Here is a 57,538-nt window from a genome sequence, read left to right as displayed (position 1 = left end):
AAAGTATTCAAGATTGTGGATATACTACCTGTTCCACCACCCTGCGGAGAATTTTCATGTCAAATGAAGTCAAGACGCAAGAAGAGGGTATTCCCAAGTTCGGCAAGCTGCTCATCGTCCTGTTTCTGGCCGTGGTGTTTTGCGGCGCTCTGACCTGGATCATGGGCACCTACTTCCCCAACTTCCCCGGCGCCTGACCAAACCTGCTGCGTCAGGCGCCTCTTTGCTTAAGGCTTGAGCGGCTTCTTTGCCGCCTGCTTGGCGCGCACGTCGGTGACGGCGCGGTTGATGGCCGCCATGCGCGAATTGGTGCCCGGGTGCAGGGCCGTGTAGCCGTTGGCGACCGTCACCGGCACTTGCGTGGCCATGCGCTGCCAGAAGCGGGCCGCGTTGTCGACGTTGTAGCCGGCGCGCGCCAGCAGGTAGATGGCCAGGGTGTCGGCCTGCACGTCGAGTTCCTGCGGCATGGCCTTGATGCCGGCGGCGCCCGTCAGCATCGACACGTCGGGCTGCACGGCGCCCAGGCTGTCGATGATGGCGCCGGCCGTACCTGCCGTGCGCTGGCTGCGCGCGTGGTCGAGGATGTTGTGCGCCATTTCGCGGGCAATGACGAAGGCGATGCCTTCGTCATTTTGCGCCGCATTGACCATGCCGCGCGTGAGCATGATGCGCGCGCCGTCCGAATACGCGTTGACGTTGTCCGCATTGCCCAGGGCGACGCGGAAGGCGCAGGCGCGCGTGACGGGAATTTTGAGGTCCTGCTGCTGGCCGTCGCGGGCGATGGTCATGTTCAGGCTCGCGTTCTTCGAGGCCAGCGGGCCGACGATGGCGCCGAACGGGCCCTCTGCCTTCGGGCCGGCCGGCAGCGGCTTGCCTTCGGCGGCCAGCAAGCCGTCGCCCTTGCGCAGGCCGGCGCGCGCGGCGCCGCTGCCAGGCAAGACGCCGGAGACCTGCATCTGTTCGCCGTAGCCGAGGGCCGCCTGCGCCGCGTCCGCATAGATACCGGGGTAGGAATACTTGTTCTGCGCCGTGAAACCCAGCAGGTTGCGCGCGTACGTCTTGCACAGGTCCGCATTGTTGATCAGCAGGGGCGCCGAGACTTTCGACAGGCGGTCCTGCAGCGCCACCATCTTCACCAGCTCTTCCTGCGCCGCCTTTTGCTGCGCCGTCAGGGCCGGGGCCTCGGGCGCCGGCACGACGTTGAACGGACCGCTGACGTTCGTCGCCGGCGTGGTGCAGCCGGCCAGAACGGCCGCGCCGGCCAACAGGAAGGGAGTGGCCAATCGGCGCAGCGAAGTTGGGGCTGGGATCAGATGGCGGAAACCTGGCATAAGTGTCAATCCTTAATGTTTGCCGGTGCTGCCGAAACCGCCAACACCGCGTTCGCTGTCGCCGAATTCCTCGACGACGTTAAAGCCCACTTGCAGCACAGGCACGATAATCAGTTGCGCCAGGCGTTCCATGGGATTGAGCGTGAAGGCGCTCTGGCCCCGGTTCCAGGTCGATATCATCAGCTGGCCCTGATAATCGGAGTCGATCAAGCCTACCAGATTCCCCAGTACGATGCCGTTTTTGTGGCCCATGCCGCTGCGTGGCAAAATCATGGCCGCATACGACGGATCGCCGATGTGGATGGCCAGACCGGTGGGAATGAGCACGGTCTGGCCGGCTTCGATGGTGATGGCCTCGGTTATGCAGGCGCGCAGGTCGAGTCCCGCGCTGCCCGGGGTGGCGTAGGCCGGCAGCAGTTCTTGCATGCGGTCGTCGAGGACCTTGATGTCGATGTTTTTCATGAATCTAACTAACTAAGCTAAGTCGTTTAAAAAGTGATTATTTGAGCAGCGAATTTTTGGCGAGCCGCTTCGAGATTTCCGAAATCAGCTGGCGCGCCAGGTTCAGTTTCGGGGCGCGCGGCAGCACGGTATGACCTTCCTCGTCGAACAGGATGATGGTGTTGTCGTCCTGGCCAAACGTGTTCTGGCCGATATTGCCGACCAGGAGGGGAATGCCTTTTTTCTCGCGCTTGACCGAGCCGAATTCCACGAGGTTTTCGGATTCGGCGGCAAAGCCCACGCAGTACGGATAGCCGGCCAGGTTGGTGCGTGCCGCCACGGTGGCCAGGATGTCGGGATTTTGCACGAACTGCAGTTCGGGCACGGAGCCGTCGGCCTGCTTTTTCATCTTCTGGTCGCTGGCGTTGGCCACGCGCCAGTCGGCCACGGCGGCCACGGCGACGAAGACATGCTGGCCGTCGACGTGGGCCAGCACCGCATCATGCATCTGCTGCGCGCTTTGCACGTCGATGCGGCGCACGCCAAACGGCGCGTCCAGGGCCGTGGGGCCGGAAATGAGCAGCACCTCGGCGCCCGCTTCGCGCGCCGCGCGCGCCACCGCATAGCCCATCTTGCCCGAGGACAGATTGGTGATGCCGCGCACGGGGTCGATGGCCTCAAAAGTGGGGCCGGCCGTGACCAGCACGCGCTTGCCCGCCAGGACTTTGGGCTGGAAGGCGGCGATCAGCTCCGTCAAGAGCTGTTCCGGTTCCAGCATGCGGCCCAGGCCAACTTCGCCGCAAGCCTGTTCGCCGGCGGCTGGGCCGAACAGGGTGATGCCGTCGTCGCGCAGCTGCTGCACGTTGCGCTGTGTGGCGGGGTTCTGCCACATTTCCACATTCATGGCCGGCGCCACGAGCAGGGGCAGGTGGGCCGGACGGGCCAGGCACAGGGTCGACAGCAGGTCGTCGCAGACGCCATGCGCGAGTTTGCGCATGAAGTCGGCCGAACACGGCGCGATCAGGATGGCGTCCGCATGGCGCGTCAAATCGATGTGCGCCATGTTGTTGTCTATGCGCGCATCCCACTGGCTGGTATGCACGGGGTGGCCGGACAGCGCCTGCATCGTGACGGCCGTGATGAAGTGGCTGGCCGCATCCGTCATCACCACCTGCACCGAGGCGCCCGCCTTTGTCAGCGCGCGGCACAGTTCCGCCGCCTTGTAGCAGGCGACGCCGCCCGAAAGTCCCAGGACGATTTTTTTGCCGGACAATTCCATGCCGTTCTCCCGCGTGTTTATTTGTTTACCCGGCGCAGTTCATCGATGATGAACAGGGCCGCGCCGATGCAGATGGCGCTGTCGGCAATATTGAAAGCGGGGAAATGGCCCCAGCTTTTCCAGTGGAAGTCGAGGAAATCGACCACGTGGCCGTACATCAGGCGGTCGATCGCGTTGCCCAAGGCGCCGCCGAGGATCAGCGCCAGGGCCCAGCAGAACATGCGCTGGCCGGCGTGCTTTTTCAGCAGATAGATGATGTAGATGGCCGCCGCCAGGGCGATGCCGGTGAAGAAATAGCGCTGCCAGCCGCCCTGGTCGGACAGGAAGCTGAACGCGGCGCCCTTGTTATACGCGAGCACCAGGTTGAAATACGAGGTGATGACCATCTCCTGCGCATAGCGGAAGGTCTTCAGGATCGTGATCTTGGTGATCTGGTCGAACAGGATGACGATGGCGGCGATGCCCAGCCAGGGGACGAGCGACGCAGAGGAGGACGATTTCGATGAAAAACGGTTTTTAGTGGCCATATTTTTCCAGGGAAGATAAAGCCGCCGCCTGGCAGCAGGCGGCGGTTGGACTCATAGCATACAATGACGGGCAAAATCGTAGCGAGCGGCAGCGAGTTGTGGCCGAGACGCGCAGCTGTACTTTAGTACAGCGAGCATCGCAGGCCGCAAATCGCGACGCGCAGTAGATTTTGACGACGTTGTTTAGGCGAAACGGCGAACTTCGCCTTTTCCAAACAGGTTGCTGACGCAGCGGCCGCACAGGGTAGCATGCGCGGCGTCCGTGCCCACGTCCGCGCGGTAGTGCCAGCAACGCTCGCACTTCGGCGCCGTCGACGCGGCCACGACCACTTCCTCGGCCGCTTCGTCGGCTACTTCTGCCACGGTTGCCTGCGAGGTGATGAAGACGAATTTCAGGTCGTCGCCCAGGGTGGTCAACAGCTTGTACTTCATCGGCGCGGCCTTGATCGTCAGTTCCGCCTGCAGCGAGGAACCGATGGCGCCCGAGGTGCGCAAGTCTTCCAGCTGTTTGGTGACGTCCGTGCGCACGGCGCGCAGGGCCGTGTATTTCTCCAGCAGGGCGGCCGCGTCCGACACTTCCGGCAGCTGCCACCACGTTTGCGTGAAGATGGTTTCATCGCTGGCGGCATACGCTTCCGCGCCGGCGAACACCGCCCACGCCTCTTCGGCCGTGAATGACAGGGCCGGGGCCATCAGGCGCAGCAGGCTTTGCGTGATGTGCCACAGGGCCGTCTGCGCCGAGCGGCGCGCGTGCGACGTCAAGCCCGAGGTGTACAGACGGTCCTTCAGGATATCCAGGTAGAAGCCGCCCAGGTCTTCCGAGCAGTAGGTCTGCAGCTTCGACACGACCGGGTGGAATTCGTAGCGCGCATAGTTGTTCTCGATCTGCTGCTGCAGCGACGCCATGTTGGCCAGCGCATAGCGGTCGATTTCGAACATCTCAGCCACCGGCACGGCGTCCGTGGCCGGATTGAAGTCCGAGGTGTTCGCCAGCAGGAAGCGCAGGGTGTTGCGGATGCGGCGGTACGATTCCGTCACGCGTTTCAGGATCTCGTCGGAGATCGACAGCTCGCCCGTGTAGTCGGTCGAGGCGATCCACAGGCGCAGGATGTCCGCGCCCAGGGTGTCCGAGATCTTTTGCGGCGCCAGCGTGTTACCCAGCGACTTCGACATCTTCTTGCCTTCGCCGTCGACCGTGAAGCCGTGCGTCAGCAGGGCTTTATATGGAGGACGGCCGTTCAGCATGGACGACACCAGCAGCGACGAGTGGAACCAGCCGCGATGCTGGTCCGAGCCTTCCAGGTACAGGTCGGCCGGGAATTGCAGCTGCGTCGAGTGCGAACCGTGCGCTTGCGGGCCGCCCAGCACCGTCTGGTGCGTGGCGCCGGAATCGAACCACACGTCCAGGGTATCCTTGTTCTTGGCGTAGATGGCCGCTTCGTCGCCGATCAGGTCTTTCAGGTCCAGCGCCTGCCATGCCTCGATGCCGTTCTTTTCGATCAGCTTGGCCACTTGCTCCAGCAATTCCGGCGTGCGCGGATGCAGGTCGCCCGTTTCCTTGTGCACGATGAAGGCCATCGGCACGCCCCACTGGCGCTGGCGCGACAAGGTCCAGTCGGGACGGTTGGCGATCATGCCGTGCAGGCGCGCCTGGCCCCAGTCCGGGAAGAACTCGGTGTCGGCGATGCCTTGCAAGGCCGTCTCGCGCAGGGTCGCGCCGCCATCCTTCGGCGTCACGTCCATGCCGGCGAACCACTGCGAGGTGGCGCGGTAGATGATCGGCGTCTTGTGGCGCCAGCAATGCATGTAGCTGTGGTCGAACATCTTGACTTCGAACAGCGCGCCCGCTTCGCGCAAGGCGTTGCAGATCGGCTTCGACGCTTCCCAGATGGTCATGCCGCCGAACAGGGGCAGGGTCGAGGCGAACTTGCCGTCGCCCATGACGGGCTTGATGATGTCGTCGTCCTTCATGCCGTGCGCCTTGCACGAGATGAAGTCGTCCAGGCCGTAGGCTGGCGCCGAGTGCACCACGCCCGTGCCGCTTTCCGTGGTCACGTATTCGGCCAGGTACAAGGGCGACAAACGGTCGTAGAAGGCGTTGCTCGCGTGCAGCGGATGGCGGAAGCTGATGCCGGCCAGGGCCGCGCCGTCGCAGGTGGCGATCGTCGTGCCTTCGAGCTTGAAGCGGGCCAGGCTGGCCACGACCAGGTCTTGCGCCAGGATCAGCAGCAATGGCTGGCCGTCGCGCTCGGCCTTCACCAGCGCATACTTCACTTCCGGATGCACGTTGAGCGCCTGGTTCGACGGGATGGTCCACGGCGTGGTGGTCCAGATGACGATGAAGCCGTTATCGGTCGGCAGGGCAGGCAAGCCGAAGGCGGCCGCCAGCTTGGCCGGTTCGGCGAACTTGAAGCCGACATCGATGGCGGGATCGCGTTTTTCCGCGTATTCCACTTCCGCCTCGGCCAGCGCCGACTGGCAATCAAAACACCAGTTGACGGGTTTCAGACCACGGTAGACATAGCCTTTTTCCAGCAGCTTGCCCAGCGCGCGCAACTCGTCGGCTTCATTGCCGTGCGCCATGGTCAGGTACGGGTTGTCCCACTCGCCCAGCACGCCCAGACGGATGAAATCCTTCTTCTGGCGCTCGACCTGCACGTTGGCGTAGGCGCGGGCCTTTTCCAGCACGTCGGCCGTCGGCAGGTTCTTGCCGTGCAGTTTTTCGATCTGGATCTCGATCGGCATGCCGTGGCAATCCCAGCCCGGCACGTACGGCGCGTCGAAGCCGGCCAGCGAGCGCGACTTGACTACCATGTCCTTCAGGATCTTGTTGACGGCGTGGCCCAGGTGGATGTCGCCATTCGCGTACGGCGGGCCGTCATGCAGGATGAATTTCGGACGGCCGGCGGCAGCCTTGCGCACGCGCTCATAAATCTTCTTGTCTTGCCATTGCTGTACCCATTGCGGCTCGCGCTTGGCCATGTCGCCGCGCATCGGGAACGGGGTTTCCGTCATGTTGACCGGGTATTTGCTTTCAGGCTTCTTGTTCTGCTTGGGCGTGGCTGGCTTGTTTTGATCGGACATAATCTTCTTTAATGATATTGAATGGTTTGCGGCGGCAGGGGCCGCCAGGCGGCGGAGTTGGCCGGCGTCAAATTCGGTCGGTGGCGGTAATGGCGCCGCTGCGCTGCTCAAAATAGGCGCGCGCCTGGTTCGAGTCGCGCTCGATGGCGGCCGTCAGGGTGGGCAAGTCGTCGTACTTTTCTTCGTCGCGCAGCTTTTGCAGGAATTCCACGCGCACCAGCTTGCCGTAGCACGATTGCGCGAAATCAAACAGATGCACTTCCAGCAAGACGCGGCCGCTGTCGTCGACGGTGGGGCGCACGCCCAGGCTGGCCACGGCCGGCAGCGGTACTGGTCCCAGGCCGTGCACTTGCACGATGAAGATGCCGGACAGGGCGGGGCGGTGCGCCACGCGCAGGTTCAGGGTGGGGAAACCGAGGGTGCGGCCCAGCTTCTGGCCGTGGATGACGTGGCCGGATATGGCGTACGGATGGCCCAGCAGCTGGGTGGCCAGCGGGAAATCGCCGGCGGCCAGCGCCAGGCGCACGGCGGACGAGGAGATGCGCGTGCTGCCATTCATCACCGTCGGCAATGTTTCTACATGGAAACCGTATTGGCGGCCCGCTTCCTGCAGCATGGCCACGTCGCCGGCGCGCCGGGCGCCATAGCAAAAGTCGTCGCCGACCATCAGCCATTTCACGTGCAAGCCATCGACGAGGACTTTTTCCGTGAATTCCTGCGGCGTCAGGGCGGCGAACTGGGCGCTGAAGTGTTCGACGACGACCCGGTCGATGCCCGCATCGTCCAGCGACTGCAGCTTGTCGCGCAGGTTGGCGATGCGCTGCGGCGCCTTCGACAGGTCGCCCGCGCGTTGCGCGAAGAATTCGCGCGGGTGCGGTTCGAACGTCATCACGGCCGCTTCGATGCCGAGTTCGGTGGCAGCTTCGCGCACGCGCGCCAGCAAGGCCTGATGGCCGATGTGGACACCGTCAAAATTGCCGATGGTCAGAGCGCAAGGCGCTCGTGCCTGGGCATTGGGAAGTCCGCGGAATACCTTCATAGGAATCTGATGAAAAACTGTGCCAAAAGGGGGATTATACGGACTGTTTCAGGGATGCACACCCGGCAGGGCGGCCGCAGGGGCAATTTCCCTGCTGAAATGATAAAAAGCGTTGCCGGCAAGGGTGCTGGCAACGCTTTTGGTGGTGGGCACTCGACTAGCTGCCCGACAATATCTTGGGGATATTATCTTATTTATTCATCAAGGCCCAGTAGCGTGCCAGGTCAGCCGCGCCATCCGTGCCCTTGACGGCTTTGAGTGCCGTCGATGCGTTGGCTTTCTTGCCGGCGTGGATGTAGGCGATGCCCAGGTGCAGCTTGGCTTCTTCCGGATACTTGGCGGTGCCCAGTTTCACGGCGTCATTCATCAAGCCCAAGCCCTTGTCGGCCTGACCATCGTAGACCAGGGCGAAGCCCAGCTTGCTCAAGCTGTCGGCGTCCTTGTTCTTGACGTATTCCGCTTCCGACTTGGCGGCGTTGGCCTTCAGGTCAGCCTGGGTCTTCAGGGCCAGGTCTTTCAGGCGCTGGTGACGGGCGGCATCGGCGCCGGTACCCAGTACGCCTTTTTTGTAGCCCTGCTCGATGATGCTCAGCGCTTCGCCAGGATTGCCTGCTTGCAAGGCCAGCTGGCTGATTTCCATGTATTCGGATGGCTTGCTGAACAGGCCGTTGGCCAGGCGCAGGCGCTGGACGTCCAGGCCCAGGCGTTGCGAGAAGCCAGGCTTGCCCGAGACGCGGTTCAGCAGGTCGGCCCAGTAGCTGGTCTTCGGATAGCTGCCAGCCAGTTTTTCCAGGGTGGCAACATAGCCGGCCTTGTCGTTTTGCTTCAACTGGATGTTGGCCAGCATTTGCAGGCTCGCTTCCGAGTTGCCGCCGCGCGCTTGCAGTTCTTTCGCCGCTTCGGCGTAGTTGCCGCTGACGTAGTAGGTCTGGATCAGCAGTTCGCGCATCTGTGGATCTTCGCGGTCTTTCAGCGAACGTTTGATCCAGGTGATGGTGTTCGGCCAATCCTTGGCGCGGTAGTACATGCCTGCCAGCGCTTGCGTGAATTTTGGGGCTTCGGCGGCGCTCAGGCGGCCGGAATTGATGACGGCTTCGAAAGCCTTGATGGCGGTGCCGTTATCGCCGGCGGCGGCGGCGGCCGAGGCGCGCACGCGCTCGATCTGGTAGCTTTCAAAGGCGGTCTTGCCGCCGACGCTGTCAGCTTCGCGCAGCTTGGCCAGCGCTTCCTTGTTTTTGCCGCTGCTAGCGAGTTTTTGCGCTTCTTGCAGTGGCTTGCCCACTTCGGCACGCACGGTGTCCGCGGCGTATGCCAGCGAGCCCAGGCCGATTACGGGAGTTGCTGCGGTAAAACCGATAGCGGCCATGACGAGGCCGAGATGAGCGAGACGAAACTTGGACATAAGAAAGTCTTTCAGTAAAAAGCGAATAGGCAGGAAGTCCTGCCTATTCGGATGTAAAGAGAACCTGATTGCTGCAGCTTACTGGAATTGCTCGTTGCCGACCAGACCGATTTTGGTCACGCCCAGACGCTGCGCCGACGCCATCACACCGGCGACGACTTTGTATTCCACCAGCTTGTTCGGACGCAGATGCACTTCCGGCTGGTCTGCTTGCGCAGCAACGTTGCTCAGCTTGGCTTCCAGCGAAGCGCGGTCAGGAACGACCTGATTGTCCCACAAGATCGTACCGTCAAAATCGACATCGATCGTGACGACCACTGGTTCGGTTGTCGGTGGCGGCGGGGTGCCGACCGGCATGTTCAAGTTCACCGAGTGGTTTTGCTTAGGAATCGTGATGATCAACATGATAATCAGCACCAGCATCACGTCGATGAGGGGCGTCATGTTCAGTTCCATCATTGGTTCCGGATCCGCGCCTGGGGCGCTTCCCGAACCGACATTCATACTCATAGTGTTTCCTTTAAGAAGTCCAACGAAGCACCGGGCGAAACTGCCGCCCGGTGGTCAGCTTCCGGCAGTGGCGTCCCCGTGTTGCCGGGGCGCCGCCGCCAGTTGCTATCAGCCCTTGTCAGGTGGTTCGGTGATGAAGCCGACCTTCTGGATCCCGGCACGTTGGGTCGTGTAAATAACCCGGCCGATCGATTCGTAGCGTGTTTCTTGGTCGCCACGAACGTGTACTTCCGGCTGCGGTACTTTCACTGCTTCAACTTTCAGATAATCGAACAGTTCGCTCGTATCTTTCAGTTTCTTCTGGCCCAGATAAATCTCGCCATCCTTGTTGACAACGATGTTGACGTTTTCTGGCTTGCTTTGAAGGGCTTGGTTGGCCTCGATCGGCAGATCGATTTTCTGCAATTTGAGGACAACCGGACTGGTGATCAAGAAAATGATCAGCAAAACCAACATGATGTCGACGAGCGGCGTCGTGTTGATTTCTGACATTACTTGATCTTCATCTCCGCTGTCGGAGCCGACGGACATCGACATGATTCTTATCCGATCTTTTTAGCGCCGGCAGCACGGCCAGCTTCGCTGGTCGACATTGCGCCGGAGATCAGTACCGAGTGAACGTCGGCGCTGAACGAGCGTACGTCTTCCATCGCGGTTTTGTTACGACGCACCAGCCAGTTGTAACCCAGAACGGCAGGAACGGCAACCAGCAGACCGAAAGCGGTCATGATCAGTGCTTCACCAACTGGACCTGCAACTTTATCGATCGAAGCGTTACCGGTCATGCCGATGTTGGTCAGCGCGCCATAAATACCCCAAACGGTACCGAACAGACCGATAAACGGTGCGGTCGAACCAACGGTTGCCAGGAACGACAGGCCATCTTGCAGACGCGATTGGACTTTGTCCGAAGCGCGCTGGATCGACATCGTCACCCAGGTCGACAGGTCGATTTGTTCCAGCAGGGCGCCGTCATGGTGAGCCGTTGCCTTGGTGCCCGATTCAGCGATGAAGCGGAATGGCGAGCCTTCGGTCAGGGTTGCCGAACCAGCAGCGATCGAAGGGGCTTTCCAGAATTTGGCAGCGGTTTCTTTCGCTTGCTTGAAGATCTTCATTTGATCCATCAGCTTGGTGATGATGATGTACCAGCTGCCGATCGACATGATGGCCAGGATGATCAGGGTGGCGCGTGGCACGAAGCCGCCGTCCCACACTGCTTGCAGGCCGAACGGGTTGTGGACTTCTTCGGTTTTGGCTGGAGCGGCTGCGTCAGCGGCTGGAGCTGCTGCGTCTGCTGCTGGAGCGGCGGCATCTGCGGCAACTGGTGCTGGTGCAGCGTCTGCCGCAGGAGCCGAGGCGGCAGCCGATGCTGGCGCGTCAGCGAATGCCGGAGCTGCTACCAGAGCGGTAGTAGCGGTAACGGACAACAGAACCGCGGCAAAAAATGCGGACAAACGGGTATTCTTAAACATGCTTCCTCCAAAATTAAAAATAACAGATCGCTGAACGTAATGACAACGAAATCATAGTGTGAGACAGGGGATAACTGCCTCGGGTTTTAATCCAGCGACCAAACGTATTGCATTTGCTGCCAGCCTTGTTCCGGCTTGCCGTCAACTGTTGCCGGCTTAAATGTACAGCGGCTGATACCTTGCACCGCAGCTTTGTCCAGGTCTCTGAAGCCGCTGGACTTCACGATCTTCGAATCAGCGACCTTGCCGTCTACACCGATCAGGAACGACAGTGTCACCACACCGGTTTCCTCATTGCGCTGCGACGACTTCGGATAAGCCGGCTTTTCGCAGACACTGAAGTCAACCACGGCCGGCGTACGCACCGATTTGGCTGGTCCAGGAGTTGGCGCAGGCTGTGCAGGCGGTGCTGGCGGTGCCAATACATTCGTGGCTGGCTTCACAGCAGTCGTATTTGCAATCACGTTCTGTTGTGGCGGCGGCTGCTGCACGTTCACCTCGACTGGCGGAATGAATGGCGGCGGTGGCGCCTTCATTTCTGGCGGCGGTGGTGGCGGTGGAAGATCCTTCGGTGGAGGCGGTTTGACTTCCTCGATAATCTTGGTTTCAACCGGTTCCATCATTTTGGTGACCAACCGCTTGCCCAAGCCCGTCACGATCCCGTAAGCCGCGAGAACGTGCAGCAGGACAACGATAGTGATGCCTGTGTAGTTCTTGGGACTTTTCTCGTTCGAAAAATTCATGCCTGCTTTCTCCAAATACCATCTCTTGTCTTGCAACTGAACCCCAAAATGACGACACAAAGCTCCAGCCGTATCCGGGACGTCGCCGAATTATACATACGAATTCTTTATTTTACACAGATTTTTAACGCCTAAAACCGGTTAAATTTTTGGCGCTTTTGCGCCCTGAAAACGTACTTGCTTATGTCATCTTTGCACGCTTTCGGACAGAAAAAAAGGCGGTCTTATCGGTTTTTTACAGCCGTTTTGGGCTACCACTGCTAAGTTCTCCGATGTGCCCATCTGGCGGAATTATATTTCGTGATATTCAATATGGAAACCGCTAAATTTGGAGAAAAATCTTTCTTTTTAGAAATGTTTTGACTCGGAACCAGACCACTTAGCGGCCCGCGCGCACCAAACAGGTGCGCAAGGCACTTTATCCAGGTCAAAAAAGGCGGTCCTGGCGGCCCGTTTGACGCCGCCAGGCCATACTGAATTCCTATGTAGGCATAGGAAACGCTTATATTCTTGCCATTGATTATTATCAACAAATCATTTCATGGCCGGACAACGGGGTCGTCGCGCCGGTTGCGTTTTTCTCGCCGGCAATTCAAGGTGCCCAGGACGACGCCCTGCGGGTCGACCGTATCGAGGTGCACATCGAAGCCCCACAGCCGTGCCACGTGCTTGAGCACCTCGGCCGCCTGCTGGTTCAGCGGGCGGCGCTGGAATTGCGTGTGGCGCAGGGTCAATGCGCGGTCGTCGCGCGTATTGACGGACCAGACCTGAATGTTCGGCTCGCGGTTGCCCAGGTTGTACTGCTCGGCCAGCTGCTGGCGCACGTAGCGGTAGCCGGCATCGTCGTGGATGGCGGAAATGGCCAGTTTTTCATTCTTGTCGTCGTCGAGCACGGCAAAGAAGTGGAATTCGCGGATCAGCCGCGGCGACAAATACTGGGCGATGAAGCTTTCATCCTTGAAATTGCGCATGGCAAAGTCCAGGCTCTTGCGCCAGTCCGTGCCGGCCATGTCGGGGAACCAGGCGCGGTCCTCGTCCGTCGGGTGCTCGCAGATGCGGCGGATGTCGCTCATCATGGCAAAACCCAGCGCATACGGGTTGATGCCGCTGTAATACGGGCTGTCGATGGGCGGCTGGTAGACCACGTTGGTATGGCTTTTCAAAAATTCCATCATGAAGCCGTCGCCCACCACGCCTTCGTCATATAACTGATTCAATATCGTGTAGTGCCAGAAGGTGGCCCAGCCCTCGTTCATGACCTGGGTTTGCCGCTGCGGATAGAAATATTGGGAAATCTTGCGCACGATGCGCACCATCTCGCGCTGCCACGGTTCCAGCAGCGGCGCATACTTCTCGATAAAGTACAGCAGGTTTTCCTCGGGTTCGGGCGGAAAGCGTGGCGCGGCCTTGCGCTGGTCGTCCTCTTCCTCGTCCTCGTCGCGCCGGGGCAGGGTACGCCACAGCTGGTTGATCTGCGACTGCACATAGGCTTCGCGTTCTTTCTGGCGCGCATATTCCTTCGCCATCGACAGTTTCGCCGGGCGCTTGTAGCGGTCCACGCCATAGTTCTGGATGGCGTGGCACGAGTCGAGCAGCAATTCCACGGCATCGACGCCATGGCGCTGCTCGCATTCGGCGATGTAATTCTTGGCAAACACCATATAGTCGATGATGGCGTCCGCATCCGTCCAGGCGCGGAACAGGTAATTGCCCTTGAAGAAGGAATTGTGGCCGTAGGCCGCATGCGCGATCACCAGCGACTGCATGGTGAGGCTGTTTTCCTCCATTAAATAGGCGATGCACGGGTTCGAGTTGATGACGATCTCGTAGGCCAGGCCCATCTGGCCCCGCTTGTAGCTTTTCTCGGTCGACAAGAAATGCTTGCCGAACGACCAATGGTTGTACGAGACGGGCATGCCCACCGAGGTGTAGGCATCCATCATCTGTTCCGCCGTGATGATTTCCAGCTGGTTCGGATAGGTGTCGAGGCCGAACTGTTTCGCCACGCGGCGGATTTCCTCGTGGATTTGCTCGATCAGCTCGAACGTCCATTCCGACTGCTCGGGCAGGGCGTTCGGGTGGCGCAGGCGCACGAACGGTTCGCCCGGAGTATTGCTGGCGCGGTCAAAGGCTGCACTCATCATTTCACCTGTTTCTTGAACAGTTCGCGGAAGACCGGGTAGATATCGGCCGGCGTGACGATCTTTTGCATGGCGAAATGGGCGTGATGGTCGAGCACGCCCGCATATTGCTCCCACAGGTTTTGCTGCGGGCCGTCGGTGATCTCGACATAGGTGTAGTACTGCACCTTGGGCATGATGGTGTTGATCAGCAGCTGGCGGCACTGCACGGAATCGTTGTCCCAGTTGTCGCCGTCGGATGCCTGCGCCACATAGCTGTTCCATTGTCCGGCGCCATAGCGTTCGTCGATGATGGTGTTGAGCAAGTGCAGCGCGGACGACACGACGGTGCCGCCGGATTCGCGCGAATTGAAGAATTCATGCTCGTCCACCTCCGCCGCCGCCGTATGGTGGCGGATGAAGACCACCTCGATCTTGTCGTAGACGCGCTTGAGGAACAGATATAACAGGATGAAGAAGCGCTTGGCCGTGTCCTTGCGCGATTCGTCCATGGAGCCGGAGACGTCCATGATGCAGAACATGACGGCCTGCGTCATCGGCTTGGGCACCTTGATGCGGTTGCTGTAGCGCAAGTCGAACGGGTCGATGAAGGGAATCGCCAGCAGTCGCGTGTGCAGGTGGTGGATCAGGCGGCGCAGTTCCGTGACCAGCGGGTCGCTGTCGGGCGCCCCTTCGTGCAGCAAGACGGCCAGGTCTTCCTCGGCCTGCGCCAGCTGCTTGCGGGCACCGCCGCCGACGGCGATGCGCCGCCCCAGCGCGCCGCGCAGGGAGCGCAGCACGTGGATGTTCGATGGCGTGCCCGACATATTGTAGCCGGCGCGCTGGTTCTTGAATTCCGTGGTGGCCGTCAGCTGGGTTTTCACCATGTGCGGCAATTCCAAGTCCTCGAAGAAATAATTCATGAATTCTTCGCGCGACAATTCGAAGATGAAATCGTCTTCCGTCGTCTCGTCGCTATTGCCCGCCTTGCCCCGTCCGCTGCCGGCGCCGCCTTTCGGCCGGGCGATCTGGTCGCCTTTCAGGTATTCCTTGTTGCCGGGATTGACCACTTCCCACACGCCGCCGTGCGCGTGGCCAAACGACGGTTCGCCCACGTCCTTGACGGGGATGCTGACCTTCTCGCCATTCTCGACGTCCGTGATCGAGCGCCCCTTGATGGCGCGCCCCACGGCATCCTTGATCTGGCCCTTGTAACGCCGCAGGAAACGCTCGCGGTTGACGGCGGATTTATTCTTGCTTTGCAAGCGCCTGTCGATGAGGTATGTCAAAGGGTGCCTCCTTGCCTCTCGTCTTGCGCGCCCCGCCAGTCGCCGGGCGGGAGCGCGCCTCCGCTGTCCGCGCTAGGATGACTTGCGCACGCGCAAGTACCATTCGCATAACAGGCGTACCTGCTTGGCCGTATAGCCTTTTTCCACCATGCGGGCCACGAAGTCGGCGTGCTTGTTGGCATCGTCGGCACTGGCCTTGGCATTGAAGGAAATCACGGGCAGCAATTCCTCCGTATTCGAGAACATTTTCTTTTCGATCACGGTGCGGAACTTTTCATAACTGGTCCAGGCGGGATTCTTGCCGCCGTTCGAGGCCCGCGCGCGCAAGCCGAAGTTGACGATTTCGTTGCGGAAATCCTTCGGATTGGAAATGCCCGCCGGCTTCTCGATCTTTTCCAGCTCATTGTTCAGCGATTCGCGATCAAAACTTTCGCCCGTGTCCGGATCGCGGTATTCCTGGTCCTGTATCCAGAAATCGGCAAACGTCACATAGCGGTCGAAGATGTTCTGGCCGTATTCCGAATAGCTTTCCAGGTACGCCGTCTGGATCTCCTTGCCGATGAATTCCACGTAGCGCTGCGCCAGGTGCTCCTTAATATAGGAGAAGTAGCGCTGCTCGAGTTCCGGCGCGAACTGCTCACGCTCGACCTGCTGTTCCAGTACATATAATAAGTGCACGGGATTGGCGGCCACTTCGGAATTGTCAAAGTTGAACACCTTCGACAGGATCTTGAAGGCAAAGCGCGTCGACAGCCCGTTCATGCCCTCGTCCACGCCCGCGTAATCGACGTATTCGTGCATGGACTTGGCTTTCGGGTCCGTATCCTTGAGGTTTTCGCCATCGTAGACGAGCATCTTCGAGAAAATGCTGGAGTTTTCCGGGTCTTTCAGGCGCGACAGGATGGCGAACTGCGCCATCATGCGCAGGGTGCCGGGCGCGCACGGGGCTTTCACCAGCGAGGAATTGGCCACCAGCTTGTCGTAGATCTTGATTTCATCGGACACGCGCAGGCAGTACGGCACCTTGACTATATAGATACGGTCAAGAAACGCCTCGTTGTTGCGGTTGTTCTTGAACGTCTTCCACTCCGACTCGTTCGAGTGGGCCAGGATGATGCCGTCGAACGGTATCGCGCCGAAGCCTTCCGTGCCCTTGTAGTTGCCTTCCTGCGTGGCCGTCAGCAGCGGATGCAAGACCTTGATCGGCGCCTTGAACATTTCCACGAATTCCATCAGGCCCTGGTTGGCCAGGCACAGGCCGCCCGAATAGCTGTAGGCGTCCGGGTCGTCCTGCGCATAGTCTTCCAGCTTGCGGATGTCGACCTTGCCCACCAGTGAGGAAATATCCTGGTTGTTTTCGTCGCCCGGCTCCGTTTTCGAGATGGCGATCTGTTTCAGCACGGAGGGGTAGCGCTTGACGACGCGGAACTGGTTGATGTCGCCATTGTATTCATGCAGGCGTTTCACGGCCCACGGGCTGGGGATGTTGCGCAGGTAGCGGCGCGGGATGCCGTAATCCTCTTCCAGGATGGTGCCGTCTTCTTCCTCGTTGAACAGGCCCAGCGGCGACTCGTTGACGGGCGAGCCTTTCAGGCAATAGAAGGGCACGTGTTCCATCAGCGACTTGAGTTTTTCCGCGATGGACGACTTGCCGCCGCCGACTGGCCCCAGCAGATACAGGATCTGCTTGCGTTCTTCCAGACCTTGCGCCGCGTGGCGGAAGTAGGAGACGACTTGTTCGATGACTTCCTCGGTGCCGTAGAATTCGCGGAAGGCGGGGTAGATCTTGATCACCTTGTTGGCAAAGATGCGCGACAAACGCGTATCGTTGCGCGTGTCGACCAGCTGCGGCTCGCCGATGGCGGCCAGCATGCGTTCGGGCGCGCTGGCATACGTCAGCTTGTCCTTCTTGCACAGGGCCAGGTACTCGGTGAGCGACATTTCCTCTTCGCGGGTGCGCTCGTAGCGTGCTGCATAGTTATCAAAAATGGTCATGTCAATGTCCTTTAATGTAAACCTGAACTGCCAGTCACCATGGCCGCCCGCCTGGCACTCGCCTGGGCTTGCCGTCTGAACTTTTCCTGTACCCCGTACCGATTTTTATTGTTGTTTCAAGCCCGGCTGTCTTTGCGAGTCCGGATTGCCCGGACCAAAAAACTGGCGCTTGATGCCGTGTGCTGACGTGGCCAGCCGGCTTTTTTTCACTGTTGATAGCGCTTGTTGCACCTACCCTTACCCCATGAAATTAATTATTGCTCTAAAGGATCAGGAAGTCAAAAGATATGTCAGCATATCCTTAATACTTGTTTGTAAATTGTTGATTTAATTGGGTAAACTATCAAATTTTTCATCCATTTCAATGAACTTTTTTGTCCCTTTTAAATCATCATACGACAATTCGCCAGCGCGTGCCGGTGCGGGCCATGCTGCCGCCGCTGCCAGCGCCGTGGCGGCCGGGCGCCGGTGAGGCCGGCCATCTTGCGCTAAGATGCCTGCATGTCTGATGGCCCTGCGCGCCGCGCGCGCGTGCCAGCATTTTTACCGTCACCCTATAAGGAACACCCATGATGAACCCCCAATTGCGCGCGATCGTCCGCGGCATGCCGAAAGCCGAACTGCATATCCATATCGAAGGCTCGCTGGAGCCAGAACTGATTTTCGCACTGGCCGAGCGCAATGGCGTGCCGCTGGGCTATGAATCTGTGGAACACTTGCGCAGCGCCTATGCTTTTACGGATTTACAGTCCTTTCTCGACATTTATTACGCTGGCGCAAGCGTGCTCTTGAAGGAGCAGGATTTCTATGACATGACGCAAGCCTACCTGCGCCGCGCCGAAGCCGATAACGTCTTGCACACGGAAATCTTCTTCGACCCGCAAACGCACACGGCGCGCGGCGTGCCGATGGCCGATGTGATCGACGGCATCCACCGTGCCTGCCAGGACAGCCCCGTCAGCGCGACCCTGATCCTGTGCTTCCTGCGCCATTTGAGCGAGGCAGAGGCGTTCGAGACCCTGGAAGACGCGCTGCCGCACCGCGACAAGTTCATCGGCATCGGCCTCGACTCGTCGGAAGTGGGCAATCCGCCCGAGAAGTTCTCGCGCGTGTTTGCCCGTTGCCGCGAACTGGGCCTGCACCTGGTGGCCCACGCGGGCGAGGAAGGCCCGGCAGCCTACATCCGCACGGCCCTTGATGATTTGCAAGTCGAACGCATCGACCATGGCGTGCGCTGCCTGGAGGACGCGGAACTGACGGCCCGCCTGGCGCGCGAACAGATCGCGCTCACCGTGTGCCCCCTGTCGAACACCAAGCTGCGCGTGTTCGACCAGATGCATGACCATAACCTGGTGCAATTGCTCGACGCGGGCCTGCTGGTGACGGTGAACTCGGATGATCCCGCGTATTTCGGCGGCTACATGAACGACAACTTCGACGCCATCTTCGATGCCTTGCCGCTGGGCTTGTCCCACGCGCAGCGCCTGGCGCGCAACGGTTTCATCGCCGCCTTCCTGCCGCAGGCGCAGAAAGACGCTTTCCTTGCCACCGTCGATGCGTATTTCGCGCAGCACGCCGCCGCCCACGGCGCCACGCAGTAATCAGCATAAAGACCCGCCGCCCATGTTCCGCCTCTCCCTGAAAATGACCGGCCGCGACTGGCGCGCCGGGCAACTGCGTTTCCTGCTCGTCGCGCTGATCGTGGCCGTGGCGGCCCTGTCGGCCGTCGGCTTCTTCGTCGACCGCCTGCGCGCGGGCCTGAACCGTGACGCGCACCAGCTGCTGGGGGCCGACCTCGTCATCAACGCCGACCAGCCCGTCAATGCGGCCTGGCGCGCCGAAGCGCAGAGGCGCGGTTTTATCCTGGCCGACACGGTGACGTTTCCCAGCATGGCGCAGGCGGGCGAGGGCGAGCAGTCGCTGTCGCAACTGGCGTCCATCAAGGCCGTCTCGCCCGGCTACCCGCAGCGGGGCAAGCTGAAAATCACCACCAAACCGAGCGAAGCGCAGGATGCCGTGGGCCAGCCGACAGATCAGGTGCCGGCGCCCGGCACGCTGTGGGTCGATGCGGCGATCCTGTCCAGCCTGAACGCCAAACTGGGCGACACCGTGACCCTGGGCGACAAGGCCTTTACCGTCACGCAGCTGATCGCCAGCGAACCGGACCGCGGTGCATCGTTCCTCAATTTCGCCCCGAGAGTGATGCTGCCCTTGAGTGATCTTGCCGCCACGGCGCTGGTGCAGAACGGCTCGCGTGTGTCGTACCGGCTGCTGCTGTCGGCGCCGCCCGCCAAGGCGGCCGAGCTTGCGCAATATCAAGCCTGGCTGGAAAGCCAGATCAAGGCGCAGTCCATCAAAGGCGTGCGCATCGAATCGCTGGAATCGGGCAGCCCGCAGATGCAGTCGACCCTGGACCGCGCCGACCGTTTCCTGTCGCTCGTCGGCCTGCTGTCGGCCATGCTGGCGGCCGTCGCCGTGGCGATGGCGGCGCGCCGCTTCATGCTGCGCCACCTCGATGCCTGCGCCATGCTGCGCTGCCTGGGCCTGACGCAAAACCAGGTCACGGCCATGTACGTGATCGAATTCCTGCTCGTCGGCCTGGTGGGCAGCGTGATCGGCGTGCTGGTGGGCTTCGGCGGCCACCTGGTGCTGCTGGAGCTGCTGGGCAAGCTGGTGCAGAGCGACTTGCCGCCCGTGTCCCTGCTGCCCGCGCTGCAGGGCGTGGCCACCGGCATGCTGCTCTTGCTGGGCTTTGCCCTGCCGCCGATTTTGCAGTTGCGCAATGTCCCCCATAACCGCGTGATCCGCCGCGAACAGGAGCCGCCGCAGGCGCTGGCCCTGGCCACCTACGGGCTCGGCATCGCCGCCTTCGTCGTGCTGCTCTTGTGGCAGGCGGGCGACGTGAAACTGGCCTTGCTGACGGCGGCCGGTTTCCTCGGCGGCTTCGGCCTGTTCGCCCTGGCCGGCTGGCTGGGCATCAAGTCGCTGAAAACCCTGCGCGGCGCCTTCAAGCACCAGGGCTGGCGCTTCGCCGTCACGTCCTTGCAGCGCCGGCCGGGCGCCACCGTCATCCAGGTGGTGTCGCTGGCCCTGGGCCTGATGGCCTTGCTGCTGCTGACGGTGGTGCGGGGCGACCTGATGGTGGCCTGGCGCAACGCCACGCCGCCCGATGCGCCGAACCGCTTCATGATCAATATCCTGCCCGAGCAGAAAGACCCGATCGCCGCGCGCCTGGCGCAGGCCGGCGTGGCCAATGCGCCCTTGTATCCGATGATACGGGGCCGGCTGGTGGCCGTGAACGGCAACGCCATCACGGAAAGCACGTACGAGGATGACCGCGCCAAGGGCCTGGCCGACCGCGAATTCAATCTGTCGACGATGGCCGCCATGCAGGAGGAAAACAAGCTCGTGGCCGGCAAGTGGTTCAGCGACAAGCCCGGCGCATCGGCGGAGGCGTCGGTGGAAGAGGGCATCGCCAAGACCTTGAAGCTGAAACTGGGCGACAAGCTGCGCTTCGACATCGCCGGTCAGCCCGTGGAAGCGGCGATCACGAGTTTGCGCAAGCTGGAATGGGGCTCGATGCGCGTCAACTTCTTTGTCATCATCAATCCGGCCGCCATGGCGGACACGCCGCAGACGTGGATCACGGCGTTTCACCTGCCGCCAGCGCAGGCGGACCTGGGCAACGCCCTGCTGCGCGAGTATCCGAACCTGACGGTGGTCGACGTGGGCGGCGTGCTGAAACAGATCCAGGGCGTGCTGGACCAGGTGGTGACGGCCGTCGAATTCCTGTTTGCCTTTACCCTGGCCTCGGGCTTGCTGGTGCTGTATGCGGCCTTGATGGGTTCGCAGGACGAGCGTACGCGCGAAGCGGGCCTGCTGCGCGCCCTGGGCGCCACGCGGCGCCAGCTGGCCCAGGCGCAGCTGATCGAGTTTTCCCTCGTCGGCGCGCTGGCCGGCCTGCTGGCCGCCTCGGGCGCGGCCGCCATGGGCTGGGCCCTGGCCACGTACCAGTTCAAGTTCGCCTGGAGCTTCGCACCGGGCGTGTGGGCCTTCGGCCTGCTGGCCGGCGCCCTGTGCGCCATCGCCGGAGGCTGGCTGGGTTTGCGCAATGTCCTGAAACATCCGCCGCTGCAGACCTTACGGGAAGGCTAAACACTGACGCTGTCGCCCGCGCCCGCGCGTAGAAATTGCGCGTAGGACATGACCGGCTGCCCCAGCTGGTGCGCCGGCACGTCGAACAGGGCCCAGAAATACGTCACGCGGCCCAGGCAGATGGTGGGGGCGGCGCAATAGCGGAACCAGTTTTCGCCGATGTGCGCCGCATACATGCCATCGCTGTCGGCGTCGGAAAAATACGGGATCACGCGCATTTCCAGCAGGGCCAGCAGCAGCGACCCCGGTGCGTCGCTGTCGCGCGCCATTTCGTACTGCGTGTGCAGGCTGCGCTCCGTCTCGATGATCATCAGCTTGGCGTGGCCGTCGCGCGTGAAGAACAGGATGCCGCTGGGATTGGGAAAGATATAGAACTCGACGAAGCCGTGACGCTTGCACAGCTCGTGCACCACGGCGGCCAGCGCCTCGTCTTGCAGGAAACTGTAGTCGTGCAGCATCAGCAGGTCGCGCACGGTCTCCGTTTGCTGCAGGAAGAATTCGCCTTGCAGGCTGACGATTTCCTGCTCCAGGATGTCGAGCGCATCGTCGTCGCTCTTCTTGATGTAGCGGTCGATCAAGCCCCGGTTGAAGGCCGTCACGGCCACCTTTTCGTCGGCCGCGCCTGTAAATAAAATCTTCTTGCACGGCAAGTCGCGCACGGCCTGGCAAAATTCCAGGCCATTCATCTGCGGCATCGAATAATCGACCACCAGCACGGAGGGCACGGCAAAGCGCTGCGCCTGGCCGCTGATGCGCCAGATGCGTTCGATGTCGAGCGCCACGTTGCACTGGTCGGGCGGCAGGTTTTGCGTGTCGAAGTTGACGTGCAGCGGCGTTTCGCCCGGCTGCGTGCTGTGGCGCAGCCAGTGCAGCGCGCTGCTGGTGTCGTGGAACGTCTTGCGCGCCAGGCCGGGATCGAGCTGGAACGCCAGGCTTTTCAGGAAGGAATCGCTGTCGTCGATCAATACGGTCAGGGTCGGATGGGTGTAGACGGGCAGTTGCATGCGTCACCTCGCGCGGTGGATGGATGGAAAACGGCTGTGCCTGGTGCTGGCGTGTGTCTGCGGAAACTCCAGCACGAAGATGGCATACGCGCCTTCGCGCGCGACGCAACTGATGCGCGCATGCCAGGCTTGCATGATTTGCCGGCACAGGGCCAGGCCGATGCCGCTGCCGTTGTGCGAGGGATAGGAATAGAAACGGTCGAAGATCAGCGGCAATCGGCTGGCCGCGATGCCGCAGCCCGTATCGATGAACAGCAGACGCGGCACGGGCCGCGCGCCATCGATGACGATACGCACGCGGCCCTTGCCGGCGCGCTGGATGCCTTTCAAGGCATTGCGCAGCAAGTTCAGCAGGATGACTACGCACAGTTCGGACTGGCCGGAAAAGCTGAAGTCGGCGCGCACGTCGACCTTGACGATGTCGCGCTGCGCCGTGCTGGTAAACGGGTAGCGGCGCAGGACGGCCGTCACGCTGTCGTGCATGGCGACCGTCTCGTTCGCTTCGAGCTTGCGGTTGACGGCGCTGGCGCTGAGCAGGAACAGATCGATCATGTGGTGCATATGGCGCACTTCGAAGCGGATGCGCGCCAGCGCGTCCAGGCTGTCCGCATCGGGCGGCTGGCCTTGCGGGTTTTGCTGCTCCCCATGCTGCCCCCTTTGCGGCCCCCTTTGCTGCAGCCCCCGTTGCAGCCCGCGCACGTTCGCCTCGACGCTGACGAGGGGCGTGCGCAATTCGTGCGCCACGCTGCCCAGCCCGGCAGCCAGTCCGGCCAGCTTTTCCTGCGCACCCACATGGCGCCCCACCTTGACGACGGACAGCACGGCAATCGTGAACCAGTGCACGGGCAATTGCTGCAAGACGTCGCGGCTGAGCAAAAAGGCGGGATCGCCGGCCACGGCAAACGCCAGGCAGGCCAGCACGGTGCCGCTCAGGTAGGCGAGGACGGCGATGCGCGTATCGAAGTGAAACAGCACGATCAGCGCCACCAGCAGCGAATGTACCCACAGCGCCGAAGCGTGGTTCATCAGGAACATATACGTGAAGAAAAACGGCAGTTCGAAGGTCAGCCCCAGGAACAGGTAGACGCTGAACCAGGTGTTGCTGACGCGGTCAGGCCATAGCGCGGGCAGGAACAGCAGCGCCGCCACGGTGCGCAGCAGCAGCGATTCGTATTCTTGCGGAAAGAAATAATGCCATAGCGCGTAGTACAGGGGCATGCCCAGCGCACCGATGAGCGCCAGGGCGCGCACCTGGGCGCGCCGCACGGGCGTGTGTTCGATGGCGTCGTGGAAATGCAGGAAAGGCTGGAGCAGCTTGCCTTGCCACCGTATTCCGGAAGGGGACTGCGCATGCATCATGGTCAGGGGGCGTGTTCGTTGAGGCGTGTCAATACAACATCATCGGCGGGTTCCCGCCCTATCAGCAGAATATCGGCATAACTGTTGAGCTGTATCAATCTCTTGCCGGATGGCTCGCGCATGTTGGACGCGGTAGTTCCCACCGCAACCAATCAGGAGTCCCTATGTCACACGCCATTTCCCCCCTGTCGTCCCGCGCCATCCACGCCGAGCAGCTGATGCCTGCCTTCGTGCGCGCGCGCATGGATGAGCACTACGTCGAGCGCGTCGAGAAGCTGCTTGGCGGCGAACACCTGCACGAATGGCAAGCTGTGCCGGCAGGTGCCGTGATGCTCGCTGGCAATGACTATCTGAACATCGCCGGCGAGGCGGCCCTGCTGGCGGCCCAGGCGCGCGTCTTGCAGGACGGCGGCGCCATGCTGATGTCGTCCGTGTTCCTGCAGGAAGGCAGCCGCCAGCACCGGCTGGAACGCAAGCTGGCGGATTTTCTCGGCAGCGAAGCGTGCGTGCTGGCGCAGTCGGGCTGGGCCGCCAATGTGGGCTTGCTGCAAAGCCTGGCCGGGCCCGGCATTCCCGTGTACCTGGACATGCAGGCGCACGCTTCGCTGTGGGAGGGCGTGCAATCGGCGCAAGCCGTGCCCGTCGCCTTCCTGCACAACGATGGCGCCCACCTGCAGCGCCAGCTCGACAAGCACGGCCCCGGCATCATCGTCGTCGATGCGCTGTACAGCACCAACGGCAGCGTGGCGCCCTTGCTGGACATGGTGGAAATCGCCGAGCGCAGCGGCAGCATGCTGATCGTCGACGAGTCGCACTCGCTGGGCACGCACGGGCCGCAGGGCGCGGGCCTGGTGGTGGAGCTGGACCTGGCCGGGCGCGTGCATTTCCGCACGGCGTCGCTGGCCAAGGCGTTCGCGGGCCGGGCGGGGCTGATTACCTGTTCGGCCCGTTTCAAGGGATATTTTTTGTCCGCCTCGCGGCCCGCCATCTTCAGTTCCTGCCTGCTGGAACACGAGCTGGCCTGGTTCGATGCGGCGCTCGATTTCATCCGCGCCGCCGACGCCCGTCGTGCCGCCCTGCGCCGCCACAGCGTGCAGCTGCGCCAGGGCTTGATGGATCTCGGCTACAACGTCAGCGATGGCACCGAGCAGATCATTGCGCTGGAAGCGGGCAGCGAACCCGATACCTTGCTCCTGCGCAAGGCGCTGGAGCGGCGCGGTATCTACGGCGCCGTCTTCTGTGCGCCGGCCACGCCGAAGAACCGTTCGCTGGTGCGCCTGACCCTGAACGCGGGCTTGCGCGAGGACGAGTGCGCAAGGGTGCTGGCCGCCTGCGCCGCCATCCGCGACGAGACGGGCATGGCGCGCTGGCCATCGACGCGGCGCCTGCGCAAGTTGGCGCTGGTGTAGCGCGCGTCAGCCGTTGGCGGGCTGCTTGCCGGCGATCGTGCCCAGCAGCATGGACAGGGGCGCCAGCTGGTCCGCGCTGGCGGTGCCCAGCAATTCCTGGCCCAGCGCCTGCGCCGTCGTATGCGCGTGCGCCAGCAATGCCAGTCCCGCCTCGGTAATGGCGGCATAGCCGACGCGCGCATCGCGTTGGTCGGCCTGGCGCGCCACCAGGCCGATCTTTTCCAGCGGCATCAGCGAGCGCGTGATGCCGGACGCCGTCAGCGCCAGGCGCTCGGCCAGGTCGATGCGGCGCAGGCGCCCGCCGGGCGCCCGCTGCAAGTGGTACAGCAATTGGTAATCGCTGAAACTCAGGCCATGCAGATTGCCCAGGATGCTGTCGAAGCGGCGCACGATGAGCGCCTGGGCGCGCGCCAGGCGCAGGCAAAAGTCCAGCGCGCTGGCGCCGTCCGGCGGCGGGGAAGGGTGATCGGTCATGGTTTTCCTTGTGTTGGCTGCGCAGTGCTTGAGTGCGCAAGTGTAAAGCATGGCCGCTCAATACAGGGATTGCCCTTGTTCCAGCAGTTGCGCCCGGTGCAGGGCCAGCAGGGCGGCCAGCTCGGCGTCCGCATCGAAGGCGGGATCGTCGGATTGATCGACGGTGTCAATGATGTCGAAGCGGAAAGCCGCCGCACCGTCGCGCCGCCAGTCCGCCTGCAGGCGGGCGTTGCGGTGCGTGCCCAGCGTGAGTTCGAAGCGGTGGCGGTTCAGCGTGCCGGGCGCGTTGCGGCTGCGTTCGAGCAGGGTGCATCCGCTGGGCAGGTGGCGCAGCGCGAGGATGCCCAGCGCGGGCGCTTGTTGCCGGTAAGCTGCTTTCAAGGCTGCTTGCTGTGTTTTATCCATGTTGTGATTTCCTTAAGCTTGGGTGACGTAATCGGTGGTTGCGATGTGGGCAATATCCGTGAACAGGGCGGCGGCGATGGCGGCCGCCAGCAGCAGGGCGCCGCCGCCGCAGAACAGCTCGCCCACGCTCAGGTGGCGCAGCAGCGCGCCCGTGGCTGCCGCCGACAGGGGCGCCAGTCCCAGGAAGATGCCCATGAACAGCGCCATCGCCCGGCCCAGCATGGCGGGCGCCACGCGCCGCTGTATCCACGTAAAGATGGCCACCTGCACATAGCCGGACAGCAGACCCGTGACGGCCAGCAAGGCCGCGCCCTGCCAGGCCGTGCTGATCTGTCCCAGCGCCATCAGCAGGCAGCCCACGACAGCGTCGACGAGCAGCAAGGTGGCGCCGAAATGGCGGCGCAGCCTGACGCCGCCCAGGCTGGAGGACAGCATGCCGGCCAAGGTGCCGGCGCCGTGCGTGCCCAGCAGCAAGCCCAGCGCTGTGGCGCCGTGCAGGCGCTCGCTGGCCAGCACGGGCAAGGCCACTTGCAGCGGCCCCATGACGAAGAAGGCTACAACCGCCCAGTAGGCATAACAGCTGCGCAGAGGCAAGTCGCGCCACACCATGGCCAGGCCCGCCGCCATATCGCGCCACATGCCTTGCGGCGCGGCAGCCGCAGCCAGGGGCCGCAGCCTGACTTGGCGCAAGGTCCAGGCGGAAAACACAAACGTCAGCGCATCGATGGCAAACGCGACGGCCAGTGCCGCCATGGAGGTGTGCTGCCCGCCATCGTGGGCGCCCAGCACGAGCGCTGCCAGCAGGGGACCGGCCAGCAGGGACAGTTGGCGCACACCCATCTGCAAGCCATTGGCTTTCTGCAACGATGCTGCCGGCACGGCTTGCGGCAGGATGGCTGTGCCGGCCGGGATGCCGAAGGCGGATGCGATGCCCAGTGCCAGCGCGGCCGCATACGCGAGCGCCAGGCTGGCCTGGTCCAGCCACAGCAGTCCCGCCAGTGCCAGCAGGATGGCGGCGTTCGCATATTTGCTGATCAGCAGTACGCGCCGGGGCGAGTAGCGGTCGGCGATGGTGCCGCCCAGCAAGATGAGCACGGCGCGCGGGGCGCCCATCAGGGCCACGGCGATGCCCAAGCTGAGGCTATCGCCCGTCAGGCTCAGTACGAGCCAGGGCAGGGCCAGCAGGCTGAACTGGTCGCCCAGCATGGAGACGAGTCCGCCGCCCAGCAGCCAGCGGAAGTTGGTATTGCGCAGCAAATCAGTGTCTGTGGCGGTTGGCATGTTCGTCTTGTCCATGTTTAAAAATTGCATAGTAGTTGATAAAAGCTTGAGTAGTCAAGTATATTGCCATTTATTGAGGCAGATATGGCCGGCGCCGCGTGGGCCGACAGCGCTTGCGCTATCATGGCGGCCATGACTGATACCACTGCCCCCACCCTGTACGAGACCATCGGCGGCGCCCCCGTGCTGCGCGAAATGGTCGACCGTTTTTATGACCTGATGGAACTCGAAGCCGAGTTCGCCGGCATCCGCGTCATGCATCCGCCCTCGACGGACGGTTCGCGCGACAAGCTGTATTTCTTCCTGACGGGCTGGATGGGCGGGCCGGATTTGTATATCGAGAAATTCGGCCACCCGCGCCTGCGCGCCCGTCATTTGCCGTATGCCATCGGCACCAGCGAGCGCGACCAGTGGCTGCGCGCCATGGCCTGGGCCATGGAAGACACGGGCATCGAAGAATCCTTGCGCGTGCGCCTGATGGAATCGTTCTATCAGACGGCCGACTGGATGCGCAACAAACCTGACTGATCCCATGAGCCCTATCGAGTTCTACAGCCTGCTGGGCGCCGCCATCGCCGCCATCGTCTTGTTGCTCTTGCTGCTGCTGCGCCCCCGTGGCGCGGCCGGCGATGGCGCCACCACCCTGGCGCTGGTGCAGCAGCACCAGCAGCAAAGCCTGGAACGCATCGACCGGGTCGAGCGCGAAGTGCGGCTGCAATTGCAGGCGTCGGCGCAAGCCACGCGGCAAGACCTGGCGGCCGGCCTGGCGCAATTTCAGGCGGCGATCCTGCAACAGCTTGACAGCCTGCGCACGCAGATGCAGGCGCAGGGGAAAGTCGGGCGCGAAGAACAGGCGCAAAGCCTGGCGCGCTTTGCCGAGAGCACCAATCAAACCCTGGCCCAGCTGACGGAATCGAATGCGCAGCGCATGCTGGAAGTGCGCGCCACGCTGGAAAACAAGATCCGCGACTTGCAGGCCGACAATGGCGCGCGCCTGGAAGAAATGCGCAAGACGGTCGACGAGAAACTGCACGCCACCCTGGAAACGCGGCTTTCCGCCTCGTTCCAGCAAGTGTCGGAGCGGCTGGAAAAGGTCCACCAGGGACTCGGCGAGATGCAGCAGCTGGCGCTGGGCGTGGGCGACTTGAAGCGGGTGCTCACCAACGTCAAGACGCGGGGAACGTGGGGCGAGGTGCAGCTGGAAATGCTGCTGGAGCAGGTACTCACTGTCGACCAGTATGCGAAGAACGTGGAAACGGTGCCTGGGACCGGCGCGCGCGTGGAGTTCGCCTTGAAGTTGCCGGGCATGGTGGAGGGCGGCGCGCCCGTGTGGATGCCCATCGACGCGAAATTCCCCAAGGAACAATACGAACGCCTGGTCGAGGCAGCCGAGCGGGCCGATGCGGAAGGCGTGGCCCTGGCCGGCCGCGAGCTGGAGCGGGCCGTGCGGGGCGAGGCGAAAACCATCGCCGAGAAATACCTGGCGCCGCCGCAGACCACCGACTTTGCCATCCTCTTCCTGCCCACGGAAGGCCTGTATGCGGAAGTGCTGCGCCGCCCGGGACTGGCCGACGAATTGCAGCGCGTGCACCGGGTCAGCATCGCCGGGCCATCCACCCTGACGGCCTTGCTCAACAGCCTGCAGATGGGTTTCCGCACCCTGGCGCTGGAAAAGCGCTCGTCCGAAGTGTGGCAGGTGCTGGGCGCCGTCAAGACGGAATTCGGCAAGTTCGGCGACGTGCTGTCGCAAACCCGGCTGACCCTGGAAAAGGCGGCGAAGAACATCGAAAGCGCGGAAGTGCGCAGCCGGCAGATGGCGCGCAAGCTGAAATCCGTGGAAGCCTTGCCCGGCGAGGCGGCGGCCTTGCTGCTGGGCAAGGCGGACGGCGGTGCCGGCGACGGCGAGTAGCGCGCCGCCTCAGGCCGCCCGCGCTATGCGGCGGCGCACGCTGTAGACGATCAGCCCCAGACCGGCCAGCAGCATGCCCCAGGTTTGCGGTTCCGGCACGGCCGGCAGGACTGTCGGGCCGGTGGGAGGCAGGGTCGGCAGGATCACGGTGGGCGGTACGATGATGCTGCTGCCCTGGTCTGGCGGCCTGCCGCCGCCACCTCCTCCTCCTCCTCCGCCGCCGCCCGTGCCGGCCGGCGGGCCGATGTCGCTGACGGTACGCACATAATCGAAGGGCAGGAAAGGAATGCTGGCCACCTCGGGCGGCATGGCGCCGCCCGTGAACGAGCCGCCGCGCAAGGCGTCGGGATTGTCGATCACGGGCACGCCCGCCGCTTCCGGAGAGGCGGGCGCGGCGGCAACGGGTGCGGCACCGCCGGGAGCGGCAGCACCGGCCGCCGGCGGCGCCGACGCGGGCGCCTGCGTGATGCGGCTGACGTTGCGGCAGATCGTCGGCACGAGGATGCACTGGCCCTGCACGCAATACACGAGTCCCCGTTCCTGCATCTGTTCGCTCCAGCCCGCGCGCGTGACGTTGCGGCAAACGCGGCCCGGGCCGAAATGCATCTCGCTGATGCGCGCGTTGTAATTGCCCTTGCCGCGGATGGCGTCGCGGCTGATCACCACGATCTCGTCGTACTGGCGCGCGCGCATGCGCTCCTTCAATTGTTCGCGCACCTGCGGCGCGATATCCGTATAGCGGTCCACTGCCGCGACCACATCGCCCATGAACGGATCGACGCCGGGACGGTTCCAGCTGCAGTTGTCGAGCACGTCGGCGCGGGCCACGCCTTTCGCGCTGGCGGGCAGGGGCGCCAGGGACAACATGCCGAATATGACTGCCGCACCCAGCATGCAGGTGCCCGCTATCCATGGGCCGTGTTTCATTGGTAGTTTCCTCGTGAAAACAATATCAAAATTGAACTTTTCTGTGTAAGTTCGAATGTTATCACCAAAGAAACTTCAATATCAACTAATAAATAAAATTATTACAATTAGTGTTGTGTTTATTGATTTGTTTTGATGGGAAAAGATTAATTTTTTTATCTCGATGGGCGAACGGCTGCCGCACAGGGTGAAATTGATTGCGAAGGGGAAATGCAAACGGCCCGCGCAGGGCGGGCCGTGGTGGTGCTTGAGGAAGGCTGTTGAGTAAGCTGGCGCTTCAGCGCCGATCGCCTGTCGCGCTAGAAAGTGCCAGCGCAGGCAGGTGCGTCGAAGCGGGGATAGCCGATGGCCGGCAACTTGTGCAGCCAGGCGAGCACCACTGTGCGTGCACCTTGTGCATCGTGCTGCTGGGCGCCACGCTGCAGATCCGCGGCGAGCGTGGCCAGCTCGGTGCAGATGGGCTGCTTGCCAGCCTGCGCGGCCAGCAGCGATGCCAGTAGTTCCGGTAGTACCTCCGCCTCCGGCGCCGCCTGGCGCTTGGCGCGATAGTGTTGCCAGTAGCGCTCGGCGGCATCGCCATCAAAGCTGGGGACGAAACCGAACGTGGCGTCGTCGTGGTGCAAGCGGTACACGGTGGGAAAATAATGCGGACCCGTCAGCTCGCCTGGAAACAGGTCGCGCCGCAGGACATCGATGGCCAGCGATCCGTCGCGCTCCACGCGCACGGGACTGGGCGAATCGAACTGGTCCACGCTCACCATGGCGGGCGAGTTGCCTTGCATGAAGATGATCTTTTGCGTGTAATGGCGCCCGCCCAAGTGGCCGCACAGGGCCACATAGCTGTCGTTGAGGACGGTGACGGCCGCAATCGCGCCGCAGCCCGGCTGCAAGGGCGTGTTTTCCTGCCACGCAAGACTTTGATCGGCGTCGCGCACGATGCTGATGCGGCCCACGGTGGCGCCATGCAAGTCGCCCGGCGCCATTTCGATGCGCTCGTCGAAGCGCACTGTGTAGCCATTGCTGTGGACTCCGCCAGCGTACGCCGCCATGCCCTGCAGCAGGGCCAGCGTCAGAAGTAGATGTTTCATCAGGTCAACCCATGGAATAGGACGATATCGACCAAGTCGCCCGTGGTCACGTGGCCTTGCGCCTCATGCAGCACGATCATGCAATTGGCTTGCGTCATCGAGCGCAGGATGCCCGAGCCTTGCGCGCCCGTCACGCGCACGTGCTGGCACCCGTCCGCGCCCCGCTCGACGATGCCGCGCTGGTATTCCGTGCGGCCCCGCTTCTTGCGGATCGGTGCCTGCGCCGCCACCTGCAGCAGGGGCAGGGCGGCCGTGTCCGCGTCGGCGCCCATCAGGCGCAGCAGGGTGGGGCGGGCGAGGAAATAAAACGCCGCCATCACGGCCACGGGGTTGCCGGGCAGGCCCAGCAGCAAGGCCGTGTCGCCCTCGCTGGCAATCCGGCCAAAGGCCATGGGGCGGCCCGGGCGCATGTTGATCTGCCAAAAGGCCACGTCGCCCAGGCGCGCCAGGATCTCGCGCGTAAAATCGGCCGCGCCGCTGGAGACGCCGCCCGAGGTGATGATGACGTCGGCCTTGGCGCAGGCGCCGCGCAGGGCCGCTTCCAGCGCTTGCGGATTGTCCTTGACGATGCCCATGTCGAGCACGTCGCAGCCCAGGCGGCTCAGCATGCCCAGCAGCGTGTAGCGGTTGCTGTCGTAGATGCAGCCGGCGTCGAGTTGTTCGCCGAGCGAGCGCAATTCGTCGCCGGTGGAAAAGAAGGCCACGCGCAGCCGGCGGCGCACGGGCACCGTGGCGATGCCCAGAGAGGCCAGCAGACCCAGCTCGGCCGGGCCCAGGCGCTTGCCCTGCAGCAGGGCCGGCTGGCCCTGCATCAAGTCTTCGCCCTTGAAACGGCGGTTGTCGCCGGGACGGATGCAGTCCGGCGCCAGCGTGATACTGGTTTCATCGGCTTGCAGCACGAGTTCCTGCGGCACCACGCTGTCGCAGCCGTCGGGCATGACGGCGCCCGTCATGATGCGCGCGCATTGCCCGCGCCCCACTTTGACGGTGCCGGGGCGGCCCGCCAGGATGGTGTCGACCACGGCCAACGTCACTGGCGCGTCGCCGCCCAGGTCAGCCCCGTGCAGCGCATAACCATCCATGGCGGAATTGTCGTGCGCGGGCACGCTGATGGGCGAGACGATGTCGGCCGCCAGCATGCGCTCGAGCGCTTGCGGCAGCGGCAATTCCTCGATCCCGGCCACGGGCGTGACGCTGTCGGCCAGGATGGCTTGCGCCAGCGGCACGGACAGGCCTTGTGCCTGCAGGGCGGCCAGCTCGTCCGGCGTATTGATGTTGCCAAACGCGCCGCCATCCTCGAACAGCACTTCGGCCAGCTTCAGGGGGCCGTGCCAGGTGCGCATGCGGCGCTCCCCGCCGCGCAGGTAGGCATCGAGCTGGGGCAGGGCCGATGTTTTCACCAGGCAAAAGACGGGATGGGGGCGGCGCACGGTCGATCCCGTCGCCGGATCAAGCTCTTCGGTGACGGCGATGGCCAGGTCGGCATTGTCCTGCGTCAAACCGGCAGCCAGGCGCGCTGCCAGGTCGGGCGGCAGCAGGGGCGAGTCGCACGGCACGGTCAGCAGGTAGGCCGTGCCGGCGTGCTGCATGCCGCTGTGCAAGCCGGCCAGCGGCCCCAGCTGGCCCGGCAGCGCGTCCGGCCACACGGGCACGCCGAAGCGTGCGTAATCGCCGGCATCGGCGTGGACGCTGATGGCCAGCTGGCCCACTTGCGGCGCCAGGCGCTGCAGCACGTGGCGCGCCAAAGGCTGGCCATGCAGGGACAGCATGCCCTTGTCGCTGCGGCCCATGCGCGTGCCGAGGCCGCCGGCCAGGACCAGGCCGGTAATGTCGTGTGTATTGATCATGTCAGGTAGAAAAATGGGTGCATGCGCCATGGTAGCAGCGCGGGGCGTGTACCGCCCCTGATTCAGCCGCCGATGTACGACATTTCCACTTTCTTTTTACCGTGCTCAAGCGCGCCGCCTGTCAAATCCGTCTGGCTGGTGCGCAATTGCGAATAGCGGTCGCCGCGGCCGCGCCACAATTGCGCCACGGCCGAGGAAATTTCCGCGTCGCTGCGGCCGCCGCGCAGCAGGCTGCGCAAGTCGTGGCCGCTGCTGGCGAACAGACACGTGTACAGCTTGCCCTCGGTCGAGAGGCGGGCGCGGCTGCAGTCGGCGCAGAACGCTTGCGTGACGCTGGAAATGAGGCCGATTTCGCCGCCGCCATCGGCATAACGCCAGCGCGCCGCCGTCTCGCCCGTGTAGTTCGGGTCGATGGGCAGCAAGGGCATGTGTTCGCCGATACGGCGCACCACCTCGGCCGACGGGATGACTTCCTGCAAGTTCCAGCCGTTCGAGGCGCCCACGTCCATGTATTCGATGAAGCGCAGGATGTAGGGCGTGCCCTTGAAGTGGCGCGCCATGGGCACGATTTCCTGCTCGTTCATGCCGGCCTTGACGACCATGTTGATCTTGATCGGGCCCAGGCCCGCCGCGTGGGCGGCAGCTATGCCGTGCAGCACGTCGGCCACGGCGAAATCGACGTCGTTCATGCGCTTGAAGGTGGCGTCGTCGAGCGAGTCGAGCGAGACGGTGACGCGGTTCAGGCCCGCGTCCTTGAGTGCTTGCGCCTTTCTGGCCAGCAAGGAACCGTTGGTCGTCAGGGTCAGGTCCAGCGGCTGGCCCGACGGCGTGCGCAGTGCGGCCAGCATGGCGATGAGTTTTTCGATATTCTTGCGCAGCAGCGGCTCGCCGCCCGTCAGGCGGATCTTTTCCACGCCGTGCGCGACGAACAGGCGCGCCACGCGCGTGATTTCCTCGAACGACAGCAAATCCGTGTGCGGCAGATACACGTGGTTCTTGTCGAACACGTCCTTGGGCATGCAGTACACGCAACGGAAATTGCAGCGGTCGGTAATCGAGATTCGCAGATCGTGCAGGGGCCGGCCCAGGCTGTCGGCCACGCTGCCGCTGGGGCTTTCCAGCCGGTCGGGTATCGCCGGTGCCCCATTGCGGGCCTCGGCGAGGTAGATAATCTTGTCAGCCATGAAAGGTGATACCGCTTACGTTAAGTCGTTCAAGGCAGATACGATAGCACGAGGCCGAAGATGGCACAGGCGAGCAGCAATTTGATGGTTCCCATTTGAAACCTGATCAGCGCCACGCCGGCCGCCAGCGCGATGACGAGGGCCAGCCAGTCCCAGTGGGGCAGCAGACTTTCTTGCCAGAAGACATGGCGGCCAAAGAACAAGGCCAGGCTGGCGATGACGCCCACCACGGCCGCCGAGATGGCGCTCAGGGGCGCGCTCAGGCGCAGATTGCCGCGCGACGCTTCCACCAGCGGTGCGCCAGCCAGGATGAAGATGAACGAGGGCAGGAAGGTGAACCAGCTGGCGACCAGCGCGCCGCACATGCCCGCCAGCCACAGGTTGCTGCCCAGCACGGCATGGCTCCAGCCGCCGACAAAGCCGATGAAGGCGACGATCATGATCAGGGGGCCGGGCGTCGTTTCGCCCAGGGCCAGGCCATCCATCATCTGCGCGCTCGTGATCCAGTGGTAATGATCGACGGCGCCCTGCACCAGGTAGGGCAGCACGGCATACGCGCCGCCGAACGTCAGCAGGGCCGCCTTGCTGAAAAACACGCCCATCTGCGCCAGCGGCCGGTCGGCCCCGCCCGCCAGCGCCAGGCCCAGCCAGGTGACGAAAGCCAGCGCCAGGCCCAGCGCGCAGGTGGCCAGCAGGCGCGGCCATTTGAGCTGCGCGTGCTGCGGCGTGGGCGTGTCGTCATCGATCAGGGCGGCACCATAGCGGGCCGCACCGCCATGTTGCGTGCCGCCGGCTTGAAAATGGGTGGGTAGCCAGCGCCCGCCCGCCATGCCCAGCAGGGCGGCGGCGAGCACGATCAAGGGAAATGGCAGCTGTAGCACGGCGATGGCGACAAATGCCGCCGCCGCGATGGCCATCAGGGCGGGGCTGCGCAAGGTGCGCCGGCCCAGGCGCCAGGCGGCCGCCAGCACGATGGCGACGACGGCCGGCTTGATGCCGTACAGGATGCCGGCGATGGCGGCCACGTGGCCATACGCCATGTAGAGCCAGGACAGGGCGATCAGCACCAGCAGCGAGGGCAGCAGGAATAGCAGGCCCGCCACCAGGGCGCCGCGCGTGCGGTGCATCAGCCAGCCGATGTAGATGGCCAGCTGGGTCGCTTCCGGCCCCGGCAGCAGCATGCAGTAATTGAGGGCGTGCAGGAAACGCTGCTCGGAAATCCAGCGCCGCTTTTCCACCAGTTCCGCATGCATCATGGCGATTTGCCCGGCCGGGCCGCCAAAGCTGACACAGCCCAGCTTGAGCCAGTACCAGAAGGCGCTGCGCAGGCTGACGGGGGCGGGACGGGGCAGGTTGGCGTTCTCGTGCATGGCGGCTGGCTGGCAAAGGCGGGGACGTAAAAAAGGGGAAGCCTGAGCTCCCCCTTTCATCATTGGCGGCTGGGCGAACCCGGCGCGCTTATGGACGTTGCGTGTTGACCTGGATCAACGGCTCATCCGATTGCGGCGGCAATGGCTTGCGTTCGCGCGGCTTGCGCACGGGAGCGACTGCCTTGGCGGCCGCTTCCTGCGCCAGACGCAGTTTTTCCGGATCGGTGGCAGCCAGGGTCAGGCCGGCCGAACCGAGCACCGCGTTCAAGTCCAGCGGCGCCGCTGCTGGCGCGGCAGGTGCCGGGGCGGGAGCAGCGACCGGTGCAGGAGCAGGAGCAACGACCGGTGCAGGAGCAGCGACAGGTGCTGGCGCAGGAGCAACTTCGGCAACCACCGGGGCGGCTTCCGCCACGGCCGGTGCCGCTTCGGCGACTGGCGCTGCTTCAGCCACGGTGACGGTTTCCACGACCGCAACCGTTTCCACGACCGGTGCCGCTTCGACGATGACTTCCGCTGGAGCAGGCGCTGGCGCAGGTGCCGGTGCGGCTTCCGCTTTCTCGGCAAAGCTGTACTCGGCAGCTGGTACCGGCTCGGCAGCGGCCGGTTCAGCTTGCGCTGCAGCCACTTCGACAGGGGCTTGCGCTACGACCGGTGCAGCAGCTGGCGCGGCTGCAGCGGCAGGAGCGGCTTCTTCGGCCTTGGCGATCTCCACCACCTTGGCTACTTCCACCACTTCCACCACTTCGACCACTTCCACGACGGCAGCTTCCACCGGCGCAGCGACGGCGACGACCGCGGCGGCAGCCACGACGGCGACCGGAGCGGCATCAGCGGCAGCTTCCGGCGCCGGAGCGACTGTAAAGCTGATCACTGGCGCGTCCTGGCCTTCGTTTTCGCCATTTGCCGATTCGATCAGCTCGCCCGTTTCACGGTCGCGGCGGTTGCGGTTGCGGCCACCACGACGGCGGCGGCGGCGCGGTTCTTCGCCTTCCACGTCGTTTTCCGTCTCTTCGCCTTCAGGGCCGGCATTCGCCGGCGCTTTCAGCAAGCTCGTTGGTGCGGCGTCGGATTCGGGGCCGTTTGTCGCTACGACCACGTTGATGGCGCTGGCGCTGGCGCCAACCAATGCCAGTTCGTCAGCTTTCACTTCAGCAACAACCGCCTTGTCGGCGCGTGGTTCGCGGCCTTCGCGTGGCTGGCGTGGCGGACGTTCGGCACGTTCCGGACGCTCTGCGCGCTCGGGACGTTCCGCGCGTTCAGGACGTTCACCGCGTTCGCGTGGTGCCGCTGCCGTATCGCCGTTCTCGCGGGCTTCACGCGGTTCGCGTGGCGGACGCGGCGGGCGTGGCGGACGGGCCGCCTTTTCCAGTGCTTCCGCTTCTTTCGCCGCGTCGTCCTGGGCTGGGCGGCCCTGGCCTGGTTCGCGCTCTTCGCGGCCAGGCTTGCCGTTGCGGCCACGGCCACGCGGGCCACGGCTGTTGCGGTCGCCGCGGTCCGTGCCGGCCGGCTTGGCCGGTGCGACAGGGGCGGGCGCTGGCGCCACCGGTGCAGGGGCGCCGGTGAAGAAGCTGATGATCTTGGCGATCAGGCCTTGCGGTGCGGCAGGCGCGGCCACTGGAGCCGGTTTCGCTTCGACGGGCTTGCGCTCGACCAGCGGTGCCGGCTGGTCAGGCGTGATCGTCTTGACGACGGCTTCCTGGCGCGGCTTGGCTTCTTCCTTCTGACGCTTGCTGTACGCCATGTCGGTTTCAGCGCTTTCGGCCAAGTTGTAGCTGGCCTGGCTGTCTTCCAGACGCGGATCGTCGTGCTTGATGCGTTCGAGCTTGTAGTGCGGCGTTTCCAGATGCTTGTTCGGGATCAGGATCACGGCGATGCGGTGGCGGTTCTCGATCTTCAGCACTTCGCCGCGTTTTTCGTTCAGCAGGAAGGCGCCCACGTCCACGGGCACTTGCACGTGGATGGTGGCCGAGTTTTCCTTCATCGCTTCTTCCTGGATGATGCGCAGCACCTGCAGGGCGGACGATTCCGTATCGCGGATGTGGCCGGTGCCGGAGCAGCGCGGGCACGTCACGTGCGAGCCTTCGGACAGCGAAGGGCGCAGGCGCTGGCGCGACAGTTCCATCAGGCCGAAGCGGGAAATCTTGCCCATTTGTACACGGGCACGGTCATGGTGCAGCGCATCTTTCAGGCGCTGTTCCACTTCGCGCTGGTTTTTTGCCACTTCCATGTCGATGAAGTCGATGACGATCAAGCCGCCCAGGTCGCGCAAACGCAGCTGGCGGGCCACTTCTTCGGCGGCTTCGCAGTTGGTGTTGAAGGCGGTCGTCTCGATGTCCGAGCCGCGCGTGGCGCGGGCCGAGTTGACGTCGACGGAGACCAGCGCTTCCGTGTGGTCGATGACGATGGCACCGCCCGATGGCAGCGGCACGGTGCGGCTGTAGGCCGTTTCGATCTGGTGTTCGATCTGGAAGCGCGAGAACAGCGGCACGTCGTCGCTGTAGCGTTTTACGCGGTGCACCATGTCGGGCATCACGTGGCTCATGAACTGGTGCGCCTGGTCGTAGATCTCGTCGGTGTCGATCAGGATCTCGCCGATGTCGGGCTGGAAGTAGTCGCGGATGGCGCGGATGACGAGCGAGGATTCCTGGTAGATCAGGAACGCGCCGTTGGCCGACTTGCCGGCGCCTTCGATGGCGCGCCACAGTTGCATCAGGTAATTCAAGTCCCACTGCAGTTCATCGACGTTGCGGCCGATGCCGGCGGTGCGGGCAATCACGGACATGCCAGCAGGCAAGTCCAGTTTATCCATGGTTTCGCGCAATTCCTGGCGCTCTTCCCCTTCCACGCGGCGCGATACGCCACCGCCACGCGGGTTGTTCGGCATCAAGACCAGGTAACGGCCGGCCAGCGAGACGAACGAAGTCAGGGCGGCGCCCTTGTTGCCGCGCTCTTCCTTTTCCACCTGCACCATGATTTCCTGGCCTTCGCGCAGCGCTTCCTTGACGGAGGCGTTACGTACGTCGACGCCTTCGCGGAAATACGTGCGGGCAACTTCCTTGAAAGGCAGGAAGCCGTGGCGGTCTTCGCCATAGCTGACGAAGCACGCTTCGAGCGATGGCTCGATGCGCGTGATCACGCCCTTGTAGATGTTGGATTTGCGCTGTTCGCGCCCGGCTGTCTCGATATCGATGTCGATCAGTTTTTGTCCGTCGACAATCGCTACGCGCAGTTCTTCTTGCTGCGTGGCATTAAACAACATGCGTTTCATTTTTATAACTCCGCGACCCGTAGGCCATCTCAAAGCCGCTTCCGGGGAAGCGGCGAAGTACAGGGATATATGCGAGAACGGGAGTGCTGGCGGGGGAAATGCCTTAGCGTGCGGAGCAACAACGCGTACGAGGTATACGTTACGGCCGCAACAGGCGCGGTGAGGTCAATCGTCATGCCGAGTGCACAGGACACTTGCAACTCATCTGAAACAGCCCGGATGAGAATGAACTGCATCGGGGGCAGAGAATGCAAGTGGTCAGCAAATTCAGAGCCAAAATCGTTAGCCGGCTCATTACAGGGATCGCGATGGCGAGGCTTGGCCTCAGCCTATCATCGACAACCCTCAGTATTTGGCCACATACGGGGTTTGGCGAAAACGGCAAGCGTTATCAACTTCATCAACCCGCGAGCCCGACTCGATAAGTCGCGCTAACGGGTACTTATCCTTATAATCCCACACTCACTTCAGCATCTCCACGCCTTATCCGATTACAACTACGGTGCAACCTTGATTCGCGCGGGGATGGTGCATATACATTTTTTTCCACCGAATTTGCAATTTGGCGAGGCCGGTGGAGACGCCCCTGTGTAAAATGTGCTTTTATTCTTACACTCGCAGCAGCCAGGGCCGCAGCAAAAACAATTATATATTCAAAATGAAGGACTTAGAGAGATTTCTGGGAAGACATAGTAAATGAAGAGTCAAAATGATGTTGTTCCCCCTTCAACACCCCCGGTTCAGCCGCAAGCCCAATTCGTCACGATCGCCGAGGAAGAAGCAGGCCAGCGTATCGACAACTACTTATTAAGAGTGTGCAAGGGAGTGCCTAAAAGCCACATCTACCGGATCTTGCGATCGGGAGAAGTGCGGGTAAATAAAGGCCGTATCGATCAGCTGTACCGTCTCGCCGCCGGCGACGTGGTGCGCATTCCACCCGTGCGCGTGGCCGAAAAGGCGCCCACGGGCGCGCCGGCCGCCGAATTCAAGATCATCTTCGAAGATGCGCAACTGCTCGTCATCGACAAGCCGGCCGGCGTGGCCGTGCATGGCGGCTCGGGCGTGTCGTTCGGCGTGATCGAGCAATTGCGCGCCTCGCGCCCCGACGCCAAGTTTTTGGAACTGGTGCACCGCCTGGACCGCGACACGTCCGGCTTGCTGTTGCTGGCAAAGAAACGTTCCGCGTTGACGAACCTGCACGAACAGATGCGCGACGGCGTCACCGACAAGCGCTATCTGGTGCTGGTGGCCGGCGACTGGAAGAATGCTCGCCAGCATATCAAGTTGCCGCTGCATAAATATACGACGGCCGAAGGCGAACGCCGGGTGGCCGTGCAGGCCGATGGCCTGGCGTCGCACACGGTGTTTTCACTGTTGCATAAATATCACAACTTCGCCTTGCTGGAAGCGGAATTGAAGACGGGACGCACGCACCAGATCCGCGTGCACCTGTCGTCGTCCGGTTTCCCCATCGCCGGCGACGATAAATATGGCGACTTTGCCCTCAACCGTGCCCTGTTGAAGGCCGACAGCACGCGCGGCGCCCTGAAGCGCATGTTCCTGCACGCGCACCAGATCACGTTTACGCACCCTGAAACGGGCAAGACGATGACCCTGAACGCACCGCTGGCTGCCGAATGCGAGCGTTTCTTGGTAAGCTTGGGCAAACCATTGGCCGTTGCCGCGCGATAGTTATCAAACGCGTGCGGGGACGCTACCCACAAGGTAGTCAGTCGCCATCATTCATTCTCAAGGAGCCGGCGGCTATGCCGTCGGGAAACATGGCAAGAAAGCAATTTGATCTGATCGTCTTCGATTGGGACGGTACCCTGATAGACAGTACCTCGACCATCGTCAAGTGCATCCAGGCATCGGCCAAAGACCTGGGCTTGCCCATTCCCACCGAGTTGCTGGCCTCGCACGTGATCGGCCTGGGCTTGCAGGAGGCGATGCAGCTGGTGATGCCCGATGTGGAGCCGAAATTCCATGCGCGCATGGCCGAACGCTACCGTTATCACTATCTGTCGCGCGACCATGAGCTGACCCTGTTTCCCGGCGTACAAGAGATGCTGCTCGAACTCTCGCAGCAAGCGTACTTTCTCGCCGTCGCCACGGGCAAGAGTCGTGTCGGCCTGAACCGCTCCTTGAATGCCGTCAAGCTGCTGTCCCTGTTCGATGCGACGCGCTGCGCCGATGAAACCTTTTCCAAGCCCCATCCGGCCATGCTGCAGGAACTGACGCGCGAACTGGGGCAGGACATGCGCCGCACCGTGATGATCGGCGACACCAGCCATGATTTGTTGATGGCAAGCAATGCAGGCGCGGCCGGTATTGCCGTAGAGTATGGAGCGCATCCGGTCGAGCAGTTACAGGCTTGCAATCCCCTGTATTCGGCCGCCACGGTGGCCGACCTGCACCAATGGCTGAGCGAGCACGCATGATGGGCGATGTCGTGGAAATCCTGATTTGCGCCGCCGACGCCGTGGCCGACGGCGGCAAGGGCGTGCGTTTTCCCGTCTCGGCCGGCGGCGAGGCGACCACGGGCTTTGTCGTGCGCCATGGCGGCAAGGCGTATGGCTACCTGAACCGCTGCGCCCACGTACCGATCGAGCTGGACTGGGCCGAAGGCGAGTTTTTCGAGTCCAGCGGCTTGTACCTGATGTGCTCGACGCATGGCGCCATCTATGTGCCGGAGAGCGGCTATTGCGCGGGCGGCCCCTGCAAGGGCGGGCGCTTGCGGCCGATTTCCGTGGCCGAGCGCGATGGCCAGCTGTACTGGCAGCCCGACGAGTATGTCCAGCCGCTGCCGGCCTGAAGCCCGGTGCAGGCATTATTGTAATTTAAACAAAGTGAACCATGAGCGATAACACGAATGACAAGCTGGACAGCAGCGCGCCAGCCGCCGGCCACGGCGCCCCTGCGGGGAACTGGGAGCGCGACGTGCTGGAAAAGCTGGTATTTGCCACTTTGCAAGAACAACGCGCGCACCGCCGCTGGAGCATCTTCTTCAAGGTCTTCGGCCTGCTGATCGTGTTATTCGCCCTGTGGGTGTTTTATGACTACAACACGGCCGACGACGGCGAGACCCTGGGGCGTCATACGGCCCTGATCGACATCAGCGGCGCCATCGAGTCCGAAGGCAGCGGCTCGGCCGCCGTCGTCATTCCCGCGCTGGACAAGGCGTTTTCCGACGCCGGCTCCGTGGCCGTGGTGCTGCATATTAATAGTCCGGGCGGCAGTCCCGTGCAGGCGGGCATGATCGTCGACGAGATGCAGCGCCTGCGCAAGGGCTATCCGGACAAGCCCCTGTATGTGGTGGTCGATGAAATGTGCGCCTCGGGCGGCTATTACATCGCGGCCGCCGCCGACCGCATCTACGTCAACAAGGCCAGCGTGGTCGGCTCCATCGGCGTGCTGATGGATGGCTTCGGCTTCACGGGCGTGATGGAAAAGGTGGGCGTCGAGCGCCGGCTGCTGACGGCGGGCGAGAACAAGGGGTTCATGGACCCGTTCAGCCCCCTGACGGACAAGCACAAGGCGTATGCACAGAGCATGCTCAATGAAATCCACCAGCAATTCATCGAGGTGGTGCGCGCGGGACGGGGCAAGCGGCTGAAGGAAACGCCGGACACGTTCTCGGGTCTGTACTGGACGGGCGCGAAAGCCGTGGAAATGGGCCTGGCCGACGATTTCGGCACGGTCGACAGCGTGGCCCGCGACGTCGTCAAGGCGGAGGACATCGTCGACTATACGCAGCATGAAGGCTTGCCGGAGCGGGTGCTGAAGAAGTTCGGCGCCGCCATGGGTGCCGGCGCCATGAAGGCGGCCGTACAGCAGTCACAACCGGCGTTGCGCTGATGACATGACTCTTGGCTGGCAGGCAAGCCAGTCGAGAATGATTTTCAATAAGGTGGTAAATTGGCTTGAAAAAGGGGCGGCTTGGGCTATAGTAAAGGCGTAGTTCTTTTCAAGGAGGGGCGATATATCAACTATGTTGTCAGTACTAACTTGATTGGCAGGTCTTGGAACTACTCGCCGCATCGCAGATGTGGTTTTGAGTGAATTTACATTCCTCACTAAAGTCCCGATGGGGCTTGGGAACGGCGGCGCAATGCCGCCGTTTCCTTTTGTGCGTCGTGCGTGCTCGATGGACCGGTGTTGCCGGATGTTGTGTCTGGGAGTGCTGGCAAGGCAGGCATGCGAAGGCAGGGCATGGCTGGTCGGATGGGCCGCGCTCAGACGGCGCAGCCGTTGCAGTGCGCGGGCAGGGGCGGAGCGCTTGCCAGCAGGGCTGCCACTGCACTGGTGCTGACCTCGGGCGGCATGTCCGCCATGGCGGGCGCGGTGTCGGTTTCCGCGTTCGCATCCGCGTGCGCAAAACCGCCCAGTTCCAGCCAGCACATGAAATGGCATTGCGCCTCGGCATGCCAATGCGTCTGCTTCGCTGGCGCTGGCGGCGTGTCCGTCTCCTGCGGCGCAGGGGCGTTGCGCCAGCGCGCCACGCCGAGTCTGACCTTGTGCATGGCCGCTTGTTCCGCGGCGATGCGCGAGCGCATGTCAGCGACGCTGCCTTGTAAGGCGATGGTATCGGTATGCTTCATACAATGTCCTTATGAGTCGTTGCCTGGTTATTATTCCTAAAGTCCGTTAGGCGGATTCCTAACGAAGTTTCAGTCTATCAATGCGATATTCCGAGCGCTTGATCTATCTCAAAGGAATCGGCCATTTATATCGAAATCTCACCTTGTACTTCAACTTATCTGTGCCTGCGCAAGGCTGGTGTGCCTCCGCGGCCCGGCGCAGGGCCGCTTCACGCTGCCAGCCGCTTCTGGTAAAGTCACGCCCATGAGTAAATTATCCCTAGACCGCATCCTGCAATCGCAGGGTTTTGGCACCCGTAAATATTGCCGTTCCCTCATCGAGGATGGCGATGTCGTCATCGATGGCGTCACCCAGACCAATTACCGCACCACCGTCGAGACCGACGGCCTGGTGCTGCACGTGTTCGAAGAAGAGTGGGTGTACCGCGCGCACCTGTACCTGGCGCTGAACAAGCCCGCCAACTTTGAATGCTCGCGCAAGCCCAGCCATCATCCCGGCGTGCTGACCCTGCTGCCGGAACAGTTCACCTGGCGCGAAGTCCAGCCCGTCGGCCGGCTCGACCACGATACGACCGGCATGCTGCTGATGTCCGACGATGGCCCCTTTATCCATGCGCAATCGTCGCCGAAGCGTCACGTTCCGAAGATTTACCAGGCCACCACGCAAGAGCCCGTGACCGATGAACTGGTGGCCCTGTTGCTGGCTGGCGTGCAATTGCATGACGAACCTGCCCCGCTGGCGGCCCTCGTCTGTGTCAAGCGGGGAGAGCACCAGCTGGAAATCGTGCTCGAGCAAGGCAAATACCACCAGGTCAAGCGCATGCTGGCTGCCGCCGGCAACCATTGCAGCGCGCTGCACCGTTCCGCCATCGGCAGCCTGACCCTGGAGTCGCTGGGCATCGCCGAAGGCGAGTGGTGTTATCTGACCCCCGAACAGATCGCCCTCCTGGCCTAACTCTCCCTGAGCACCGAAGCCGGGTTTTCCCGGCTTTTTGGCGTATTTGGCCTCCTATTGCCCGCATTTGACGAAGTTTTCCGTACATGAAATTAGCTACACTGAAGGATGGCACGCGCGACGGCCAGCTGGCGGTCGTCTCGCGCGACCTGAAAACGGCTCATCTGGCCGACGGCATCGCCTCGACCCTGCAAAAGGCGCTCGACGACTGGAGTTTCATCGCGCCCCAGCTGGATTTACTGTACCAGACCATCAATAGCGGCCGCGGTCATCGCGCCTTCGAGTTCGATCCCGCCAATTGCATGGCGCCCTTGCCGCGCAGCAGCCTGCGCGTGGCCGGCGCTTCCTACCTGCAGCAGATCGAGCGGGCCTGCAAGGCGGCGGGAACTGAAGTGCCCGCGAATCTGCGCGACGCGCCGCGCATGTACCAGGGCGCCAGCGACGATTTCCTCGGCGCCCACGATGAGATCACTCTGGCGCACGCACAGTGGGGCATCGACTACGAAGCGGGCATTGCCGCCATCACGGATGATGTGGCCATGGGCTCCACGCCCGACCAGGCGCACCTGAACATCAAGCTGTTGATGCTGGTCAACGACGTCACCCTGCGCAACCTGGCGCCGGATGAGCAGGCCGGCGGCTATGGCTTCCTGCAGGCGAAACCGGCGATGGCGTGCTCGCCCGTCGCCATCACGCCCGACGAGCTGGGCGACGCCTGGCGCGGCGGCAAGGTGCATTACGCCTTGCGTTGCAGCCTGAACGGCAAGTTGACGGGCCAGCCCCACGCGGGCGCCGACATGGCGTTCAATTACCCGCAATTGCTCGCCCATCTGTGCCAGACGCGCAACGCGCGCGCCGGCAGCGTGGTCAGCGCGGGCGGGGTCGCCAACAAGGAAGTCAAGAAGGGTTTTTCCAGTATCGTTGAGCGACGTAACCAGGAGATGATTGCCGATGGCGTCGCCAGCACGCCGTACTTGCTGTTCGGCGATGTGGTCCGCCTGGAGATGCTGGGCGATGACGGTAAGTCCCTGTTCGGCGCGATAGAACAAACCGTGAAACAGGCCGAAGCGCGCAAGTCCCGCTAAGGTTTCTGGAGAGCAAAGGAAAAGCAGGGGATTCGCCCTCCTTTTCCCTTGATGGCGTTGTGATGATTGAACCGATAATGCTCCATGCCCAGTCCGTATTGCGCCTAGCCAGGCTGCAGGACTTCACCGGAGTTGATTGATGTCGGAAGACAGCGACGCAGAAAAGACCGAAGCCGCGTCACCGAAGCGCCTCGAGCAGGCGCGTGAGGAAGGCGATGTTCCGCGATCGCGTGAAGTGGCCACGTTTACGGTGCTGATGGCGTCCGGCTGCTGTCTGTGGTTTGCCGGCGACGCCATCGTGCGGCGGCTGACGGCCGTCATGGTTTCCGGGCTGACCCTGGACCGGGAGCAAATCCTCAATCCCGACGCGATGATGTTACGCATCGGCTACGACGTGGGCTCCGTCCTGCTCACTTGCCTGCCGTACGCGCTGGCCATCATGCTCGTCGCGCTGGCCTCGCCCGTGCTGGTGGGCGGCTGGCTGTTCAGTTCCAAGGCGTTTACCCCCAATTTTGGCAAGCTCAACCCGATTCGCGGCCTGGGCAATATGTTTTCGAAGAATGCGCTGGTGGAGTTGCTCAAGGCTATCGCCAAGACCCTCGTCGTCGGCGTCGTCGCCTGGATGGTGATGCAGCATCAAAAGGATGCCGTGCTGGGCCTGTCGGTGGAATCCCTGCGCGCCGGTTCGGCCCATCTGATCAGCCTGTTGATCACGGCCTTTTTGCTGATCGTGGGCGCGCTGGGTCTGATCGCTGCCATCGATGGCCCCTACCAGATGTGGCACTACGCCAACAAGATGAAAATGTCCTTGCAGGAAGTCAAGCAAGAGGCGAAGGAGTCGGACGGCAATCCGCAGATCAAGGCGAAGATCCGCCAGATGCAGCATGAAATGTCGCGCCGCCGCATGATGGCCGACGTGCCCACGGCCGACGTGGTGGTGACCAATCCGACCCACTACGCGGTGGCCCTGAAGTACGGCGAGAATTCGCGCGGCGCGCCGCAGGTGGTGGCCAAGGGCATCGACGAGGTGGCGGCGAAGATCCGCGAACTGGCGGGCGAACACAAGGTCGCCATCCTGGAAGCGCCCGCCCTGGCGCGCGCGCTGTACCAGCACACGGACATCGGCGACGAGATTCCCGAGGCGCTGTATGGCGCCGTGGCCGAAGTGCTGGCATATGTGTTCCAGCTGCGCAGCTACGGCAAGGGCCAGGGCGAGCGCCCCGACAAGCCGAAAAAACTCGACGTGCCGCCCGAGCTCGATCCGCTCGACCCCGCATCGCAGACCAAACCCGCGGCAGACGCGGCAGACAAGAATAAAGGAAGTACACCATGAACGGCCTGAGATTGCCAGCCTGGCTCAGCGGAATGGGCAACAACGCCAGCAAGGGCATCGCCGCGCCGGTCATCATCATCATGCTGCTGGCGATGATGGTGCTGCCGCTGCCGGCCTTCATCCTCGACATCTTCTTCAGCTTTAATATTGCGCTGTCCATCATCGTGCTGCTGACGGCGCTGTACACGGTCAAGCCGCTCGACTTCATGGCGTTTCCCACCATCCTGCTCGTGTCGACCATGCTGCGCCTGTCGCTGAACGTGGCGTCCACGCGCGTCGTGCTGACGGAAGGCCATACGGGCGCCGACGCGGCCGGCAAGGTGATCGAAGCGTTCGGTCACTTCTTGATTGGCGGTAATTACACGGTCGGTATCGTGGTGTTTATCATTTTGACGATCATCAACTTTACCGTCGTGACCAAGGGCGCGGGCCGTATCGCCGAGGTGGGCGCCCGCTTTGCGCTGGACGCCATGCCTGGTAAACAGATGGCCATCGATGCCGACCTGAACGCCGGCCTGATCGGCGAAGACGAAGCGCGCCGCCGCCGCACGGAAGTGGCGCAGGAAGCGGAATTCTATGGCGCCATGGATGGTGCCAGCAAATATGTGCGCGGCGACGCCATCGCCGGCATCATGGTCACCGTCATCAATATCGTCGGCGGCCTGCTGGTGGGCTTGCTGCAGCACGACATGGGCTTTGCCGATGCACTCAAGAACTACACCCTGCTGGCCATCGGTGACGGCCTGGTGGCGCAGATTCCTTCGCTGATCATTTCCACGGCGGCCGGTATCGTCGTCTCGCGCGTGGCCAGCGAACAGGACATCGGCACCCAGCTGGTCGGTCAATTGTTTGCGAAACCGCAAGTGTTGTACATTACCGCCGGCATCATCGGCGGCATGGGCTTGATTCCCGGCATGCCGAACATGGTCTTCATCCTGCTGGCGTCATTGCTGGCCGGTTCCGCCTATCTGATCAGCAAGAAACGCACGCAGGAAAAAGCGGCGGCCGAAAAGCCGGCCGAGGCGCCGCAAGCGACCGTGGCGCCCGAGCAGGAAGAGGCCAGCTGGCAAGACATCATGCCCGTCGACACCCTGGGCCTGGAAGTGGGCTACCGTTTGATTCCCTTGGTCGACAAGACGCAGGGTGGCGAATTGCTCAAGCGTATCAAAGGCATCCGCAAGAAATTTGCCCAGGAAGTGGGCTTTTTGGCGCCGCCCGTGCATATCCGCGACAACCTGGAATTGAAGCCGTCCGCCTACCGCATCACGCTCAAGGGCGTGGAAGTGGGCGTGGGCGAAGCGTTCAACGGCCAGTTCCTGGCGATTAATCCCGGCATGGCCAGCGGCACCTTGCCGGGCTTGGCCACCAACGACCCCGCCTTCGGCTTGCCCGCCACCTGGATCGACGCCAGCTTGCGCGACCAGGCGCAATCGATGGGCTACACGGTTGTCGACGCGGGCACCGTGGTGGCCACGCATTTGAACCACCTGATCACCTCGCACGCTTCCGAGTTGCTGGGCCGCGCGGAAGTGCAGTCCCTGCTCGATCACCTGGGCAAGGAGTCGCCGCGCCTGGTGGAAGACCTGGTGCCGAAGATGCTGTCGCTGTCCACCCTGCAGAAGGTGCTGCAGAACCTGCTGGCCGAAGGCGTGCACATCCGCGACATGCGCACCATCATCGAAACCCTGGCCGAGCATACGGTGCAGACGCAAGACCCGAACGACCTCACGGCGCTGGTGCGCGTGGCCCTGGGTCGCGCCATCGTGCAGCAGCTGTTCCCCGGCGCGGCCGAACTGTCCGTGATGACCCTGGACAGCCGCCTGGAGCGCCTGCTGATGCAGGCGATGGGCAATGGCGGCGACGGTGCCGGCATTGAGCCGGGCCTGGCCGACACCATCGCCCACCAGGCGGGCCTGGCCGCGCAGCAGCAGGAAGCGCTGGGCCTGACGCCAGTGTTGCTGGTGCCGGCGCCGCTGCGCGCCCTGCTGTCGCGCTTCCTGCGCCGCGCCTTGCCGCAGCTCAAAGTGCTGTCGCATGCGGAAGTGCCGGAAACCAAGACGATCCGCGTCACCAGTCTGGTGGGCGCGCAATAAACCCATGCAAAGGGCCGGGGTCGAACCCTGAGGGTTCGACCCCGGTTTTTGCTTTGGGTTAAAAAAAGCGTAATTTCCTCCCGGCAAACTGAATAACGGGTACTTTCCCGTCCTGTTCCTTCGATCATTTCCTCCAAGCATCGCTAATAATGGAAACTGTCCGGGTGATCTGTGTCCATGTGGAAGACAGCACCCAAGCAACAGGAGTCGATGATGGTCACACAGTTCAGCCCATATTGCGCCACCCCCGCCCTGGGAGGCCGGTCATGAATGTGAAGAAATTTACGGGCGCCTCGTCGCGCGATGCGCTGCGCAAGGTGCGCGAAGCATTGGGCCCCGACGCCGTGATCCTGTCGAACCGCCAGGCCGATGGCGTGGTGGAAATCCTCGCGCTGGCCAACGATGATGCCGCTTCGCTGGCCTCGCCGCCGGCCGCGTCCGAAATGGCCCAGCCCCGTCCTCAGTTGCAGACCCAGTTCGCCACGCCGCAGCGTCCGGCCGCCCCGGCCCAGCGCCCGGCCGCGCCCCGTCCCGCCGCGCCGCGCCAGGCAGCCGGCGAGCCAGTGGACATGGCCCGCATGCAGCAGATGATGGCCAGCGCGCTGGCGCACGTCAAGGAAAACGCCGCCGCCGAGATGAGCGGCATGATGAATGAAATCCGCGCCATGCGCGGCATGATGGAAACCCAGTTGGCGGAAATCTCGTGGGGTTCGACCCAGCAGCGCGAGCCGCAAAAAGCCGTCGTGCTGCGCGAGATGCTGGCCGCCGGTTTCTCGGCCAGCCTGGCGCGCTACCTGATCGACAAGCTGCCCGCCGGCCTCGACGGCGCGCAAAGCATGCGCTGGATCAAGACGGTTTTGAGCCGCAACCTGAACACGGTCGCCAACGAAGACGCGATGCTGGAGCAGGGCGGCGTATTCGCCCTGGTGGGTCCGACCGGCGTCGGCAAGACCACCAGCACGGCCAAGCTGGCGGCCCGCTGCGTGATGCGCCACGGTCCGGAAAAACTGGCCCTGATCACCACGGACGCCTACCGTATCGGCGCGCACGAACAGCTGCGCATCTACGGCAAGATCCTCGGCGTGATGGTGCATTCGGTGAAGGATGAGGCGGACTTGCGCATCGCCCTGAAGGAACTCAAGAACAAGCACACGGTGCTGATCGATACGGTGGGCGTGAGCCAGCGCGACCAGATGGTGACGGAGCAGGTGGCCATGCTGTCGGGTGCCGGCGCCGACGTCAAGCGTTTGCTGTGCCTGAACTCCACGGCGACGCAGGAAACGCTGAACGAAGTGGTGCGCGCCTACCAGGGCAGCGGCCTGGCCGGCTGCATCATGACCAAGCTCGATGAAGCGGCGTCGATCGGCAACGTGCTCGACGTGGTGATCCGCCAGAAGCTGAACCTGTTTTATGTGTCGAACGGCCAGCGCGTGCCGGAAGACCTGTACCTGGCCGACCGCGGCTACCTGATCGACCGCGCCTTCAAGCTCAAGCGCGATGCGGCGGCGACGCAGTTTTCCGATGCCGAACTGCCGCTGCTGATGGCGCAGGCGGCCGCCCGCAACCACGAAGCGCGCGGGGTGCACCTTGGCTAATTTCGATTTCGACCAGGCCGAGGGCTTGCGCCGCATGCTGGCCGGCCCGCAGCCGCGCGTCATGACGTTCCTCTCGGCCACGCCGCAGGACGACAAGGGCGCCATGCTGGTCAACCTGGGCGCTTCGCTCGTCTACGGCGGCAATGACGTGCTGCTGCTCGACGCCAGCGGCGGCGGCGACGGCGTGGCGGCACGGCTGGGACTGGCCCACGGCGCCAGCCTGCGCGACGTGGCGCGCCAGCAGTGCGGCTTGAACCAGGTCATCCACCAGGTGCCGCAAGGCTTCGGCGTGGCCAGCCTGGGCGCGCGCAACCACCTGATGGACAGCATGGACTATGCGGGCGAGGACGAACTGCGCCGCCTGGGCAAGACCTTCGAGGTGCTGGCGCGCCAGAGCGGCATCGTGCTGGTCGACGGCGTCGTGGCAGACGAGGGCGATTGCTTCCCCGTGCCGCTGATGGCTTCGTCGGATATCGTGGTGCAAGTGTCGACCAGCGCCACCTCGATCAAGGCCGCGTACTGCCTGATCAAGCGCCTGAGCCAGGAACTGGGACGCCGGCCGTTCGGCATTCTCGTCACCGGCGCTTCCGAATCCGAGGCAAAAGTGGTATACGATAATATGGCGCAGGCGGCGAGCCGCTACCTGGCCGTGAAGCTGACCTCGATGGGTTCGGTGCCTGCCGATGAATATCTGCACCGCGCGGCGCGCCTGGGCCGCAGCGTGGTCGATGCGTTTCCGCTGGCGGGCGCCTCGGTGGCGTTTCGCGGACTGGCCGAGCGGCTGGCCCGTTCGGCGGCGCCGGTGCTTGGCGGCACCTTGTACCAGACGGGGAGCCCGCACCAGTTCAGCGCCTGACACCAACCGTAGCACCAGATAAGACGAGAAAACAATAAGCAGCCTATGTACACGGTCAAAGGGAAATCGAACAAGGACTATTTGCTGACGGAGCACATTCCGCTGGTGAAGCGTCTGGCGCACCATATGAAGGCGAAATTGCCGCCTTCGGTCGAGGTCGATGACCTGATCCAGGCCGGCATGATCGGCTTGCTCGATGCCATTAGCCGCTATGAAGAGACGCATGGCGCGCAGTTCGAGACGTATGCCGTGCTGCGCATCCGCGGCGCCATGCTCGACGAATTGCGCACCAGCGACTGGCTGCCGCGCAGCATGCGCCAGAACATGCGCAAGATCGAAGAGGCGATGAGCACCTTGCAGCAGCGCCTCGGCCATCCGCCGACCGAGTCGGAAGTGGCCAAGCTGCTGAAAATGTCGCTGGCCGACTACCAGGAAATGCTGGGCGACGGCGGCGGCCACCAGTTGGTGTACTACGAAGACTTTCATGACCCGGACGGCAATGACAGCTTCCTCGACCGCCACTGCGTGGACGAGGACAGCGACCCCTTGCGTTCCCTGCTCGATACCGATTTCCGGCAATCCGTGATCGATGCCATCGACGCGCTGCCGCCACGCGAGAAAATACTCATGGGCCTGTATTACGAAGAAGAGCTGAACCTGAAGGAGATCGGCGCGGTGATGGGCGTGTCCGAATCGCGCGTCTCGCAGCTGCACACCCAGGCCGTCGCGCGCCTGCGCGCAACCTTGAGGGAGCAGGCGTGGACTGGTCCAGCGTAATCGGGCTGGCGCTGGCGCTGGCGGGCCTGCTGGTCGGCCAGGCACTGGAAGGCGGCAAGATGGCCTCCCTGCTGCAGCCGGCCGCCTTCGCCATCGTCATCATCGGCACCTTCGGCGCCGTGCTGCTGCAGACGCGGCTGCGCACTTTTGTCCGCGGGCTGGAAATGCTGCGCTGGGTCTTCCTGCCGCCGGCCGACACCCGGGCCGCGCTGGCGCGCGACATCGGACTATGGAGCCTGACGGCGCGCCGCGACGGCCCGCTGGCGCTCGAGCGCCTGATGGAAAACACGGCCGACCGCTTCAACGCCAAGGGCTTGCGCATGATCGTCGACGGCATCGCGCCCGACAAGCTGCGTCAGCTGCTCGACGTGGAGATTACCGCCTACGAACTGGCCGAGCGCCAGGCCGTCAAGGTGTGGGAATCGGCGGCCGGCTATTCGCCCACCATCGGCATCCTGGGGGCCGTGCTGGGCTTGATCCACGTGATGGAAAACCTTACCGACCCGAGCAAACTGGGCAGCGGCATCGCCGTCGCGTTTGTCTCGACGATTTATGGCGTCGGCCTGGCCAATCTGCTGTTCCTGCCGGTGGCCAATAAACTCAAGGCCATCGTCTCGCGCCGCGTGGTGCAGTATGAAATCACGGCCGCCGTGCTGTACGACATCGCCACGGGCGACCATACGCGCATCATCGAAGAGCGCGTCTCCAGCCTGCTTCACGAGCACTGAGCGAGCACTGAGCATGATGCGGCGCGCGCGCAGGAAGTATGACGAGGAACCGGACAACCAGGACCGCTGGCTGATCTCGTATGCCGACTTCATCACTTTGCTGTTCGCGTTTTTCGTCGTCATGTATGCGATCTCGCAAGTCAATGAAGGCAAATACCGCGTCTTCCAGAACGCCATCGGCCAGGCCTTCAGCCTGGAAAAGGGCGCGCCGCCCATCATCATGGAAGCGCCGCAAGCCATTCCGCTGCCCAATCCCGCCCTGAAACGCCGCACGGAAGCCATCCGCCGCGAGCGCGAACACATGACGCGCCTGGCGCAGGACCTGACGTCCACGCTGGCGCCGCTGGTCAAGGAAGGCAAGGTCCGCGTGACGCAGACGAGCCGCGGCGTCAGCGTGGAAATCAATGCCAGCGTGCTGTTCGACCCGGGCGCGGCGCGCCTGACGGCGGAATCGGACCAGGCCCTGCGCGCCGTCGCCGTGCTGCTCAAGGACGACACGCACGACGTGCAGGTGGAAGGGCATACGGACGTCCAGCCGATCAGCAATTCGACCTTTGCCTCGAACTGGGAATTGTCGGCCGCCCGCGCCAGCGCGGTGGTGCGCCTGTTCATCGCCAGCGGCGTGCAGGCTTCACGCCTGACGGCCGTGGGCCACGCCGACAACATCCCCGTGGCGCCGAACGCCACGCCGGAAGGACGGGCGCGCAACCGCCGCGTGGCCGTGACGATCTTGTCCGGCATCCCGGAAACGGTGACGGAAGTGCCGACGCCGCCGCCGGCCAACTAGGACGGGTTTTTCGGGCCGGCAGGGCGTGGGGCATGTCATTTGCTGGTCATACTGGAATGCTAGGCTGACGCCCTTCTTTTCAGCTACCAGGTCCATCCCATGTCTTACTCCAGAACATTGCTTGCTTCGGCCATCGTCATCGTGTTGAGTGTTGCCGCCTGCGGCGGCGACAGCAACCCGGCCGGCAGCGTGCCGCCGCTACCCGCCGGCCGCTGGATCGCCGGCGACCTGCACACCCACACCACCCAATCGGCCGACGCCGATGTCAGCCAGACCTTGGACAAGGTGCTGGCCAAGGCCTTTGCCACGTATGGACTCGACTGGATGGCGCTGTCGAACCATTTGCGCGTCTCCACGCGCGATGCGCTGGGCGCGCCGCTGGCGGCGCCGATTCCCATGTCCATCGGCGCCGGGCGTTATGAAATTCCGCGCGTGCAGGCCTTGCAGGCTGGCGGCAGCTACGCCGACAAGCTGATCTTCTCGGGCTTCGAGTGGGACATGCCGACCCACGACCACGTCGGCATCGGCCTGTTCGAAGGGGCGGACAAACTGACCGCCAGCACGCGGGGCATGAAGGAGTTCGAATACCTGTTTACCACGCGCGACGCGGCCATGTTCGACGCCGCCGACGTCGCGGCATGGAAAGCGAAATACGGCGACACCCGCTACAACAAGACGGCTGCCGATGCGCTGCAAGCGATCAACTGGCTGAAACAGAATTACCCGGAAACCAGCTACGCCGTCATCAACCATCCGTCGCGCAACAAGGGCAGCTACAGCATCGCCGACTTGCGCGCCTTCAACGATGCGGCGCCGAACATCATGTTCGCCATCGAGGGCATGGTCGGCAACCAGATGGAACCGGACCGGGGCGGCTACACGGCCGCCTACACGGACGAGAATGCGCCGCTGCGCGTGTATGGCGGCGTCGACTACGTGGTGGCCAAGCTGGGCGGGCCATGGGATGCGCTGCTGGGCGAGGGGCGCCGCATCTGGAACCTGACCGATTCGGATACGCACTTCAAGATTGTCGGCGGCAACAGCAGTGGTTATTTCCCCGGCGAGTATGCGAAGAACTATGTGTTCAACAGCGCGCAGGGCGCGCCGCTGGCGAAGGACTTGCTGGCCGGCTTGCGTTCGGGCAAGATGTTCTCCACTTATGGCGACCTGATCAATGCGCTTGATTTCAACCTGGCCAGCAAGGACGACCGCAAGGAGATGGGCGGCGAGCTGAAGGTCGCCAGCGGCGAGAAAGTCACGATCACCATCCGCTTCCGGAGCCCGGCCAAAAACAACTACGAAAAGCCCGTCGACAGCGGCGTGGCCGCCAACGTCAAGCCCGTGGTTGACCACGTCGACCTGATCGTCGGCGATGTGGGCGCGAAGGCGGTGGCGGGCACGCCGGCCTACAATGTTGCCGGCAATGCCAGCACGCGCGTGCTCAAGCGCTTCACCAGTGCGGACTGGAAAGTCGGGGCCGACGGCTACGCCAGCGTGAGCTACGAAACGACGGCGGCGAAGAACCAGTATTTCCGCCTGCGCGGCACCAATCTGGGCACCGATGTCGCCGGCCTGACGCAGGGCGGCGAGCCGCTGGCCGACCAGCGCACGGGCACGACGGACAGTCCCCAGCGTTTTAACGACATCAACGACCGCAATTACCGCAGCCTGTGGTTCTATTCGAATCCCGTGTTTGTTACCTTGCGTTGATAGTGTAGGCGGCCGCGCGTTGCCGGATGGGGCGGGTGGGAGCCTGATTCAGTTCCCGCTTGGTACAATCGCGGCCTTCTATCTTTTATTTCTTCATCATGAAAAGCAGTTCCCAGGGCGGTCTCGTCTACTCTACCGAAACGGGCCGCATGTGTCCCGCATGCCGCCAGCCGCTGGCGCAATGCGCGTGCAAGGCGCAAGCCAGGACGGCGCCGGCGGGCGACGGCGTGGTGCGCGTGTCGCGCCAGACCAAGGGGCGCGGCGGCAAGAGCGTCACCGTGGTCAAGGGCTTGCCGCTGGACGCCATCGCCCTGGCCCTGCTGGGCAAGCAGTTGCGCACGCAGTGCGGCTCGGGCGGCACGGTCAAGGATGGCGTGGTCGAAGTGCAGGGTGACCATGTGGACGCCATCCTGGCCGCGCTGGTGAAGCTGGGCCACCAGCCGAAAAAGGCCGGCGGCTAGCCGGGGCGCGTACGTGCGGCACTGTGTCGCGCGCCTGTGGTAACGTGCGTTTCCTTTTATGTGCCACCTCCTATGAACAGCAAACTGACCGGCATCGCCATCGCCGCTGCCATCGCGGCAGTGCTGGCGCTCGTGTACTGGCCCGCGCCCGACGGCGGCACTCCGGACGCTGCTGCCACCGCTGCCGCCAGCGCGCCGCCGGGACGCAGCCTGGCATCGTATCTGAATATCGATGCCGCCCCGGCCGCCGGTGCCGCGCCCGTTCCCGTGACACTCGCGCAGCAGCTTGCGCGCCTGGGCGTCAGCGGCAAGCCGGAAGACGCGTATGCGGCCTACAATCTGCTCGATGACTGTATTTCTTTTGAGAAAGATGGCCGGTTGCCGGGGCTGGAATTCGAACTGGGACGCGAGATGACGGCGGAAGAAAAAGCCGCCCAGCAGCAGCTGTGCGCGGGCCTGACGCAGCGCCAGCGCGAGGACCGCCTGGGCTATCTGGCCACGGCCGCGAAGGCGGGCGTGCCGGGCGCGGCCACCCTGTTCCTGTCGGAAGGCCCGTTCGGCGACCGCAGCGCGCTGCGCAACCGTCCCGACGACCCGCTGGTGCAGGCGTGGAAGCGGCAAGCCATCGCCCAGCTGACGGCGCAGGCGGATGAGGCGGAACTGACCAGCGTGGCTACCCTGATGATGGCGTATTTGCGCGATGGCGACGTGGTGCGGAAAGACGCGCCGCAGGCGTATGGCTACCTGCTGGCCCTGCGCCTCGTGTACGACGACATCCTCGCCCCCGGCGTTACCAATCCCTACCAGGATGACTACTGGCACTGGCTGCAAGACGAGCTGACGCCGGAGCAGCAAGCCGCCGCCAGCGCCAAGGCGCACGCCATCGCGGCGAAGTTCCGCCAGCATACGGGCCGCCCCGCGCACGGCTGAGGGGCGACCATGCGCCGAGCACGCGGCGCTTCAATTCCGGCGCGGCGTGTCAGGACCCGTCAGGCCAGCGTCTTGCGGCGCCGTATGCCATACCCCACCAGCCCCAGTCCCGCCAGCAGCATGGCATAGGTTTCCGGTTCGGGCACGGCCGTGGTGATGGAAATGTCCAGCACGGAATCACGCACGCCGACGCCCGTCGCCACCATGGTGTAGGTGCCTGCTCCCAGCAGTCCGCTGAAGGTGGAATGGGCGAAGCTGCCCAGTACGCCCGTGAACGTATCCGATTGCACCAGGTTGTTGCTGGAGTCGAACAAGTCGATGTTGACCCCGGTCAGGCGGGGACCGAAGTCGTTGGCGCCCGTGACCAGCCAGGCGGCGTTGCCCGTGAACGATTGCACGCCGCTGCCGACCGTAAACGTGGTCGTTTGCAGCAGCGAACCACGCTCCGTCGTGAAGGTGTCGATGAACAGCGTGTCTTGCGCCAGCAGCGGTGTAGCCACCACGGCAGTCGAGACGAGATGGTTATAAAACACGGCTTGCGTGTCCGCCTGCGCGCCCGGCGCCAGCAGGGCGCTGCCGAGCAGCAGCGCCGCGCCAGCCTTGGATATTGAGATAGCGTTCATATCGTGCTCCAGATGGTCTTGCGATTGAATGGCGTGCGTCATGGCGCAGCGCGAATGCGCAGGCTGACGCGTCAGAATGGATTAGCTATGCC

General features: G+C 63.2%; 49 protein-coding genes. 22 read left to right on the top strand and 27 right to left on the bottom strand.

Annotation, left to right across the window (positions count from 1 at the left end; all coding sequences use genetic code 11):
- Positions 1 to 56 precede the first annotated feature (56 nt).
- Positions 57 to 197, top strand: coding sequence for a hypothetical protein (locus AC0V2Y_RS21480; RefSeq protein ID WP_162835767.1), 141 nt, complete (start codon positions 57 to 59; stop codon positions 195 to 197).
- Positions 198 to 227: 30 nt separating this feature from the next.
- On the opposite strand, the gene AC0V2Y_RS21475 is transcribed toward AC0V2Y_RS21480, so the two are convergent.
- The 14 genes from AC0V2Y_RS21475 to AC0V2Y_RS21410 all read right to left on the bottom strand — a co-directional run bounded on the left by AC0V2Y_RS21475 (position 228) and on the right by AC0V2Y_RS21410 (position 17,232).
- Positions 228 to 1,283 (bottom strand): M48 family metalloprotease, encoded by a 1,056-nt coding sequence (locus AC0V2Y_RS21475; protein WP_475414591.1) that lies wholly within the window; start codon positions 1,281 to 1,283, stop codon positions 228 to 230.
- 60 nt (positions 1,284 to 1,343) lie between these two features.
- Positions 1,344 to 1,793: a dUTP diphosphatase gene (dut, locus tag AC0V2Y_RS21470; RefSeq protein ID WP_475414590.1), complete on the bottom strand. Its 450-nt coding sequence runs from the start codon at positions 1,791 to 1,793 to the stop codon at positions 1,344 to 1,346.
- A gap of 37 nt (positions 1,794 to 1,830) precedes the next feature.
- Positions 1,831 to 3,051 (bottom strand): bifunctional phosphopantothenoylcysteine decarboxylase/phosphopantothenate--cysteine ligase CoaBC, encoded by a 1,221-nt coding sequence (gene coaBC / locus AC0V2Y_RS21465; RefSeq protein WP_475414589.1) that lies wholly within the window; start codon positions 3,049 to 3,051, stop codon positions 1,831 to 1,833.
- 17 nt (positions 3,052 to 3,068) lie between these two features.
- The gene (lspA, locus tag AC0V2Y_RS21460; protein WP_034754175.1) at positions 3,069 to 3,578 is read right to left on the bottom strand and encodes a signal peptidase II; all 510 of its coding nucleotides are present in this window, start codon (positions 3,576 to 3,578) and stop codon (positions 3,069 to 3,071) included.
- A 183-nt stretch (positions 3,579 to 3,761) separates the two neighbouring features.
- The gene (ileS, locus tag AC0V2Y_RS21455) at positions 3,762 to 6,662 is read right to left on the bottom strand and encodes an isoleucine--tRNA ligase (RefSeq protein WP_475414588.1); all 2,901 of its coding nucleotides are present in this window, start codon (positions 6,660 to 6,662) and stop codon (positions 3,762 to 3,764) included.
- A 67-nt stretch (positions 6,663 to 6,729) separates the two neighbouring features.
- On the bottom strand, positions 6,730 to 7,701 hold the full coding sequence (locus AC0V2Y_RS21450) for a bifunctional riboflavin kinase/FAD synthetase (protein WP_475414587.1): 972 nt from the start codon (positions 7,699 to 7,701) through the stop codon (positions 6,730 to 6,732).
- Positions 7,702 to 7,891: 190 nt separating this feature from the next.
- A complete protein-coding gene (locus AC0V2Y_RS21445) occupies positions 7,892 to 9,103 on the bottom strand; it encodes a tetratricopeptide repeat protein (protein ID WP_475414586.1) in 1,212 nt (403 codons plus the stop codon).
- Positions 9,104 to 9,181: 78 nt separating this feature from the next.
- Positions 9,182 to 9,613: an ExbD/TolR family protein gene (locus AC0V2Y_RS21440; protein WP_176741207.1), complete on the bottom strand. Its 432-nt coding sequence runs from the start codon at positions 9,611 to 9,613 to the stop codon at positions 9,182 to 9,184.
- 108 nt (positions 9,614 to 9,721) lie between these two features.
- A complete protein-coding gene (locus AC0V2Y_RS21435; RefSeq protein ID WP_034754165.1) occupies positions 9,722 to 10,150 on the bottom strand; it encodes an ExbD/TolR family protein in 429 nt (142 codons plus the stop codon).
- 5 nt (positions 10,151 to 10,155) lie between these two features.
- Positions 10,156 to 11,085 (bottom strand): MotA/TolQ/ExbB proton channel family protein, encoded by a 930-nt coding sequence (locus AC0V2Y_RS21430; protein WP_232251050.1) that lies wholly within the window; start codon positions 11,083 to 11,085, stop codon positions 10,156 to 10,158.
- Positions 11,086 to 11,171: 86 nt separating this feature from the next.
- A complete protein-coding gene (locus AC0V2Y_RS21425; protein ID WP_034754161.1) occupies positions 11,172 to 11,828 on the bottom strand; it encodes an energy transducer TonB in 657 nt (218 codons plus the stop codon).
- A gap of 539 nt (positions 11,829 to 12,367) precedes the next feature.
- Positions 12,368 to 13,969, bottom strand: a complete 1,602-nt coding sequence (locus AC0V2Y_RS21420; protein ID WP_475414585.1) for a SpoVR family protein — start codon at positions 13,967 to 13,969, stop codon at positions 12,368 to 12,370.
- Positions 13,969 to 15,237, bottom strand: a complete 1,269-nt coding sequence (locus AC0V2Y_RS21415) for a YeaH/YhbH family protein (RefSeq protein WP_326456430.1) — start codon at positions 15,235 to 15,237, stop codon at positions 13,969 to 13,971. The genes AC0V2Y_RS21420 and AC0V2Y_RS21415 overlap by 1 nt, the downstream gene beginning before the upstream one ends.
- Positions 15,238 to 15,309: 72 nt before the next feature.
- A complete protein-coding gene (locus tag AC0V2Y_RS21410) occupies positions 15,310 to 17,232 on the bottom strand; it encodes a PrkA family serine protein kinase (RefSeq protein ID WP_034754154.1) in 1,923 nt (640 codons plus the stop codon).
- Positions 17,233 to 17,801: 569 nt separating this feature from the next.
- Between AC0V2Y_RS21410 and AC0V2Y_RS21405 the strand changes: the two genes are divergently transcribed.
- Positions 17,802 to 18,833: an adenosine deaminase gene (locus AC0V2Y_RS21405; protein ID WP_475414584.1), complete on the top strand. Its 1,032-nt coding sequence runs from the start codon at positions 17,802 to 17,804 to the stop codon at positions 18,831 to 18,833.
- 22 nt (positions 18,834 to 18,855) lie between these two features.
- Positions 18,856 to 21,387, top strand: a complete 2,532-nt coding sequence (locus AC0V2Y_RS21400) for an ABC transporter permease (protein ID WP_475414583.1) — start codon at positions 18,856 to 18,858, stop codon at positions 21,385 to 21,387.
- Here the strand turns inward: AC0V2Y_RS21400 and AC0V2Y_RS21395 are convergent.
- Positions 21,384 to 22,391, bottom strand: a complete 1,008-nt coding sequence (locus AC0V2Y_RS21395; protein WP_475414582.1) for a response regulator — start codon at positions 22,389 to 22,391, stop codon at positions 21,384 to 21,386. The two genes, AC0V2Y_RS21400 and AC0V2Y_RS21395, sit on opposite strands and share 4 nt — an antisense overlap.
- Positions 22,392 to 22,394: 3 nt before the next feature.
- Entirely contained in the window at positions 22,395 to 23,750 is a 1,356-nt protein-coding gene (locus AC0V2Y_RS21390; RefSeq protein WP_475414581.1) for a sensor histidine kinase, read from the bottom strand.
- Between the two features lie 164 nt (positions 23,751 to 23,914).
- Between AC0V2Y_RS21390 and cqsA the strand changes: the two genes are divergently transcribed.
- The gene (gene cqsA / locus AC0V2Y_RS21385) at positions 23,915 to 25,159 is read left to right on the top strand and encodes an alpha-hydroxyketone-type quorum-sensing autoinducer synthase (RefSeq protein ID WP_475414580.1); all 1,245 of its coding nucleotides are present in this window, start codon (positions 23,915 to 23,917) and stop codon (positions 25,157 to 25,159) included.
- Between the two features lie 6 nt (positions 25,160 to 25,165).
- Here cqsA and AC0V2Y_RS21380 read toward each other — a convergent pair whose 3' ends face one another.
- The 3 genes from AC0V2Y_RS21380 to AC0V2Y_RS21370 are packed head-to-tail and all read right to left on the bottom strand — an operon-like array spanning position 25,166 to position 27,319.
- Positions 25,166 to 25,633 (bottom strand): MarR family winged helix-turn-helix transcriptional regulator, encoded by a 468-nt coding sequence (locus AC0V2Y_RS21380; protein ID WP_475414579.1) that lies wholly within the window; start codon positions 25,631 to 25,633, stop codon positions 25,166 to 25,168.
- Positions 25,634 to 25,690: 57 nt separating this feature from the next.
- Positions 25,691 to 26,038 (bottom strand): GIY-YIG nuclease family protein, encoded by a 348-nt coding sequence (locus AC0V2Y_RS21375; RefSeq protein WP_475414578.1) that lies wholly within the window; start codon positions 26,036 to 26,038, stop codon positions 25,691 to 25,693.
- A gap of 12 nt (positions 26,039 to 26,050) precedes the next feature.
- Positions 26,051 to 27,319 (bottom strand): MFS transporter, encoded by a 1,269-nt coding sequence (locus AC0V2Y_RS21370; protein WP_475414577.1) that lies wholly within the window; start codon positions 27,317 to 27,319, stop codon positions 26,051 to 26,053.
- Between the two features lie 132 nt (positions 27,320 to 27,451).
- On the opposite strand from AC0V2Y_RS21370, the gene AC0V2Y_RS21365 reads away from it, so the two are divergent.
- Positions 27,452 to 27,847 carry a group II truncated hemoglobin gene (locus AC0V2Y_RS21365; RefSeq protein ID WP_034785429.1) on the top strand — a complete coding sequence of 132 codons (396 nt, stop codon included), beginning with the start codon at positions 27,452 to 27,454 and terminating at the stop codon, positions 27,845 to 27,847.
- A 4-nt stretch (positions 27,848 to 27,851) separates the two neighbouring features.
- Positions 27,852 to 29,228, top strand: a complete 1,377-nt coding sequence (locus tag AC0V2Y_RS21360; RefSeq protein WP_475414576.1) for a DNA recombination protein RmuC — start codon at positions 27,852 to 27,854, stop codon at positions 29,226 to 29,228.
- A 9-nt stretch (positions 29,229 to 29,237) separates the two neighbouring features.
- Here AC0V2Y_RS21360 and AC0V2Y_RS21355 read toward each other — a convergent pair whose 3' ends face one another.
- From AC0V2Y_RS21355 to AC0V2Y_RS21330, 6 genes are all read right to left on the bottom strand, one after another.
- A complete protein-coding gene (locus AC0V2Y_RS21355) occupies positions 29,238 to 30,155 on the bottom strand; it encodes an MHFG family PEP-CTERM protein (RefSeq protein WP_475414575.1) in 918 nt (305 codons plus the stop codon).
- 299 nt (positions 30,156 to 30,454) lie between these two features.
- Positions 30,455 to 31,243, bottom strand: a complete 789-nt coding sequence (locus AC0V2Y_RS21350; protein ID WP_475414574.1) for a hypothetical protein — start codon at positions 31,241 to 31,243, stop codon at positions 30,455 to 30,457.
- The gene (gene moeA / locus AC0V2Y_RS21345; protein ID WP_475414573.1) at positions 31,243 to 33,090 is read right to left on the bottom strand and encodes a molybdopterin molybdotransferase MoeA; all 1,848 of its coding nucleotides are present in this window, start codon (positions 33,088 to 33,090) and stop codon (positions 31,243 to 31,245) included. Before moeA ends, AC0V2Y_RS21350 begins: the two co-directional genes overlap by 1 nt.
- A 62-nt stretch (positions 33,091 to 33,152) precedes the next feature.
- Positions 33,153 to 34,274, bottom strand: a complete 1,122-nt coding sequence (gene moaA, locus AC0V2Y_RS21340) for a GTP 3',8-cyclase MoaA (RefSeq protein ID WP_475414572.1) — start codon at positions 34,272 to 34,274, stop codon at positions 33,153 to 33,155.
- 29 nt (positions 34,275 to 34,303) lie between these two features.
- Entirely contained in the window at positions 34,304 to 35,644 is a 1,341-nt protein-coding gene (gene chrA, locus AC0V2Y_RS21335) for a chromate efflux transporter (RefSeq protein WP_475414571.1), read from the bottom strand.
- A gap of 88 nt (positions 35,645 to 35,732) precedes the next feature.
- Positions 35,733 to 38,912 carry an Rne/Rng family ribonuclease gene (locus AC0V2Y_RS21330; protein ID WP_475414570.1) on the bottom strand — a complete coding sequence of 1,060 codons (3,180 nt, stop codon included), beginning with the start codon at positions 38,910 to 38,912 and terminating at the stop codon, positions 35,733 to 35,735.
- A 696-nt stretch (positions 38,913 to 39,608) separates the two neighbouring features.
- Here AC0V2Y_RS21330 and AC0V2Y_RS21325 point away from each other — a divergent pair.
- From AC0V2Y_RS21325 to AC0V2Y_RS21310, 4 genes are all read left to right on the top strand, one after another.
- Positions 39,609 to 40,604: an RluA family pseudouridine synthase gene (locus tag AC0V2Y_RS21325; protein ID WP_034785281.1), complete on the top strand. Its 996-nt coding sequence runs from the start codon at positions 39,609 to 39,611 to the stop codon at positions 40,602 to 40,604.
- An 89-nt stretch (positions 40,605 to 40,693) separates the two neighbouring features.
- Positions 40,694 to 41,353 (top strand): HAD-IA family hydrolase, encoded by a 660-nt coding sequence (locus tag AC0V2Y_RS21320; RefSeq protein ID WP_475414569.1) that lies wholly within the window; start codon positions 40,694 to 40,696, stop codon positions 41,351 to 41,353.
- Positions 41,350 to 41,727, top strand: a complete 378-nt coding sequence (locus AC0V2Y_RS21315; RefSeq protein ID WP_475414568.1) for a Rieske (2Fe-2S) protein — start codon at positions 41,350 to 41,352, stop codon at positions 41,725 to 41,727. The genes AC0V2Y_RS21320 and AC0V2Y_RS21315 overlap by 4 nt, the downstream gene beginning before the upstream one ends.
- Positions 41,728 to 41,768: 41 nt before the next feature.
- On the top strand, positions 41,769 to 42,770 hold the full coding sequence (locus tag AC0V2Y_RS21310) for a S49 family peptidase (RefSeq protein ID WP_475414567.1): 1,002 nt from the start codon (positions 41,769 to 41,771) through the stop codon (positions 42,768 to 42,770).
- A 377-nt stretch (positions 42,771 to 43,147) separates the two neighbouring features.
- Here the strand turns inward: AC0V2Y_RS21310 and AC0V2Y_RS21305 are convergent, their stop codons facing one another.
- Entirely contained in the window at positions 43,148 to 43,513 is a 366-nt protein-coding gene (locus AC0V2Y_RS21305; protein WP_475414566.1) for a hypothetical protein, read from the bottom strand.
- Between the two features lie 244 nt (positions 43,514 to 43,757).
- Here AC0V2Y_RS21305 and AC0V2Y_RS21300 point away from each other — a divergent pair, with 244 nt between their 5' ends.
- From AC0V2Y_RS21300 to AC0V2Y_RS21245, 12 genes are all read left to right on the top strand, one after another.
- A complete protein-coding gene (locus AC0V2Y_RS21300; protein ID WP_070289165.1) occupies positions 43,758 to 44,468 on the top strand; it encodes a pseudouridine synthase in 711 nt (236 codons plus the stop codon).
- A gap of 86 nt (positions 44,469 to 44,554) precedes the next feature.
- Positions 44,555 to 45,553, top strand: coding sequence for a fumarylacetoacetate hydrolase family protein (locus tag AC0V2Y_RS21295; protein WP_475414565.1), 999 nt, complete (start codon positions 44,555 to 44,557; stop codon positions 45,551 to 45,553).
- Between the two features lie 139 nt (positions 45,554 to 45,692).
- Positions 45,693 to 46,886, top strand: coding sequence for a flagellar biosynthesis protein FlhB (flhB, locus tag AC0V2Y_RS21290; protein WP_475414564.1), 1,194 nt, complete (start codon positions 45,693 to 45,695; stop codon positions 46,884 to 46,886).
- The gene (gene flhA / locus AC0V2Y_RS21285) at positions 46,883 to 48,979 is read left to right on the top strand and encodes a flagellar biosynthesis protein FlhA (RefSeq protein ID WP_475414563.1); all 2,097 of its coding nucleotides are present in this window, start codon (positions 46,883 to 46,885) and stop codon (positions 48,977 to 48,979) included. Before flhB ends, flhA begins: the two co-directional genes overlap by 4 nt.
- Before the next feature lie 266 nt (positions 48,980 to 49,245).
- Positions 49,246 to 50,574 carry a flagellar biosynthesis protein FlhF gene (gene flhF, locus AC0V2Y_RS21280; RefSeq protein WP_475414562.1) on the top strand — a complete coding sequence of 443 codons (1,329 nt, stop codon included), beginning with the start codon at positions 49,246 to 49,248 and terminating at the stop codon, positions 50,572 to 50,574.
- Complete coding sequence (locus AC0V2Y_RS21275) at positions 50,567 to 51,430, top strand: MinD/ParA family ATP-binding protein (RefSeq protein WP_475414561.1); 864 nt, start codon at positions 50,567 to 50,569, stop codon at positions 51,428 to 51,430. Before flhF ends, AC0V2Y_RS21275 begins: the two co-directional genes overlap by 8 nt.
- 45 nt (positions 51,431 to 51,475) lie before the next feature.
- A complete protein-coding gene (locus AC0V2Y_RS21270; RefSeq protein ID WP_010400804.1) occupies positions 51,476 to 52,207 on the top strand; it encodes an RNA polymerase sigma factor FliA in 732 nt (243 codons plus the stop codon).
- Positions 52,189 to 52,935, top strand: a complete 747-nt coding sequence (locus tag AC0V2Y_RS21265; RefSeq protein WP_475414560.1) for a flagellar motor protein — start codon at positions 52,189 to 52,191, stop codon at positions 52,933 to 52,935. The genes AC0V2Y_RS21270 and AC0V2Y_RS21265 overlap by 19 nt, the downstream gene beginning before the upstream one ends.
- Positions 52,936 to 52,951: 16 nt before the next feature.
- On the top strand, positions 52,952 to 53,722 hold the full coding sequence (gene motD / locus AC0V2Y_RS21260; RefSeq protein WP_475414606.1) for a flagellar motor protein MotD: 771 nt from the start codon (positions 52,952 to 52,954) through the stop codon (positions 53,720 to 53,722).
- A 99-nt stretch (positions 53,723 to 53,821) separates the two neighbouring features.
- Positions 53,822 to 55,432 (top strand): CehA/McbA family metallohydrolase domain-containing protein, encoded by a 1,611-nt coding sequence (locus tag AC0V2Y_RS21255; RefSeq protein WP_475414559.1) that lies wholly within the window; start codon positions 53,822 to 53,824, stop codon positions 55,430 to 55,432.
- A gap of 98 nt (positions 55,433 to 55,530) precedes the next feature.
- On the top strand, positions 55,531 to 55,893 hold the full coding sequence (locus AC0V2Y_RS21250; RefSeq protein ID WP_475414558.1) for a translation initiation factor Sui1: 363 nt from the start codon (positions 55,531 to 55,533) through the stop codon (positions 55,891 to 55,893).
- Between the two features lie 72 nt (positions 55,894 to 55,965).
- Positions 55,966 to 56,823 (top strand): hypothetical protein, encoded by an 858-nt coding sequence (locus AC0V2Y_RS21245; protein WP_475414557.1) that lies wholly within the window; start codon positions 55,966 to 55,968, stop codon positions 56,821 to 56,823.
- Between the two features lie 59 nt (positions 56,824 to 56,882).
- On the opposite strand, the gene AC0V2Y_RS21240 is transcribed toward AC0V2Y_RS21245, so the two are convergent.
- Positions 56,883 to 57,446, bottom strand: coding sequence for an FxDxF family PEP-CTERM protein (locus tag AC0V2Y_RS21240; protein ID WP_475414556.1), 564 nt, complete (start codon positions 57,444 to 57,446; stop codon positions 56,883 to 56,885).
- Between the last annotated feature and the right edge of the window lie 92 nt (positions 57,447 to 57,538).

The sequence above is a fragment of the Janthinobacterium sp. BHSEK genome (assembly GCF_056174685.1).
Note: the sequence above shows the minus strand (reverse complement) of the source record. Positions and strands in the feature narration are given on the sequence as shown.

Coding starts and splice junctions, on each gene's coding strand:
- AC0V2Y_RS21480 (WP_162835767.1), top strand. CDS start 57: ATGTCAAATGAAGTCAAGACGCAAGAAGAGGGTATTCCCAAGTTCGGC.
- dut (WP_475414590.1), bottom strand. CDS start 1,793: ATGAAAAACATCGACATCAAGGTCCTCGACGACCGCATGCAAGAACTG.
- coaBC (WP_475414589.1), bottom strand. CDS start 3,051: ATGGAATTGTCCGGCAAAAAAATCGTCCTGGGACTTTCGGGCGGCGTC.
- lspA (WP_034754175.1), bottom strand. CDS start 3,578: ATGGCCACTAAAAACCGTTTTTCATCGAAATCGTCCTCCTCTGCGTCG.
- ileS (WP_475414588.1), bottom strand. CDS start 6,662: ATGTCCGATCAAAACAAGCCAGCCACGCCCAAGCAGAACAAGAAGCCT.
- AC0V2Y_RS21450 (WP_475414587.1), bottom strand. CDS start 7,701: ATGAAGGTATTCCGCGGACTTCCCAATGCCCAGGCACGAGCGCCTTGC.
- AC0V2Y_RS21445 (WP_475414586.1), bottom strand. CDS start 9,103: ATGTCCAAGTTTCGTCTCGCTCATCTCGGCCTCGTCATGGCCGCTATC.
- AC0V2Y_RS21440 (WP_176741207.1), bottom strand. CDS start 9,613: ATGAGTATGAATGTCGGTTCGGGAAGCGCCCCAGGCGCGGATCCGGAA.
- AC0V2Y_RS21435 (WP_034754165.1), bottom strand. CDS start 10,150: ATGTCGATGTCCGTCGGCTCCGACAGCGGAGATGAAGATCAAGTAATG.
- AC0V2Y_RS21430 (WP_232251050.1), bottom strand. CDS start 11,085: ATGTTTAAGAATACCCGTTTGTCCGCATTTTTTGCCGCGGTTCTGTTG.
- AC0V2Y_RS21425 (WP_034754161.1), bottom strand. CDS start 11,828: ATGAATTTTTCGAACGAGAAAAGTCCCAAGAACTACACAGGCATCACT.
- AC0V2Y_RS21420 (WP_475414585.1), bottom strand. CDS start 13,969: ATGAGTGCAGCCTTTGACCGCGCCAGCAATACTCCGGGCGAACCGTTC.
- AC0V2Y_RS21410 (WP_034754154.1), bottom strand. CDS start 17,232: ATGACCATTTTTGATAACTATGCAGCACGCTACGAGCGCACCCGCGAA.
- AC0V2Y_RS21405 (WP_475414584.1), top strand. CDS start 17,802: ATGATGAACCCCCAATTGCGCGCGATCGTCCGCGGCATGCCGAAAGCC.
- AC0V2Y_RS21400 (WP_475414583.1), top strand. CDS start 18,856: ATGTTCCGCCTCTCCCTGAAAATGACCGGCCGCGACTGGCGCGCCGGG.
- AC0V2Y_RS21395 (WP_475414582.1), bottom strand. CDS start 22,391: ATGCAACTGCCCGTCTACACCCATCCGACCCTGACCGTATTGATCGAC.
- AC0V2Y_RS21390 (WP_475414581.1), bottom strand. CDS start 23,750: ATGATGCATGCGCAGTCCCCTTCCGGAATACGGTGGCAAGGCAAGCTG.
- cqsA (WP_475414580.1), top strand. CDS start 23,915: ATGTCACACGCCATTTCCCCCCTGTCGTCCCGCGCCATCCACGCCGAG.
- AC0V2Y_RS21380 (WP_475414579.1), bottom strand. CDS start 25,633: ATGACCGATCACCCTTCCCCGCCGCCGGACGGCGCCAGCGCGCTGGAC.
- AC0V2Y_RS21375 (WP_475414578.1), bottom strand. CDS start 26,038: ATGGATAAAACACAGCAAGCAGCCTTGAAAGCAGCTTACCGGCAACAA.
- AC0V2Y_RS21370 (WP_475414577.1), bottom strand. CDS start 27,319: ATGCCAACCGCCACAGACACTGATTTGCTGCGCAATACCAACTTCCGC.
- AC0V2Y_RS21365 (WP_034785429.1), top strand. CDS start 27,452: ATGACTGATACCACTGCCCCCACCCTGTACGAGACCATCGGCGGCGCC.
- AC0V2Y_RS21360 (WP_475414576.1), top strand. CDS start 27,852: ATGAGCCCTATCGAGTTCTACAGCCTGCTGGGCGCCGCCATCGCCGCC.
- AC0V2Y_RS21355 (WP_475414575.1), bottom strand. CDS start 30,155: ATGAAACACGGCCCATGGATAGCGGGCACCTGCATGCTGGGTGCGGCA.
- AC0V2Y_RS21350 (WP_475414574.1), bottom strand. CDS start 31,243: ATGAAACATCTACTTCTGACGCTGGCCCTGCTGCAGGGCATGGCGGCG.
- moeA (WP_475414573.1), bottom strand. CDS start 33,090: ATGATCAATACACACGACATTACCGGCCTGGTCCTGGCCGGCGGCCTC.
- moaA (WP_475414572.1), bottom strand. CDS start 34,274: ATGGCTGACAAGATTATCTACCTCGCCGAGGCCCGCAATGGGGCACCG.
- chrA (WP_475414571.1), bottom strand. CDS start 35,644: ATGCACGAGAACGCCAACCTGCCCCGTCCCGCCCCCGTCAGCCTGCGC.
- AC0V2Y_RS21330 (WP_475414570.1), bottom strand. CDS start 38,912: ATGAAACGCATGTTGTTTAATGCCACGCAGCAAGAAGAACTGCGCGTA.
- AC0V2Y_RS21325 (WP_034785281.1), top strand. CDS start 39,609: ATGAAGAGTCAAAATGATGTTGTTCCCCCTTCAACACCCCCGGTTCAG.
- AC0V2Y_RS21320 (WP_475414569.1), top strand. CDS start 40,694: ATGGCAAGAAAGCAATTTGATCTGATCGTCTTCGATTGGGACGGTACC.
- AC0V2Y_RS21315 (WP_475414568.1), top strand. CDS start 41,350: ATGATGGGCGATGTCGTGGAAATCCTGATTTGCGCCGCCGACGCCGTG.
- AC0V2Y_RS21310 (WP_475414567.1), top strand. CDS start 41,769: ATGAGCGATAACACGAATGACAAGCTGGACAGCAGCGCGCCAGCCGCC.
- AC0V2Y_RS21305 (WP_475414566.1), bottom strand. CDS start 43,513: ATGAAGCATACCGATACCATCGCCTTACAAGGCAGCGTCGCTGACATG.
- AC0V2Y_RS21300 (WP_070289165.1), top strand. CDS start 43,758: ATGAGTAAATTATCCCTAGACCGCATCCTGCAATCGCAGGGTTTTGGC.
- AC0V2Y_RS21295 (WP_475414565.1), top strand. CDS start 44,555: ATGAAATTAGCTACACTGAAGGATGGCACGCGCGACGGCCAGCTGGCG.
- flhB (WP_475414564.1), top strand. CDS start 45,693: ATGTCGGAAGACAGCGACGCAGAAAAGACCGAAGCCGCGTCACCGAAG.
- flhA (WP_475414563.1), top strand. CDS start 46,883: ATGAACGGCCTGAGATTGCCAGCCTGGCTCAGCGGAATGGGCAACAAC.
- flhF (WP_475414562.1), top strand. CDS start 49,246: ATGAATGTGAAGAAATTTACGGGCGCCTCGTCGCGCGATGCGCTGCGC.
- AC0V2Y_RS21270 (WP_010400804.1), top strand. CDS start 51,476: ATGTACACGGTCAAAGGGAAATCGAACAAGGACTATTTGCTGACGGAG.
- motD (WP_475414606.1), top strand. CDS start 52,952: ATGCGGCGCGCGCGCAGGAAGTATGACGAGGAACCGGACAACCAGGAC.
- AC0V2Y_RS21255 (WP_475414559.1), top strand. CDS start 53,822: ATGTCTTACTCCAGAACATTGCTTGCTTCGGCCATCGTCATCGTGTTG.
- AC0V2Y_RS21250 (WP_475414558.1), top strand. CDS start 55,531: ATGAAAAGCAGTTCCCAGGGCGGTCTCGTCTACTCTACCGAAACGGGC.
- AC0V2Y_RS21245 (WP_475414557.1), top strand. CDS start 55,966: ATGAACAGCAAACTGACCGGCATCGCCATCGCCGCTGCCATCGCGGCA.
- AC0V2Y_RS21240 (WP_475414556.1), bottom strand. CDS start 57,446: ATGAACGCTATCTCAATATCCAAGGCTGGCGCGGCGCTGCTGCTCGGC.